This is a genomic window from Dactylosporangium sp. NPDC051485 (genome assembly GCF_040682015.1).
Lineage (GTDB): Bacteria > Actinomycetota > Actinomycetes > Mycobacteriales > Micromonosporaceae > Dactylosporangium.
Window position 1 is genome coordinate 57,672 of the sequence record NZ_JBFAZW010000001.1, and the last position, 57,671, is coordinate 115,342.

The window sequence follows — 57,671 nt, forward strand, 5'->3', positions numbered from 1 at the left end:
GATGGCTTCGGCGTGGTCCCACCACTCGGCACACCACCGCAGTCGGGGGTTGCTGGGGATGCGGTGCAGGAACATTGGGGTGAAGTAGCCGATCACCCAGGCTTCGAGATTGGGATACAGCGGCGGGTGTTGCTCCTGCTCGGTCGTTTCGATGCTGGTCGGGGCGGTCATCGGGCCAGTCCTGCCGTGCGGCCCGCGGTGTTGGCGGGGGCGGCGGCGGCCGGCGAGCGGCGGGCGACGTCGTGTGGCATGGCGTGTGGGTGGTGCAGCCCGTCGGGGTACCACTCACTGGCCAGCTGTGCTGCGGTGCGTTGCGCGGCGGCGGTGTCGCGGTTGGCGTCGCCGATGTTGGTCGCGTTGGCGGGCAGGCCGTCGACGGCGTGTTCGTTGAAGCCCGTCGTGGCCGGGTTGTCGGGCGTCGCCGCGTCGGCGACTCCGTGTGCAGTCTCTCGGCCGGCGCGCTCGAGGAGTGCAGCACGGAGTGCGTCTGCGGCGGCGTCGCCGCCGGGCCCGAGCCGGCGCAGCTCGGCGAGGTACTCGGCTGGGTCGACACCGGTGGCGAGGTGGATCTGCTCGTCGGCAACCGCCGTCCCGAACCCGGCCTGGCCGACGACGGGTACCTCCGAGGCGCCGAGGGCGCCGGCTCGGGTTCCCGGGCCGTACGGCCGCATGACCGGGGTATGGGCCATCTCCTCGGCTGCGGCGCGCATCGCGTCGCTGCGGGGCGTGCCGTTGCGGACGGCCTCGTCGTACAGGTGCATCGGCCGCGGATACATGTCCCTGAGCCGGTCCTCGACCGTTTCCGCGGCAGCGCGCGCCTCGGGGAACTGCGTTTCGCGGAGGCGGGCGGTCCGCCATACGGTGGCAAGGTCGTACAGGTCCGCTGTGGCGACCCAGTTCGGGTCGAGAGTCTGGCTGATGAGGCGCCGGTCGTGCGTCGCGCGTTGCCGGGCGGCGTAGTCGGCGAGCCGGTCGCTGTGCTCGCGGACCTTGTCGGCCTGTTCCTGCTGGCGCTGCTGCGCTTGCGCCTGGGCTTCCTCCCGCCCGTGTTTGCGGCGGCGCTGTTCGGCGGCGAGTCGGGCCGTGGCCTCGCCGAGGGTCCCGAGGACCGCCAGCGCCTGGCCGGCGCGTTGGGTGATCTCCGCAGCGATGTCCGGGTGCTGCTCCTGTCCGAAGTCCATCAGCCTTTCCCCTATCTTCCGTGGCCGACGCCCGGCCCGGGTTGACGTCGAGCGTCGGTGGGGCGCGTTGGCGGCACGGTTGATGGCCGTGTTGACGGAGGCGCTGCGGCCACGTCCGGGGTGCGACCGCCGGGCATGCTGTTGCGGGTGCCGGCGGAACGGAGGAGCCGCGCGGCGGTGCGGGCGGCGCGTGCCTGGTGCAGCCGGCGTTGGGTGTCGCGCAGGTCGGCGAGGGAGTCGGCGAGCATCGACATCGTGTGGATGAACCGGAGCATGGCGAACACCGCGTTGTCGTCAGCGAGCTCACCAGCGAGCCGTAGAAGTCGTGCCGTCGACCGCAGCGCTTCGCGGCGGCTGGTTGATGGCAGCGGTCGCCGGTACGGCTCGCGGGTGGCCCGGTCGAGGGCCTCGGCCGCGCGGTGCAGCGGGCCGCGGCGTTCTCCCTCCAGCAGGCGGGCCGCAACGGTGAGTGTGTCGGCTGCCGCACTTGCCGCGGCGCTCGCTGCGGCCGGGTCGCCCCCCGCCTGTCGGATCTGTTCGGCCGCGGCTTTGACCTCGCTGGCGGCTCGCTCGTACAGCTCGGCTTGGACCAGGCGTGGGGGCGGCGGGATCGAGCCGGGGGCTTGGCCCCAGCGGCGGTGCAGCTGCGGCAGGGTGAGGTCGGGTGCGAGCCTGCCGCCGCCGTACCAGACGGGTTGACCCGCAGCGGTGGTGTAGCCGGCCAGGGCAACGGCGTAGCCGGTGACCTGCCCGGGATGCACGGTACTGGTTCGGGTTCGAACGAGAAGGCCGGCGTCGTGCAGCAGGGTGAAGAACTGCTCCTGGCTGTCGGCGACTGCGGCGGCGTGGCGGACGTGGCGGCGCAGCTGGTCGCGGGGGCGTTCGCGTCGGCCGGTTCGGGCGGCCTTGTGTACCTCGCGGGTGGTCGGGCGGGTGTGGGCGGTGCGGTCGGTGGGGCCGACCCGGTGCAGCCCGTAGCGTTCTTCCAGGTCCCGGCATGCTGCCTGGGCGAGCCATCGGTCGTTGCGGGCCCACTCGGTGCGCCGGTCCTGCCGCACGAGGGTCGCGACGATGTGGATGTGGTCTGGGGCGTGCCGCACGGCAACCCACCGCACCGCGCGGGAGTCGCCGTGCGGTGCGAGACCGACTTTGGCCATGACCTCGGCGCCGATCCGGGCCCACTGCTCGTCGGTGAGCCACCGGTCTTCCGGGTGGGTGCGGATCGAGCAGTGCCACACCGGTTGACGCGGCGGGTTGACCCCGCGGCGTACCGGCTGCTCCAGCAGGTCGACGAGCTGGCGGAGGTCCGGCTTGCCGCCTGGGCCGATCGACGGCTCCAAGTTCGCCAGCGGCCCGGCGCCGTCCCACGCGGCGACCAGGTGCGGATCGATGTGCTCCTCGCGTCGCCCCGGACCGTACAGGTAGCGCAGCAGCCCGTACACCCGCCGGCCACGGCCGATCTTGGGAATCATCGCAAGGCCCGGTCGATCCGCGCGATCACGCCATCGACCCGCCGCATCCGCTGCTCGCACAGGGCCGCGGCCCGCACCAGCCACGGCGGCACGTCGCCGGTGGCGTGCAGCGCCGCGATGCCCTGGTTGAGGTTGGTGCCGATCCGCCCGACCGCGACCCGCGCGTCGAACAGTTCAACCTGCAGCTGCGCGAGGGTCTCACGGCCCAGCGTCATCGGCTGCTCGCCGCGGGCGGCGGCTAGGCCGGCTTCGCCGACGAACCCGGTCGGGGTCAGCCCCGCGGCGGCGGCGGCCGACGCGATGTCGGCGACCTCCTGCTCGGTGTAGGTCGGGGCGATCCGGCGAGGACGGCCGGGGTAGAGATGGCGTCGGTCGCGTCCGCGTCCGGGCCGCGTGGACGCGTCCACGTCCTTCGGCGATGGCTGTTCGGTCATCAGCCCACGGTTGCCGCCCACCGTTGTCGACACCGTTTGCGGCCAGGGGGCCGCTCCTCCAGCGACGACGCATCGTCGCTGCTCAACGGCTGACCGCGCCCGGTCGGCTGCCGCTCCTGGCACAGGAGCCCATAACTTGCTCCCGCAACGCAGCGGGAGTCCGTCCACTCGGGTTCCAGGGCGCTACGGGTCGGCTGCGCCGGCACCGACGGGTAGGCCGGCGCAGCGCCTCGTGCTGGCCGGCGGCGGTAGGCGATCCGGCTCGCTTCGGCGAGCTGTGGAGCGTCGGCCGTGGCTATGTCCCGTCGGCGTGCTCTTGGTCGTAGCGGGTCAGCGCGTATTGCACGCTGCTCCTCGTCCACTGCCCGCGGCCGGATGGCGTCGGGATTTGTTCGGCGTTGAGGGCCGCGGCGATCTGGGCCAGCGAGTTGCCGGCGGCGCGGAGCTCCGCCGCTCGCGGTGCGCCATCGGGCAGCGCTGCGGGCGGGCGCCCGAGCCGGACACCGCGGTCGCGGGCAGCAGCCATGCCTTCAGCGACCTCGGGGCGGGGCGGGCGGGGCTCAGTCGGCGGCATCCCCGAAGTGTACAGAAAAAGGTATGAGAAAAGACAGCCAGACCCTGGACTTCTCTATACCATTTATTATACAGTTGTAGTGAGGCGCCCGGCGGGTGCAGGAACACCAGCCGGGCTGCGGAAACACTCACTGCGAAAGGTGCTTCCAATGACCAACCCTACGCCCTCCGACGCCGGTCAGAACCCCACCGCGGCGCCGCCCATCGACGACCTGATCCGCCTGGTGGCGTGCTACTTCGACCGGGACCTGCTGCAGGCCGCCGGATTCCGGTTCGGCCCCACCCTCAAGGTCGGCGACGTCGCGGCGATCAACGCGCGGGGCCGGTGGCGGGTCGGTGTCATCGTGCGGATCGGTCGGCTCAACGCCGCCGTGGAGTACACCACCGAAGGTGCCATCCGCGACGCGGCCGACCCGCGCAGCTCCTGGACGGAGCCGCTGCGGTCCATCAAGACCGCACGGTTCGCGGACATCGCCGTTCACCCGGGCGTCCAGGCCGTCCCGATCGGCGACCGCGCCGCGGCGACGGACCGGCTGGACAGCTGACCGCTCGTGCTCCGGCTGGCCGCGGATGCGATGAGATCCTCCGCGGCCAGCCGGCCCCAATCCCGCATGCCGTCTCGGAGGAACCCATGGCGAACGAAGCAGACCCGGCGACCGGCGACGCACAGCGCCCCAAGCCGACCCGCAGTCACGACGGCCCTCGCGATGCCGCCGCCGTCCTCCTCGATGCCGCCGCCGTCCTCCTCGATGCGGCCATCATCTGCATCCACCGCCGCTACCCCGACGCCGACATGGCCTATGTCGACCATCCGGGCGGCGACGACGGCCCCCGGGACCGCGTCATCCTGTGGGATCTCGCCGGCGCAGGTGGGCGGTTGTGGCCTGACGAGGCCGGCGAGGTGTTCCAGGGTGACGACGAGCCTGGGGAGCGCCTGTGGCTCGGCGACCGTGACGGCGACCCGTACGCGGAACTTGCGGAGATCAACCGGCTGCTGACCGCGGTGTTCCGCAAGTGCGGCAGTGACCTGTTCGAGCCCGGCGAGCTGGGCGGCGGCTGGTACCTGCCCCTCGCCCACGGCTAGGCCCGCCACCCCGGGAGGCGCCGCCACGCGGCGCCTCCACCATCCCCGGTTCTGCAGCGTGAAAGGTGTCCGACCCATGTCCGAAACCGCCACCCACGGACCCGAACGTCACGACGGGCGGTCCGCCACGGCGTACGACCACAACGGCAACTGCGTCGGCTGTAGCACCCACCACAGCGCCCAGTGCCGCCCGACGTGCCCGTTCCAGACCGGTGTCTTCACCGAATCGACCATCTTGCGGGCGACAGTGCGGCAGCTGCAGTACCACCGCGTCACCGACCGTCGGGCGCGGGCGAGCGTCGTACGCGAGCTGGGCTTTGTCGAGTGGACCGGCCGCCGCGACCGGCGTCGGACTGGCTACCACCTTCGATCCGCCATGGTCGCCGCCGCGGTCGAGCTCGTCGGCGAAGTGCACGCACCGTCGCTGGTCGAGAGGGCACGCGAGTTCCTCACCGACTTCCTCGTCGTGGAGTGGGGCGCGGCACCCCAGCCGATGCGTGCCCTGGTCGTCTACCTGCACGGGATGACCGCCGACCCGCAGGACATCGGCCGCTCGCTGTACGCCGCAGCCGCCCGCCTCGACTGCGAGGACTTCACCGCCGAGACCTTCGGCGACATCGCCAGCTGAACGCCGCTACACCCCGGCGCATCGCACCTGAAGCCGCACTCAGCCAGCACCTCCTCCGACACCGCGTCAGCTCCAGCCGCCCGACGGATCTGAGCGGACGCGAGCCAACCTCTCGACCATGACAGGGAGTCCACCATGACCAGCACCGACGTCTACGGGCTGCGGCCCGGGGACCGCATCACCGTCAGCCCCGGCGCGGCCACGAGCGGCCACACGCACCGCGCCCTCACGGCCGGGTTCGCCCTCGACATCACCGCGGCCCGGCCCGACCACCACGGCGCGATCGAGGTCTACGGCGTCGAGCTGACCACCCGCGGCGCCTGGCGCCGGGGCGTCCCGATCCGGTCGGTGATCCTCTCGCCCGGCGCGTACAGCATCCCGATCCGCGTCGGCGACAGCGTCGCCGCGGCGGGCACCAGCGACGGGGCGACGGTGGCCGCCGTGCACGTGCGCGCCGACGGCACGGCGATGGCGGACCTGCTGTTCCCCGAGGGCGACACCCGGTGCGGGTACAACCTCGTGGACCTGCAGCACCGCTCCCGAGCCGCGCAGGAACCCACCCGCCAACGATGCCTGCGCGCGCACGCCCCGCAGGTGTACTGCCAGCGCTGCCAGGACGCCGACGAGGCCGCCACCATGCAGTGCGACGCGGAGGGATGCTCGGACACGGCCGTCAACGCCCTGCTCACCCGCCGCGGACACGTCCTCGGTGCCTGCGCCGCGCACACCGAGCAGGTCCACCGCATCCTCCAGGACCACGCGGCCACCGCGATCGCGCTGCACGCCGGCACCCGCGAGTGCTACGCCGACGGCACCCAGGTGGCGATCTGCCGGCACTGCGGCCACCAGATCTACGCCTACCCGGCCCTGGCCGCTGCCCGCCGTCCGTGGCGCGGCCACCAGTGGGACGAGACCGGACGCTGCGGCGTGGCGGAAGACCGGACCCGGATCCGCACCCGGCACGCCCCGGCCGAGACCTGCGCCGAGCTGGACGTCGCGCTCGCCGGTGCCAGCTGCGGCCCGACCGCCGAGCAGCACAGCGAGCTGGACTGCCCCACCCGGAACCTCCGGTAACCGTCTCGCCGAACGGCCGGCCCGCCACCCCGGACCGGCCCAGAGCCCTGGGAGCGCCCCACCGTGACCGCCAGTCACCCCGAACCGGTCCAGCCCACCGTGCTGGCCGAGGAACGACTCCCGCACCCGAACCCGCACCGGTGCGCGGCCTGCCCGAACCGGGCGACGCTGCGGCTCACCCTGCCCGGCGGGCAGCACGTCACGGTGCGCCGGCCGCACGCCGCCGCCTACCGCAACGCCCCCGTCAACCGTCACGGCGCCGTCACGCCCGGCCGGCAGCCCAGCACCGCGCTCGCGGCGCCGACCGAGACGTGCATGGGCGTGCCGCTGCCGACCGGGCCGGGCACCGTGGCGCCCGGCCAGCGCGTCCGGTGCCTGCCCGGCTCGCTCCCGGCCCGCGACGGCGGCCAAGGCGGCGGCATCCTGCGCGCGATCGGGCCCAAAACCTCCCTGGTCGACGTCAACGGCGGCCGACCCCGGCGGATCGCCAACGCACTGCTGCACCCCGAGGCCGGGCCGGACGTCGCGGGCTGGCGACACAGCCGGGGCTACCGCACCACCGTCCCCGACGGCCGCACCTGGCTGCCGAGCTGGGCGTGGCTGGGCTGGACCGTCGCCGAGCACCAGCAGTACACGGCCGGCCAGCGCCGCCTCCCCGAACCGGCGCCCGCACCGCAACGCCTGATCATCGTCGTCTGCGGCGCCCGCAAAGCCGACCGCATCGAAGCCCCGGCCGGTGAGCTCTACGTCGGCAGCTACCACCGGGCGGCGCGCCGCGCTGCCGATGCGATCCGCAGGCCGGGCGACCGGGTTGTGATCCTGTCCGCCTGGTACGGCCTGGTCGAGTTGTCCGACCTGCTGCTGCGCTACGACGCCCGGCTCGGCCAGCGGCACACCATCAGCCGTGACGGGCTGCGAGAGCAGGCCGAACAGCTCGGCCTGCTCGACGTCCGCGACGTCGTCATCCTCGCCCCGGCGCCCTACGCACGCCTCGCCCGGTACGTGTGGCCGCATGCGAACTGTCCACTGGACGGCACCCGCGGCATCGGCGACCAACTGCGCCGCCTCGCAGCGCTCACGGCCGGGACAACCAAGATTGCGCCCGCTCCCCGAGCCAGCGCCGCGCCGACCGGGACGCGTCTGCGGGTGCCGGGCGAGCGGCACGTCATCGCCACCCTTGGTGGCCAGGTCCACCTCGACCTCGCCCGTCTCGCGCCGCCAGCCCCGCCGACTCCCGCCTGCCCTGCACGACGGCGGCCGACCGGCTGGCTGACCACCCAGCAGCCGCTCACCTGCCCGCGGTGCACGGTGATCCAGGCTCGTCGCCGCGAGCTCCGCCGGTGGTGCGCGATGGTCGAACGGCTCGGCCGCACCTTCACGTCCGGCCACGCCGACAGCGTCCACCGGCGCCGTCTCTCCCGGGGCCCAGCGACCGGACCGGGAACGCGGCGGACCGGACGGCAACCCGCCGCAACCCGCGGCCAGGGTCTTTCGGGCCGCCCGCGTCGCGCTGTCCTGCCGTCTGCAAGAAGCGATCCGTCGGTGCCGGCGGGTCCGCGGCCACCCGCCGGACGAGCTCCACCAGCCGGTACCGCCGAGGACCGGCGCCGCCGCCACCACCGGAGCCTCAGGTGGCCGCACGCGACCATCTCGGGCGCCACCAGGGCAGACGTGCCGGACCGTAGCGGGTCCGCTAATGGGTCCGCTAACGGTTCGCCGGCAGCATCACCGTGCACCACCAGGCCCGCAGCACGGCCGGCAGTGACGGCGGCGCTACGGCCACCCGAAGCAGCGCCTGCGCACCGCAGCGGGAACCCAGCACATCCCGATCCGGGCACCACACCGAACCGGAAGGACCACGTCGTGACCACCCTGACCAGCCGCCCAGCCGACGCCGAGCCGAGTGACGCGCGACCGGCCGCGACGCCGACCCGGGCGGAGGGCCCCGACGCCCGGACGTTGCGCCAGATCAGCCGGGCCGAACAGGACCGCCTCAGCGCTGACGCCGAGGTCGAGCGCCGCGCTCGCGCGGCACAGCTGGACCTGCAGCTGCAGGACGCCCGCCGCGCGGCGGCTCGCCGGGAGCGCGATGCCACCGAACGCGACCGCCGGGAGCGGCGCAAGCGCCGCCAAACCCACCGGGCCGCCCGTTGGGCGCGGATGGCCAACACCGTGCCCAAGGTCGCGGAATGGGCGCTGTTTGTCCTGCCGATCGTGTTCCCGATGGCGGTGGCCTGGGTCGGGCAGATCCGCTTCGCGATGGACGTCATGCACTGGCCGCTGCCGGCCGCGATCGTCTTCGCCGCCGGGTTCGAGCTGTCCACCGCCTACGTGGCCCGCCTCGACTGGCGCGCCCGCGCGGCCGGCGACTCCTCGGTGCTGTTCCGCGCGGCCACCTGGTGCTTCGCCGCGGGAGCTGCGGTGATGAACTACTGGCACGCCGCCGGCCCGAACTTCGCCCCCACCGGCGAGGCCGTCTCCTACGGGCTGATGTCGCTCACCGGCGTCATCCTCTGGGAGCTCCTGTCAACCTATCGGCACCGCACCCAACTGCGCGCCGAAGGCAAACTGCCGCTCGCCCGGCCGCGCTTCGGTCTCGCCCGCTGGATGTACATGCGCCCGATCACGCGGATCGCCTGGCTGCTGACAGTCCGCGACGGGTACACCACCACCGATCTGGCCTGGGGCGCCGCGGTCGACGCGATCGAGCGGTACGGCTCGGCCAAGCTGGCCCGCAAGGCGATCCGCCGCGGAGGTCCCGCGTCGCGCCCAGCTCCAGCCGGACCCGACGGCGGACGGGAGCCTGCCGACAGTTCGCCCCCGAGCGACACCCGCGCAACGGCGCAGGATCCGCACGACAACGTCGCGCAAGCCGCCGCGGCGATGCGAGACAGCGCGGCTGAGACGACCGAGACGCCCACGCACGACGAGACGACCGGCAGCCATCAGAACCGAGCCGGCGACGAGACGACCGTCGGCGACGAGACGAGGCCGGCCGACGAGACGACCGTCGGCCACGAGACGAAGCCGGCCGACGAGACGACCGTCGGCCACGAGACGAAGCCGGCCGACGAGACGACCGTCGGCCACGAGACGAAAACGAACGACGAGACCTCCGTCGAACGCGAGACGGACGCGGGAGACGCGACGTCGGCCAGCCGTACGACGAACGACCGAGACACGGCGGACAAGCCTCGCAGTTCCACGGCTCGCCGTGGGACACGGAGCCGCAGCAGCGGTCAGCGCAGCGGCGCACCTCGACCCGGCAGTACGGCCAGCGCACCTGCTCGGCGGGGAGCGTCCCACGGGTCCGTTCGGGCGCAGATGCTCGCCTATGCCCAGGACCGGATCGCGCAGGGGCAGCCCGTGACCGGCAAGGACCTCGACGTCGCCTTCAACACCAACAATTACGGCTCCCGAATCCTGCGCGAACTCGCCCGCACCCGAGACAACGTCGCGTAGACGTGACCCCTGGGGCGCCCAGTCATTCGCGCTGGTGAGTCTCGGGTCGGTACCGTGCTTTCCGGGATCTCCGGCCTGCAAGGCGCAGCACGACGCGCGCTCAACGCCATCTGCGTCGCCCAAGGTGTCCTTCGCGACGAGGAACTCCTGCGGTTCCCGCCCGGGTTCGGCGCGGCGGTGATCGCCCTGCCTGCCAGCAACGAACGGCAACACATCGCGACTATCCGCACCGCCCTCAACTCGAAGCCGCCCTCCGCAGCGGCACTACGTCAACAGCAAGGACGGCGTGCTGGAGGAGACGGCGCTCATCGTCAGCCAGTACCCTGACCAGAACCTCCCGCGGCCGGCGGGCGTCCCACCTACAGGCTGATCGCACTGGGCCGCACCCCCGTCGACCTGCTCCGCAGCGCCGCCGGCACCTGAACCTAGGCAGAGGATGGAGTCGACCATGACGAACCAACCGTCAGCGAACCGGCCGCCCCGGCGTGGTCGACACTGGGTTGTCGCCGCGGTGGGCATGCCGCTCGCGCTGCTTTTGCTGGGTGCCTCCCTCCTTGCCAACAGGGGCTGGCACGGGTGCGTTACCCGGGCGGGCGCACAGGCGGCCTGTAGCTCGTCGCTCTGGACGGCGCTGGCCACGCTCGGGTTCTGGGTGGCGGTCGTCGGCTCCCTCATCGCCGGGCTGGTCGCGGGCCTCGTGGACGGGCGGACGCGACGACGGTTCGCCCACGGCAGATGGGTCAGCATGACCGTGGTCGGATTGTCCGCGCCGTGGGCGCTCGCGGCCTACGCAGCGGGTCACGGGCTGGGCCGGCTGCTGGCCCCCCGCCACCCCCGGCCGCTCGGACAGTCACGCGGCAGCATTGGCAACGGTGGATGGCAGCAGGCCGTCCAGCTCTACCAGACGCTGGCAGCCGGGCACCAACCGCCAACGGTCTACGCGCCGGACCTGCCCGGTGCCGGCACCGTGTACATGGATGTCCCGTTTCGGTTCGCGCGGTGGTTCGCCGCCGAGGTCACCTACGAGCCTGGCAACATGGTCGCGGTCGGATCGCCCGGCTTCGTGGCGGGTGCAGCCGTGGGCCGGCTGATCGGCACGAGCATCGGCTACGCGCGAGCGGCGAGCCTGTCACGACGGCAATGGCGCGGCCATGACCTCGCCCGCGTGGTGGTCGACCCGAACGCCACCTGGTGTCAGGTTCGCGGCCGATGGCTGCGGTACGACCACACCGCGGTCGCCGGGTACCAGATGGTCGCAGACCAGTCCTGCGTCCTCACGTTCGAGACGATCGACCCGCTGCGGCTGTCCGGCCCATCCGCCTGGTGCCACGCGGTGCTGTTCGCGTACTTGCGGTATGGCACTGCCTGGCAGACGGCGCCGTTTCTGCTCCCAGTTCGCGAGGCGGCTCGGCAGGTCACCCCGCTGCCGAGGTAGGCATCGCCTGTGCGGCCTCCCTCGTGTGGAAGACAGCCCGTTCGCGGTTGACGACTTAGCCAGTCCCGCGAGCCCGCTGGAGCCGGAGAGATTTCTGGTGCTGGCTCGCGATCGTGCGCTGCGGGACACGCGGGGTTGACCGAGCCGCTAGCCGTCACGGCTCGGGGCGTTACGGGGCACTGTGGCATCCACTCCCGCCGAGCACGCTCGGAACCACATCGAGCGGTGCCGGCCAGCAGCCGGCGGCAGGAGGAGCGACCATCATGACCGTCACGACAACGCAGCATCCCGGTGAGGTGTGGACGATCAACGCCGTGCGCAAGCTGCCCGCCACCGTGGACATCGAAACGGCCGGCGCGGTGCTCGGCATCGGCCGGTCCAAGGCGTACGAGCTGGCGAAAGCCGAGGAGTTCCCGGTCCGGGTGCTGCGCATCGGCCGCCGGTATCTCGTCCCGACTAGCCTGCTGCTGAAGCTGCTCGGCGTGGACGACGACGCCGACCGAAGCCGTCAGCCTGCGGCGGCGTGACGGCGCCCGCCGACTTGCGCGTGATGGCACGGCCCAGATGAGTTGCTGCGCCCGGATGGAGATGTCTCCATCCGGGCAATGCGTTGGCCGCCGTTCGCAGCAGACGGCGGTGCGGTGCGGCAAGCGTATGCAGTGTCCGGGCCGATCGCCGCGGCGGCAGGTCACCGACGCACGGTCGCGCTGGCCGGTCCGGGCGGAAGGGCGAGACGTGCACCGGATTGCCGGGTGGTGGCAGACCCGAACGATTCGAAGCCCGGCCCGGCACAACGGTCATCATGCCGCCGGCGGTGAGGCGCCGCAGACCGGTGTGCTTGCGCGGCGGCCGGTCATGGTGGAGGTGGTGGTAGCGCCGCCGCCGATCCACCCGGCAACGTCCGTTTGCGACCGTGACGCTATGTACATCGCTTCCCGGTTCTCTCGCGTTCTGACAGGCACTGCCGGTGAGGCGCTCCCCGCACCGCCTCCGTTGCGCGGCTTCCACCGTCGATCGGCTCGGCACGGGCAGATGTATCCGGTGCGACCCCGGATCGCCAGATGACCCGGCCGGTTCCCAATCGGAACCACGATGCCGGACTGGAAGCGCACCGCGCTGCAGTCGCCCATCTGCACGCATGTGCGGACGCGATGTTCGCCGAAGAAGAAGATGCCGCCGTCGATGCCGGTTCACCCGCTGTTGGCCCGTACTGCGGGTGCACCGACTGCGACGTGCGGGAAACCTTGGCCGCAGCCTGGCCGATCCTACTCGTCGATGCGGCCAGGATCGTTGATGTTGCCGGCCATGGCTCAGCTGCGGAACTGCTGCGGACTGAGGCTTTGCGGTTCAACGCGGTCCTCGCCACCCCTCCCAGCCCGTCATACACCCGAAACGCCGCTGCTTCGCCCGACGAGCAGCCGTAATCGCGCGCCGTCACCAACGTCGCCGGGTCTGAGGCGGTCGCTACATCGCTCTGCCGGGTGCGATCGGAGTCGGTGCGGCCGGCAGCGCCAAGCGGGTTTCCGCCCGACTGGTGCCAGGGTGCGGCTTACGATCGGCCTGGTCGGTGACAGCTTGGCTTTGTCGAGCGAGCCGGGCCGCGGTCATGACCTCGTGCAGTTGAGCTGGGTCGGGGCGGATGGCCACGGCGACGGCCTGCGGGCCGGCGAGCTGGCGGAGCCCAGCCAGAGTCACATCTGGGCGGCGCGGCTCGATCGCGGTGCGCAGCTGCTCGATGCCGATGGCGGTGACGCGGCGCCCGGCGAGCAGGATGCTGGTGGGTGGCAGGTCGAGTCGGTTGATGCCGATTGTGCCGCCGCGGACCGTTGCGGTGAGCAGCTGGTCGCCGGTGCGCGGGCTCCGATGGTCGGGCTGGGGCGGTGCGGGTGAGTTCGACGCCGTTGCCGACCGCTGCGAAGCCGGGATGTTGCCGTGCCGGGCGCCGACTGTGTGGTCGATGGTCACAGCCGCGAACCACCTGCGGATCTGGGCAGCGTCGGTGACCGCCCTGGCGTGTGGTGCGCTGGCGGTGGCGTAGGCGCGGGCGTCGCCGGCCCAGGCCACGGTGAACTGCCGGGAGCCCGGCTTCGGCCGGTCGCCATCGAATGAGCAGAGCACGACGATGCTGGCATTGCCCTGCCGGGCACCGGGTTCGGCGAAGGCAGCGTTGACGGCGACCCGGGCGATCTCGACGGCCTTGTGGGCGCCGACGAGGATCGCGGCGCGCCCGGCGACCTCCGCGGCCAGGCGGGCAGCGTCACGGTCGGCGGGGTCCGCGCCGACCCCTTCGCTGAGGACCCAGGCGGTGTGACCAGTCGTCGGGTCGTGCTGGACCCACGTCGCAGCGGCAGCATCGGCAGGGCAGGCCCGTGCGTATCCGTGCCCGACGATGCTGGGGTCGGGGAACCCGCGGGTGCCCAACGCGACGGCATCCCGCCCCGGCGGGTCCGGCACGCCAACCAGGACGGCGTCGTCGTCCTGCGGCGGGTAGATGGCCTCCAGCACCGTCAACGGCTCGACCTGCAACCGCAGGGCCAGCTCCACCGAGAGCCGAGCGGCGACGTCGGGATTGTCCTGGGCAACGTCGCCGAGGAACGGCGCTACTGCCCGCACCGCGTTGAGGCGGATCAGCAGTGACTCCGACGCAGGGTCGCGACCGATCCGCGCGAGCTCGTCCAGCCGGGTGTCGAGCCGGGCCAGGTGCGGCCTCAGACGGTGCTCCAGGACGACGTCGACCAGCGGCCGGCGCAGGTGGTCGAAGGTGCCGACCGCGGTGGCTGGGCTGTCGGCGACGAGCGACGCAGGGTCGGCGAGGCCCTTGAGCTCGATCGCGTCGACGGGTCCCGGCCAGTCCCGCAACAGCTGGTAGGAGTTGTCGATGGCGGCTTGGCCGGCGTCGTCGGCGTCGAAGGCCACCACGATCGGGGTTCCCGGCGGCAGGGCTGCGGCCAGGAGCGCGACCTGTTCGGTGGTCAGGGCGGTGCCGCAGGGCGCGACGGCGTAGTACGGGTCCGGGTAGAGGGTGTCGGGCAGGCTGTTGCGGACCCGGTCCACGGCCAGGACATCGGCCGGGCCTTCCACGAGCATCACCGCCGCGGGTTGGGCGGTGCCGTCGAACTGCTCGGCGAGCCCGTAGAGCAGGTCGCTCTTGTGGTAGATGGGCGTGGTGATGGTGTTGCGGTATTTGGGGGTGCCGGCGCGGCCGGACAGGTCTCGTCCGGTGAACGCCACGACGTCCCCGTCGGCGTTGCGGATCGGGAACATCACCCGGTCGCGGAACACGTCGATGCGGTTGCCGTTGCGGGCGGTGGTGATCAGCCCGGCCTTGAGCAGTTCGTCGTCGGTGAAGCCCTTGCGGCGGAGGTGGTCGCGGAGGACCGTCCAGCCGTGGGGCGCGTAGCCGATGGTCCATGGCGGGTCCGCTGCGCTTGCCGGGATGATGCCGCGGCTGCGCAGGTAGGCCAGAGCGCGCGGCTCATCGGGCAGGTGGCTGCAGTAGAACTCGTTGGCGGCCCGGTGCGCGGCGATGAGCCGGTCGGCGTCAAGCGGGTGGGCGGCGGTCACGGTTGCCTCGTCGGACCGCGGAACTGCGGCACGGACGGCTTCACCGTGCGCCGGGCGGCGCCTGGGCCGCCCTCATCGTCGTCGGAAGTCTGCGCCTCCAGGAACCGTGACGCGGCCTCTGGGGGTTGGGATGCGGCCGGCGGTGTGGAGGTCGGTGGCCGCAGCACCGGTGGGGGCGGCGCGGCCGGCAGCTGCACCCCGTCCTGGGCAAGGTCGGCGATCAACCGTTCGCGTTCAGCTGCGTCGCTGATCTGCGTGATCGCCTTCGCGGTCGCCAACTGCAGGGCGGGCGCGTCCGGCTGGCGGAACCACGGGTTGAGGCGCAGCAACGCGGGCCTGGCCCCGGAGGCGAGCAGGATGGCGGTGCCGCGCTTGATCGCGCGGACGTCCTCCGGTCCCATGATCCGCTGCCGGCGGACGCTGACCTGCCGGGACACGCTGCCGGTGCCGTCGCGGGTGAGCGACATGGTGGCCACGTCGTGTTCGCCGATGAGCGAGGACACGTCGGCGGCGAACCGCGGGTCGTCGCCGCCGGCGCCGATGAGCTTGACGGTGGCGGCGCCCCACAGGGTGCCCATGCCCTTGTCGCCCCAGACGGTGCTGCCCTGCTGGTAGGTCTGCAGGATGGTGACGAGCACGATGGAGCGGCTGCCGTAGTGGCTGTAGAGCAGCGGCAGATCCGCCAGGGGGCAGATGTTGGCGGCCTCGTCGAGCATGGCCAGCATCGGCGGGTCGAGCCGGCCGCCGCGGGCCTCGGCCCGGCGCACGCCGTGCCGCATGACCTGGTCGGTCAACGCGGCGACGAGGGGCCCGGACGAACCGGCGCCGTCCTTGGATAGCAGGAACAGCGTGTCGGTGCTGACCGGGAAGGCATCCGGGTCGAAGCGCTCGAGTTCGGTGTCGGTGGGTTCGTTGACCCAGGCCATGATCCGCGGGTCCTGCAGACACCGTGCCGCGGTGCGGGCGGTCTCGTAGATGCCGTCCCGGGTTTCGGGTGCCCCGTGCTGCCGGCCCCGCAGGGCCCGCGCAACCTCGGGATAGCCGTGGGCGAACAGGATCCCGACCGGCTGGTCGTCGCTGGCGTCGGCGAGCCACGCCTGCACGTCGCTGATCGAGCCGCCGCTGACCCCGGCGGCGAGGAAGAACGAGGTGAGCAGATCCTCGGCGGCCAGCAGCCAGAAGTCCTCGCCGCGGTCGCGGCGCAGCGGCTGCACGAAGTGGCTGGCCACCCGGGCGGCATCCTCCACGGAGGTCACCGCCGTCAGCGGGTCCCACCACCAGCGCTGCCCGATCCGCGTGATGCCCTGCGGATCGAACACCCACACCCGGCCGACCCGGGCTCGGGCGGCGCTGGTGGTGGCCCACAGGTCCGCCTTGTTGGAGGTGGCGAGGACGGCGCCGGGCGCGTCGAGGATGAGCGGGACCGCGAGGGCGGTCGTCTTCTGGGCCCGCGGGCCCATGATGGCCAGGATGCCCTCCTCCCACGACGCCCGCAGTTGCGGACCGAACCGGCCGCGCGGTCGCTGCATGGTGCCCAGCGCCAACCCCGTCTGCGCGGCGGGCAGCTCGCTGGCCGGCGTGCCGGCCAGGCTCGGCCGCAGCTGCAGGGCCCGTGCGGCGACGCCCGCGGGGGTAAGGTCGGCGACCTCGTGCGGGCGCGCCAGCGAGGGCAGCGGGTCGTCAGCCGCGGTGCGGTGCCGTTCCCACCACACCCACCCGGCGATCACCGGTCCCAGGACTCCGGTCAGGAACAGCCCGAACACCACGCCGACCACCAGGTGGTTGACGTCGGGGTACAGCACGCTCCACCGGCCATGCGCGACGCCGGCGACGAACTGCGAGCCGTAGCCCGGTCCGGGGCGTCCGCCGGTCACCGCCGCGGTCACGGCGCCGGCGGCCCAGGCCAGCCACGTCACCGCGATGGCACCCCATACGGCGCCGAGGATGACGAACGGCGTCAACGGCATGGTGCCCGCGCTGGCGCGGGGCTGCACCGGCTGCTGCGACAGGCTCATCGCCCACCACCCCGAACGGACAGCCGCCGGTCGCGACGGTGCCGGCCGCCCGGGCGCACCGGCCGCCGCTGCACAACGGCGAGGACCACCAGCAGCGCTACGGCAGCGCCGCCGTCAACCGGTGACGGCGGTGTCGAGACGAGGCCGCACCCGACGGTCACCGCCAGCGTGCCGGCGACGACGCGCGCCGGGAGCCGCCGCACCACCTGCCGGGCCGGCCGCGCGACCCGGGCAACGCATCCACGAACCGGAAGCCGCGTCATGTGAAACACGCCCCGTTGTCGCAGGCCCCGTCGTCGCCGTCGGCCTCGAAGCCGGGCAGCAGGTCCTGCGCCACGGCGAGGGTCCGCAGGGGCCGATTCCGGGCGGTCAACCAGACCGGGTCTTTCCCGAGCCGGACGCGCCGCTCGTTGAGCAGATCCTCCAGCTGGCAGGACCGCTCGAACAGGTCGGGCCGGTCCCGGCGCAGCTCAGCCCAGTACATCCGGCGGTGCAGCGGGCAGAACCAGCAGGCGCTCTTGCCGGGCACCGGCAGCCCGGCTGCGGTGATGATCCGTTCGCAGTCGACCCGTCGCAGCGGCGGCTGGTGCTCCAGGAGCGGATACACCGGCTGCTCGTACGGCATCGCTCGGCGATTGTTGACCCGATGAATCTCATCGAGACTGATCCCGATCCCGACCCGAGCGGGTGTCGCCGGTGCGGCACCATGCGCCTTCAGCCACCGACCCAAGATCTTGATCTTGAAGTCGCTCGTGCACGAGCGCGTTCCCGGCGCTCCGCTGGACATCCGGACCGGGATGGGCAGGGACCGTGACTGGGGCCGGGTCAGCCGGCCGTACAGGGTTTCGGTGGACCCGTCCCGGCGGATGCGGTGCAGCTCGTGCAGGGCGATGCCGTGCGCGGCGGCGTAGGGCTTGGCGTAGCGCTCCAGGTAGCGCAACGTCGCCGGGTCCTCGGAGTCGGCGCCGACGTTGGCGAACAGGAACACCGGGTAGTCGATGCGGCCGGACGCGGCCAGCACCAACAGGGCGGTCGACTGGACACCCCCGCCGTACGCGACGGCCCGCAGCTGACTCGTCGGCGTGCTCATGCGGCCCCGCCCCGCACGGCCCGGTCGGTGTCGTACAACCGAGCCTCGTCACCGACCAGCCGCATCGCGACCGGCAAACCGGGCCGCTCACCAGTCTTGATCAAATATTTGCCGCGTCCGGGGTGGACGCTGCCCGGGAACAGCGCTTCCGGCGCTGCCCACGAACTGACCATGTCCCGTTCCGGCCCGGATAGCCGGGTGACGCGGCTGATCCGGTCCAGTTCCCGGCCCGGTAGCGCGCCGAGGATCTTGATGGCGGCCCGCTCGAAAAAGCCTCTCGCCTTCGCGCGGTCCTCCTCGGTGGGCAGGGCCTCCAGGTCGTCGAGACTGTGGGTGATCATGAGGCTGGCCATGCCGCGCTGCCGGTTGAGTCGGGTCAGTGCGTCGGCGTGGTCGACGAGGCCGGGTGCCCCGCGTAGTGCCCGCCACAGCTCGTCCATGATGCCGATGAACTGCCGTGGCGGCGCCAGTCCCTGTTCGGCGAGGACGGCGGCGGCGTCGACCGTGCCGAAGGCGTAGCTCCAGGTGCACAGCATCGCCGCGGCGACGAGCTGGTCGCCGGCCGCCGAGACGTGGGAGATGTCCACCGACACGGCGGGCGCGTCGAGGTCGATCGGGGTGGTGGTCGCTTGGTCGAACACGCCGCGCAGCGACCCTTCGCAGAGCAGGGCGAGGGTGGGGACGAGCTCGTCGACGCGCCGACGGTAGTCGGCGTTGGTGCCGGCGCGGGCGGCGGTGCGGATCTCGTCCGGGCCTTCTTCGAGGAGGGCGAGGACGTCGGGGACGGTGGGTTCGCGGTCGAGCCGGTCGGTGAGGATGTCCACGGCCCGGCCGAGGATGATTTCCTCGGGGTTGGTGACCCGCCCGGCGCGGACGAGGGTGCACAGGGCCAGCAGCAGCGACAGCCGGCGCCCGCGGATTTCGAGGCGGAGCCGCAGCGCGTCCGGGCCGCTCATCCGGGCCAGGGCGGCGCCGAGCGGTCCGGCGTCCAGGGGGTTGATCCGGTCCATGCCGCGGCCGACGGTGATGACCTGGCCGCCGAGCTCGCGGATCAGGGGTGTGTAGTCGGGTTTGGTGTCGCCGAGGACCAGGCCGTGCACGCCGTAGCCGACCATCCCGGTGAGCAGCCGTTTGGCCAGGCTGGACTTGCCGATGCCGGGCTGGCCGAGCTGGAACATGCCGGGGTTGGTGACCAGGCCGGTGGTCAGCCACTGCAGGGGGTCGAGGCAGACGACCTCGCCCCACAGCATGTGCCGGCCGATCGGCACCCCGAGCATCGGGGAGCCGGACCCGGCGACGAACGGGTACAGACCGCAGAACTGCACGGTTGTGGCCTGGTATTCCATGCCTGGTGCGAGGTGGCTGGCCCGGCCGGCGCCGGGGTTGCGCCATCCCCACGACGGCGCGATCGGCTCGGTGCTCAGCCGCGGGTCACGGTCCTGTGTGGACTGTCGCTGCATGATGGACTCCTGTCCGCGCGTCGTTAGCGGGGCCACTGGGTGGCCAGTTGGGGAGGGCAGATGCCGCACGGCAGGGTGACGGCGAACCCGGCGGCCTGGCTGGCGCGCAGCCGCCGGAGCCGGATCTTCGCCACCTCGGCGCGGCTTTCCGCGTCGGCGACCGCGCGGCCGAGGTCGTCCTCGTCGGTCACGGTGACCGTGACGAACATCGACATGAGCCCCACACCCGCGCCGGACGCTTCTTCGCGGGCGGCGCGCAGCGCCCTCTCTTTGTCGGCCCGGTCGCGGGCGTTCTCGTCGCGTTTCTGCGCCGCCCGCAACGCGTCACGGAAGCTGGCCGCGTTGACCTCGCGTTCGACGATGCGGGAGGCGTCGGCGGCGGACGCGGGGCGGTAGAGCAGCGTGACGCGCTTGGGGTGCCCGCCCGGGGCCAGGAGCCGGCTCAGGACGTCGGCGTGGACGTTGGCCCGGGGGGCCTCGTGCCAGGCCCAGGACACCGACCAGCCGGAGTCGTGCTGGTAGCGGTCGTAGAACTCGGTCGCGGCGATCGGCCCGGCGGTGTCCCAATCCAGGAAACGCCGCAACCCGTTGCCGTTGCCGTTGCCGAGCGCGTTGGCGACGTCGCCGCGAGCGGCCGGGTCGTAGGCGGCCCGGACCACGCCGAGCAGGTCCGATGCGGTGGCACGGCCAAGCACGGTCAGCCCGCAAGAGCCCAGCGCGTCGGTCAGGCCGGGCAGCGCCCGGCTGACCTCGGCGAGTGACTCGTCAAGGTTCCGCGGCCGGGTCGGGGACAGCGCCGGGTCGAAGGTAATGCTGACCCGGGTCTCCACGTCCGCGGCGGCGGCCGGGGACACCTCGACCAGCTGTGCGAGGACCCGGCGGGCCGCGGCCGGGGCGTGCGGCGCGACCCGCCCAGCAACGTAGTGCGCGAGCCGTGATCCGGAGGCCGGGGCGGTGTCGACGGTGACCGCGATCCACCGCACCGTCGGCAGGTAGCCGAGCCCAGCCAACCAGGAGCCCCAGGACGCCACCCAACGCTCAGCCTGACCCGGGTCGACCAGCCAGGTGGAGGTGGCGGCAACGCGCAACGTGACGGTCATGGTGCCGAGCCGGCGGTGCCACACGACGCCGTACTCGCCGGCCGGATCCTCCACCGAGAGCAGGGTGGTCGGGGCAAGGACACCCGGCAGCTGCCAGCCGTGCGGGTGCGCCGCGGTCACCCCGGACCGGTAGACGGTGTACCCGCGGGCGGAGCCCCAGCCCCACCGGATGCGCTGCAGCAGCCCGTGCAGCAACGGCACACCATCCCAGCGCAGCACGGTCCCACCGATGAGCAGCAGCGCGGGCCCGGCGACGATCACACCGACGGTCCGGTCCACCGAGATCGCGATGATGAGGACGGTGAGCGCGATGACGACCGCGAGCGTCTGGGCCGATCCCAGGCCCATCAGCCCGATCCCGCGACTTCGACGCCAGCCGCCGTACGTTCGTACCGGACGTTCCGGTGCGGTCATGATGCTCACGTCTCCTTCGTCGGGTCGTCGAGGGCATTGGCCGCTGCCCGAGCGGCAGCTGCGGCGGTCTGGGTGGCGGTGCTGACCACTTCGGTGGCGCCCGCCACGGCCAGCCCGGCCGGTCCGGCTGCGGCAGCAGCACCCGTCGCCGCACCGGTGGCAGCACCGGTCGTTGCCGCGCTACTCGTGGCACCGGCCGCTGCCGCCGTGGGAGCGGCTGCCGTGGTGGATGCCGCGGCACCCGGCGCCTCCCCGGCCGAGGTGATGTTGGCGACCTTCCCGCCGCCGGCTTCACCGACGAACGCCGGCGGTTTGAGCCCCCCGCCCGGACCTGGTGCACCGCCCGAACCGGGACCAGGTCCGGATGTCGGACCGGGGCCGGGACTGGGTGGGTTACGGTCGTCGGGACCGCGGCCCGGACCGGACGGACCAGACCCCGGGTCGGCGCCGCTGGGGCCGCCGGGCGGGTCGAACGCATCGGCGAGGTAGCGGGCGTGCATGCCGGCGTCGAAGCCACCCAGCACCGACGAGGCGGCGTGCATGCCGGCCGCTCCGGCCGTGGCGAACATGCCGAACCCGCCGTTGCTGCTCTGCAGCGAGCCGATCGTCCAGTTGAAGAACTTCATCAGCGCGGGCAGCGCGACCAAGGCGATGACCATCATGGCCAGGCCCACGAACAGGATCCGCGGATCCGTCGAGTCGTTCTCACCGGTGACGTAGATCGCGGTGGCGTACACCATCGACGCCATGGGTTTGTAGAAGATCAGCGCGAGCTGCCAGGCCAGCAGCTTGTTCTTCCAGCCGTTGGTGACGTTGGTGAAACTGCCTGCCGCGGCCAGTGGTGTGAGCGCGGCAAGGACGATGACCGAGCCGTCGCGAAACAGCATCAGCAGCGCCTGGGTGAACGAGGCCAGCAACGCGACGGTGGCGGCCAGAATCACCACGACTTCGGGAAAGCCGCCGCCGGAAGCGGGGACAGCGATGGCGCCGAGCCGTTTGCCGAGGCTGGGGTTGCCGACCGACTGCAGCGCAGCATCCAGCACGGCGTTGCTGAACTGGTCGCATCCGGTCACCAGCAGCTGGGTGCCGAAGATCCCGACGGCCGCCCACAACGCCGTGTTCCACAGTCCCCGCAGCACGTTCACCAGCGGGGCCGGTTTGCGGCTCAGCACCATCACGATGGCCTGCCACAGGATGCCGCCGACGGCGACCGCCGCGGTGATCGGCATGATGAGCGCCCGCAGATGCGTGACCGCGTCGATGGGCGTCGACGAGGCGGTGATGTGCTGCGGGTCGGCGTAGAGGCCAAGCGACGGCACCTTCACCCACCAGGTGGCGCAGATGTCGATGCCCCACAACGCCGCGGTGATCATCATCTGTTCGAGGCGGCCGAAGAAGGTGTCGGCGACCGCCGTCGCGACGGCGTTGGCCATGCAGTTGGTGTCCCACGGGGCGCACACGGGCGATCAGCCCCCCGCCGGGAAGCCGGTGTATCCGGCGGTGCCCTGCACCAGGACCGCCACGGTGGTCCAGTCGCCGCCGCTGGGCGCCTGCAGCGCCCAGTCGCCGCCGACCCACCGCATCTGGACGGTGAGCGCGACCCGCGTTGGGCCGGACTGGCTCGGCCCGTCGATGAGCAACCCGACCTCGACACCGTCGGCCGTGGCGGCCCCGATCCGGAAACCGGTGACGGTCGAGTACAGCTGACCGGCCGGCTCGCCGGGCGCGGCACCGAACTGCGCCCGCAGCTGCTGGTACTCCTCATCCACGGCCGCGAGCAGCCGGTTGGCGTCCGGGCCGACGACCTGTTCACGGCAGGTGGGCTCGAACACCGCCGGGCCGGCCTGCGGCGACAGCCGCACGGTGATGTGGGCGGCGGCAAAGACCGCGCCCATCGGCGTGTGGGTGAAGCCACGGGCACGCCCGCCGCTGGTGTCCCGTGGCCCGTCCGCGCCGGCGGGCAGGTGCGCTCCGGCGACGGTGACCCACTGCAGGGCCGCCGGTGACGTCGGCCCCGGTTGTGGCTCTGCGGGAGTGGTGGTGTCGGCGGTGGTCGATGGTGGCGCGGGCGCCGGGTTGCCCCGGCGCCCTACCGTCGCGACGAGCACGCCGGCGACGGTGACCACGATCAGCGCAACGGCCGCCACCGCGGCGACCAGGGCGCGGGTGCGCCGTCTGGCTGCCAGGGTGATGTCGTCGGTCATCGCCTACAGCACCGCCCCGACGATCGTGGCGGCGACCGCGCCGAGCGTCAGACCGCCCAGCACCCACGGGATGCCGGTGGCGCCGTCGACCGCGGTGGAGCTGCGGTTGCGACGGCCCATGATCATCATTCCGGCGCAGATGAACATGCCGAGAATGCCGGCCACGATCAGCGCCCACTTGGCCCAGCCGAGGAGCTTCGTCACCAGCACCCCGAGTCCGGGGATCGGCTGCGAGGTGGGGTCCAGGTCGACCGCCGGGCCGCCGGTGGGGTCGGGGGCGGCCAGCACGTTCAACGCGACGTCTGCCAGATGTGTGAGCACGCGTGCTCCTTCGTCCAGGTGACCCACCTCGGTGGTGGGCCGTGACCTGGACGATCAGCCGACGGTGTGGACGAAAGCGTTGACGCACAGGGTGATGCGGGCGCTACGGGCGCTACGGGTAGCGCCACCACCCACCGTTGACGGGTTCGGTGGAGCAGTCACCGACGTCGAGGAGCTGCCATGCCCGTCACATCACGATCGCCGATCCGAATGCCGCACCGGCGTGTAGCGGACCGGGGCCCTACTGGCACCGGAGGTGGGTCCGCCACGGGGCATGGTTGGGCCCGCGCGGGCCGCGGCGGCGAGCGCCGCGACCGGGCACCCGGCAGCATGCGGGGTGCCGGACAGTGAGTGCGCAGGAGCAACCGGCCGGGACCGCAACGCGGTGGGTGGTCATCGCCGGCCTGATCGTCCTGCTCGTTCTCGGCGGCTGCTGCTGCGGCGGGTTCGTGCTGGCGGCCTCGGCCGGCTCAACCCAGGCCGCCGCCCAGACGGATGACGGCGGCGGCAACCAGCTGCGGCCCGACGCGCCGGTGCCGGCGCAGTACCTCGGGTATGTGCGGGCGGCCGGAGCGCTGTGCCCGCCGATCGGACCCGCGGACATCGCCGCCCAGCTCGACCTGGAGTCGAGCTGGAACCCCAACGCCTCCACCGACAGCGGCGAGGTACCGGCGAAAGGCATCGCCCAGTTCACCGACGCCACCTGGCAGACGTGGGGCTACGACTACAACCACAACGGCACCAGCTCGCCGTACGACCCGGGTGACGCGATCCTCGCCCAAGGCCACCTCATGTGCGACCTGGTCGCCTGGGCCGAAACCAACGTCGCCAACGGTCGCCTCGTCGGTGACCCGATCGACCTGGCATGGGCCGCCTACTTCGCCGGCCGAAGCGGCATCCTCGCCGCTGGCGGCGTGCCCGACTCCGGCCTGGCGCACGACTATCCGCAGCAGATCCGCAGCCGCCTGCCGAAATACGCCGTCGACACCGGCGGCGACGGACTGCCCGGCGACGGTGGCGGCATCCCGCCCGGCTACACCCTGCCGTCCGACGCGCAGCAAGCCGCCGCCGTGTCCTTCGCGCTCGCCCAGCTCGGCAAACCCTATGTGTTCGGTGCTGAAGGACCGGACAGCTACGACTGCTCCGGTCTGATGATGCAGGCGTGGGCGCATGCGGGCGTGCGCATCCCCCGCGTGACCAGCGACCAGGTACACACCGGGGTCGCCGTGGCCGGGCTTGACGTCATGCAGCCCGGCGACCTGATCCTCATCCCCGGATCCAACGGCTCGATGCAGCGGCCTGGACACGTGGGCATGTACATCGGCCGCGGCGGCGACGACCGCCAGTACCTGGTCCAGGCACCACACACCGGCGACGTCGTCAAGATCACACCGGTTGCGAACTTCAAGCCGGTCGCGGCAATCCGCCGTCCGCTTACCCACTGACGACGACGACGCTCCGGCGGGCGCGCCTGCGGGCCGCGACCTCGTGTCCACCGTCCAGAAAGGACGCAACCATGGTATCACCGGGTCACTCCCCGCAACCGTCTGCGGCCGACGCTGAGCTGCCCGCGGACCTGGTCCGCGTTGCTCGGGAGAGCTGGTTCAGCGCCCGCGCGAGCGTGGCCGACGTCGTGGTGGCGGAAACGATATGGGACCGCGCCTATTGCTCGTTCTACCGCGCGGCGTACGTCGACACCGCTCAGCGGATCGGTGAAGCCGCGAAGCAAGCCAGGGCCGACGGCAGGGGTTGGGCGCTCACCTCCCCGATCAAGCGGGCGGCCAGCGAGGTGATCGGTCGTGCCGATCGGGTGCTCGCCGCCGTGCCTGAGTTCGATGAATATGCGCTGCACTATGCCAGCGAGGTCACTCCTGCCTCGCTTGAGCCGTGGCGAGCGCTGGCCGAGACCGTGTGGAACACGGCCCGGGTCGAGGCGACGATCGCTGGGGCGTACGCAGCGGGCCTGGACATCTCCACGGACCAGTCGGTACGCACAGGTCGCACCGTCGCACAGATCCACGGTATCCAGCTTGACGGCCAACCGGCCGAGCCATGGTTCCACGCGGTGCTGCTGACGGCGAACCGGGCTGTGATCGCGCCCGGCGGCGTCCCGGTCACCGCCGCAGGGCTGGCCCGGCAGAGCGAGGCCCCCGGGGCAGCGACCAATGCGCCGGACGCACCGGTCGGTCGTCCGGATCGGGCTCAGTACGGCCCACGCGATCCGGCTGCCGCGAAGCCTGTAACGCGCCGTTGAACCGCGGCCACCGCCACCGCCCGGCGATGCCCGTCGCCCGAGCAGTGGCCGGTCGGCCACCGCGTCGCCACGACAGACCCCACCCCGCGGCGCCCCCCGATCGGCGCTCATCCGTAGCAGAATAGGAGGACAGCAGATGGCTCGGCGTCGCCGTGAACCAAGCCCTGACCAGCTTGCGTTCGATTTCACCTTCGGTCTGCCTGGCACACACGCGCCGCAGCCGGAACTGGAACCCGCACGCGAGGCACCGGACCATGAAGCACCGGCAGATGCGCCATCTGCCGGCGAGCCGCGAGCAGACGAGGGAGCACAGCGTGAACCGGTACGGTCAGCAGGCGAAGGATCACTGGCAGCGGACGATGCCGGCCCGCGTCCGGGATCTGGACGACCCGGAGCAGTTCTTCACGACGATGGGCGAGGAGCTGGAGGCGGCGATCGAGGAACTGGCCCGGACGCTGGCCGGACCGACGCCGACCGGCGAGCCATACCTGACCCGGGTGCAGCGGCTGAATACGGCCCGGTTCGAGGCCGAGGGCCAGGTGCTGCGCGGGATGCTGCTGACCGTCGGGTAGCTCCGCCAGCCCACCCGGCCGCCGACGGCACAGCCGCAGTACCGGCTAGCGGCTCGACGCGCGATCCGCTGTTCGAGGAGTTGCTCCAACCCCTGCTGCAGCGCACTACCGCAGCAGGGGTTGCGCTGGGGACTGTCCCGGCCGCCGACATCGCCTATGGCACGTACGGCATCGTGGCCGGGCTGCTGCCCGACGGCCGTGACGCCCGGGTGGCCGGCTACGTCGTCGCGACCCATCACGCGGTCGCCGGGTACGAGGGTTGGACGCCGGAGCCTTGCCTGGTCGTGACCGTTGCCATCAGTCCCGAAGCGCTGGACGGCATCGCCGTCGCCGTCTCCCCGGGCGCGGACATCACGGTGGTGGCGCCACCGCCTGATGCGCCGGCCGGAACCGCGGCACCGTGGCGGCAGATGCCGGTCATCGACCAGGTCACCGCCGCCCTTGCCGAGGCCGGCCAGCGCCTGCACGAAGACCTCGATGCGCAGGGCCGGACCCGGTGGACGATCCCCGGCGTCCGCCGCGAGTTCTCCGACGTCGAGTCGGTCGCCACCTACCTGTTCGGCGACGGCGTATGGCGTGGCCGGGTCGACCCGCTGCTCCGGCAGCCCCTGGTTGATCAGGCGGTCACGGAAGGCCGCTGGAGCAGCCCCACCGCCGACGGGCCGACCCAGTTGCGGGCGGTACGCCGAGGCGCCCACGGCACGATCACCGGCCTGGTCGATGGTGCCGAGGCCACCGTGGCCGGCACGTATGACCGGTGGTGGACGCCGAGCCACGGCACGCAGCGCAGCGCCGTCGCGCAGGTGGCAGTGCAGGTCGCCGCTCCGGATGGCCGCGCCAACCGAGACCGGGTGGTGACGGTGGCCGTGCCGGTGGCCGGCGCCCACTTCACGGTCATCGACCGGCCGCCGCAGCCCGAATCGGCAGCTGCCGAACCCGCGGTGCCGGCTCCGCTCGCGGCGTCGGATGACATGCTGCCCGTCGACTTGCCGTCCCGGCCGTCGGCCGCACCGACCGGGCTTGCTCCTGCCGCACAGGGTGCCGCTGCGGCGGTCGCGCCGGCCGTCGAAGACGATGCCGATGTCGGCGCGGTCATCCCCGAGAAGAGCAGCGTGAATGGCGGTGCCGATGCCGACGTGGTGTTGCCGCCGTCGGGTGAAACGGCGCGAGTGCGGGCCAATCTGGACGCCCTGCGAGTCCTGCTGCACGGCATCGAGGCCGAGCAGCGCCCAGCAACGAACGAGGAGCAGGCCGTGCTGGCCCGGTGGTCCGGCTGGGGCGCCACGCCGGGCCTGTTCGACGAACGCACCCGGGAAGCCGGGCGGTTCGCCGCCGAACGCGCAGAGCTGCAGCAGCTACTCGGTGATGACGCGTACCGGGCTGCTCGGGCCACGACACTCAACGCCCACTACACCGACCCGCGCCTCGCGGCGGTCGTGTGGGCCGCGGTCGGCACCCTCGGCTTCGACGGCGGCTCGGTCCTGGAGCCCGGCTGCGGCAGCGGCAACTTCCTCGCCGGCGCCCCCGCCGGAACCCGGCTGCTGGGCGTGGAGCTCGACCCGCTCACCGCACGGATCGCCCAGGCCCGGTTCCCGCACGCCGACATCCGCGCCGAGTCGTTCGCCGACACGCAGCTGCCGGACGCCGGGCTGGATCTCGTGATCGGCAACGTGCCGTTCGGCAGCCACAAACTGCACGACCCGACGCACAATCCACGGCGCCGCCACAGCATCCACAACCACTTCATCCTCAAGGCCCTGGCCGTCACCCGGCCCGGTGGGCTCGTCGCGCTGATCACCTCCCGATACACGATGGACGGCCGCGACGACGCGCACCACGATGCCCGCCACCAGATGGCGGCCCTCGCAGACCTGGTCGGTGCGGTCCGGCTGCCCAGCGGCGCGCACCAGGCCGCGGCCGGCACCGACGTCGTCACCGACCTGCTGGTGTTCCGGCGTCGCGAGGCCGGCCAGCCGCCATCAGGGCCAGGCTGGACGGCCGTGCGGTCCGTCGAGCTACCCGCCGCGAACGACGGCGGGCAGGCCGAGACGTTCGACATCAACGGCTACTTCCTCGACCGGCCGGAGCTCGTGCTCGGGCGGCAGCTCACCGGCACCGGACGTGCCCGCCCGACGGTCGTCGTCGAGCCGGACACCACCGACGTCGCCGCCGCGCTGGAGGGTGCCTTCCAGCAGATCGCCGCAGCTGAACCGGTGGCTGCGGCGGTGGTGCTCCGCGGTCCCACCCCGGACCAGGAGGGACTGTTCGTCGACGCCGGCGACGGGCGGTTCTGGCAGGTCCGCGACGGCCGGCGGGCCCGCCACGAACCGCCGCGGACCCAGGTCGCCGAATTGCGCGCCCTGATCGGCCTGCGGGAAACGATCCTCGGCCTGCTCGACGAGGAAGCCGCCCACCGCGCCGACACCCCGCTCACCCGACGGCTGCGAGCCGACCTGAACCAGCAGTACAACGCCTACGCTGCCGCGTTCGGCGCCATCAACCGGTTCCAGTCCTCTACCAGCACGAAGGTGGACAAGGACACCGGCGAGCTCGTCGAGACGGAACGGCGGACCTACCCGCGGATGGGCGGGTTCCGCTATGACCCGTTCTTCCCATATGTCGCGGCGTTGGAGAAGTTCGACGACGACACCGGGACCGCGGAGAAGGCGGAGGTGTTCCGGCAGCGGGTCATCACGGTGCCGATCCCGGTCGAGCGGGTCCAGTCCGCTGATGACGCCGTCGTGGTGTGTTGGGACCGGCACAACGAGGTCCGGCTCGACGTCGTCGCGTCCCTGCTCGGCCTGGACTCCGAGGCGGCAGCCCGGACTGCGCTGGACGGGCTGGTGTTCGAAGACCCGCAGTCCGGTGCGCTGATCCGCAAAGCCGAGTACCTGTCGGGCAACGTCCGCGCCAAGTACACCGCCGCGCAGCAGGCGACCCAGACCGATGCGCGGTTCGCCGGCAACGTCGCAGCACTGCGGCAGGTGCTCCCGCGGGACCTCACGCCGGCCGAGATCAGCGCCCGGCTGGGCTCGCCGTGGATCGCCGCCAGCTACGTCCAGCAGTTCCTGCGCGAAATCCTCGACGACTCCGGGGTGACCGTCTCCAACGTCGGTGCCGCTTGGTCGGTCAGCGGCGCCGCCAAGACCGGCGTCCTGGCGACCACCGTGTGGGGCACCCGCAGCCGGACCGCGACCGACCTCGCCGCGAACCTGCTCAACAGCCAGAGCATCGAGATCACCAAGACGATCGGCACCGGCACGGACAAACGCACCGTCCGCGACGCCGAAGCGACCGCGATGGCTCAGGCGAAAGCCGAGCAGCTCGACGGCAGGTTCCGGGCCTGGCTGTGGGAAGACCCCGACCGCTCCGCCGAGCTGGCCCGCACCTACAACGACCGGTTCAACGCGAGAGTCGTGCGAACCTACGACGGCGAACACATCACCGCTCCAGGCATGTCCGCCGCGTTCACGCTGCGCCCGCACCAGATGGCCGCCGTCGCCCGGATCAGAAACTCGCGCGGGGTCGGGCTGTTCCACGGCACCGGGGCCGGCAAGACCCTGGAGATGATCGTCGGCGGCATGGAACTGGTCCGGCTCGGACTGGTCAGCAAACCGGCGTACGTCGTGCCCAAAGGTGTGCTCGGCCAGTTCCGCCGCGAGTTCCTCCAGGCGTATCCGCGGGCCAAGGTGCTCGCCGCGGACACCGAAGACCTCGAAGGCGACAAGCGCCGCCAGTTCGTCGCACGCTGCTCCACCGGCACCTGGGACGCGATCATCATCAGCCACGGCGCGTTCAAGAAGATCCCGGTCTCCCGCGCCAACAAGGTCGCCTACCTCAACAAGCAGCTCGATCGGCTCAAGAGCCACCTGGAGAACGCGGTCGACGCGGACCGGTTCTCCGTCAAAGACGTCGAGAAGCAGATCCAGACGCTGCAGGAACAGATTAAGGAGCAGCTCGCCACTCCCAGCGACCCGGGTGTGGAGTTCGAGCGCACCGGCATCGGCTACCTTTTCGTCGACGAAGCGCACACCTACAAGAACCTCCGGGTGATCTCGGCGATTAACGAGCTGGCCCACCGCGGCAACCAGATCACCGCGGACCTGGACATGAAGCTGGAGTACCTGCGCACCATCAGCCCGCGGGTGGTCACCCTCGCCACTGCGACCCCGATCGACAACAGTCCGTCGGAAATCTTGACGATGACGAAGTACGCCGCGCCGGAACTCCTCGCTGAGATGGGCATCGTCGACGACGACCAGTACCACGCCGCGTTCATCCAACCGCGCCGAAGGGTCGAGATGCGCCCGGACGGCTCCGGGTTCACCTCACGCACCCGGCACACCCGCTTCGTCAACCTGCCGGAGCAGAAGCAGCTGATGTACTCGTGGGCCGACGTCAAACTCAAGGAACACCTTGACCTCGGCGAGCCGGTGATCATCGGCGGCAGACCGGAGATCCTGTCCGTGCCAGCCTCGTCCGAACTGCACGGGCACCTCGTCTCCCTCGCGGCACGCGCCAAGGCGGTCACCGGCGGTCACCCGGACCAGCGGCTGACCACCGGGGGCGTGCTCCGCGACGACAACATTTTGTGGATCTCCACCGACGGGCGGACCGCGTCGCTGGACCTGCGGCTCATTGGCGAGCACACCGACGCACCGCAGAAACTGGACGCCGCCGCGGACTGGCTCATCGACACCTGGCAGCGGCACCGCGACGACGTCTACACCCGCCCCGACGGAACCCCCGACCCGATCACCGGCTCCCTGCAGCTCGTGTTCTGCGACCTCGGCGTCCCGCGCGACGGACGGTGGAACGTCTACGACGGGCTCCGCGACGCCCTCGTCGCCCGCGGGATGCCCGCCGACGCGATCCGTTTCGCGCAGGACGCCACCAGCCGGCGGCAGAAAGACCAGCTCGACCAGGACGCCCGCGACGGCAAGATCGCGGTCCTGGTCGGCAGCCGAGCCGGGCTCGGCACCGGACGCAACATCCAACGCCGCGTCATCACCGTGCTGCAGCTCGACCCGACCTGGAAACTCAGCCCCGTCGTGCAGAGCCTCGGCCGCGGCCAGCGCCAAGGCAACGCCAACCCGGCCATCCACCACGTGTTCGTCGTCACCGAAAACTCGTACGATCCGTTCCTGTGGCAGAAGGTCGACGACAAGGCCCGCTTCACCAAACAGATGCTCGACCCGAACGACACCACCCGCATCATCGACGCCCAGGACGGCGACGGCGACGGCCAGATCGACCCGGCGGTCATGTTCGCCGTCGCGGCCGGCCGGCCCGAACTGCTGGAACTGCACCGCATCGAAGAGACCGTCGGCGCGCTCCGCCTCGAACAGCGGATCTGGGCCGACGAACAGGTCACCCTCAAGGCCACCGTCGAGCAGAACCAGCGCAGCATCACCGAGCTGCACCGGGCCGTCACCGACCTCGACGACGTCCTCGCCCGACGGACCGACACCCGCGGCGAACAGTTCACGATGACCCTCGACGGTGCCACGTTCGACAGCCGCTCCGCTGCCGGCACCGCACTGGTGGAGCGCCTGCACCGCAGCGTGCACACCGTCTACGGACGCAGCCGCCTCGACCTCGGCGTGCTCGGCGGCATCGAAGTACACGCCGACATCGAGCCCGACCTGCTCGGCCATCGCGCACTGCTCAGCCTCGCCGGGGTCGCCGACAGCACCATCGAACTGACCCAGCACCACCTCGACGCCCTCGCCGCCAGCGAAGGGCAGGACCGCATCGGACTCATCCGGCAGTTGGAGAACAAGCTCACCGCCGCCGACGACCTCCGCGCGCGGCAACAGGCAACCATCGACCGGCTCCAAACCAACATCGGCCGTGCCACCGACCGGATCGGCAAGCCATTCCCCCAGCAGGGCGACCTCGAACAGCACGCCGCCAAGCTCGCCGCCCTGCACCGCAAACTCCGCATCGTCGACGCTGCCGTCTCCGACAGCCCCGCCGCGCCGATCGACGACGCCAGCGACACAACGGACGACGGCCGCAGCCTGCGCGGACCCGACACAGCTGACGCCCGCCGCTCGCCCGGCGCCGACCGTCCAGCACCATCCGAGCACAGCTCCGCGCCCACGCCCGGTACCGGCAGTGCGGCCGTCGCACCCGGCCAGACGCCCCCGGCAGATCTGTCCCCAGTGGCGGCAACCGAACAGGGCCGGCACACCGACGACACGAGCCACACTGGCCGCGCCAGCGCCGGTGCCAGCCCCGACGGCGTGCAGGCACCGACGGGCCAGCCGGCGGCAGCCGAGGCGGGCCTGCCGGAGCTGCACCGACGGCGACGCGGCCATCCCTTCTACCCGCCGGCCGAGGTCGCCGCGGCACTACCCCGGCTGTACGGCACCGACGGCATGCCGCCCGAGCAGACCGTGCTGCACGTGCACTACTTCGGCGGCTCGACCGACGTGTGGCTCGCCGAATACGACCCCGGCACCGGTGAAGGCTTCGGCTACATCAACCTCGGCGATCCGGCCGACGCGGAGTGGGGCTACGTCAGCCTGCCCGAACTGGAGGCGATCAACCGTGGCCTGACCATCATCGAACGCGACCTGCACTGGACGCCGGTCCAGGCCGGCGACGCGGACCTGCCGGGACCCCGCGCACCTCGTCAACAGGCCGCACTGCCACACCAGGCAGCCGCCCGGACGCCGGCAACGCCGACACGGTCCGACGTCCCACCCGCCCGGCCCGTCCCGCCGGGTCCGCCAGCCTCTGACCCAGAGGCCACCGGCACGCCGCAGCCGCTCAGCGCACCGCGGGCCGACAGCACCCGCGCCGTGACGACGCAGTCCGGCAGCAGCGGTCAGCCGGCGGCGGCCGAACCCGGCCCCGGCACCGCAGCAGCGACGCCTCCACAGAACGCCGCACCAGCCCCGGCCATCGACGTGGCGGCACCTGCCACCGAACTGGCCACCGCGGCAGCCGACATCGCTGCAACGCCGCCGTCCTGGGCGGAGCGGATCCAGGTGACCGACGACCCGAAACCCGTCGTCCGAGGCACCAGCGGCGGCCGTCGCGAGGACGGACTTCGCGGGCTGCTGAAACAGCACCGCTTCCGCTGGAATTCGGCGAACCGCGAATGGCACTACAACGGCCGGCCCGACGACCGCAACGCCGCACTCGGCGACATCCGCCGCTGGCTGGCGGCGCAAGACCGCGCCGACGGCCACACCCGGGCCACGCCCACAACGATGACCCCCACCCCGCAGCAAGAACGCATCATCGAAGCGTTCCAGGCCGGGCACGCCGTCGCGGTGCAAGCCCTCGCCGGAACCGGCAAAACCTCGACGCTGCTCATGCTCGCCAACGCCCGACCAGACGCCCGGATCGCCTACATCGCGTTCAACGCCCCCATTGCGGCCGAAGCCGCGGCGAAGTTCCCACGCCACGTCCGGGCCGCCACCGCCCACTCGTTCGCCAGGGAGGCGCTCGGCACCGGGCCCCTGCGGGACAAGCGGATCCGCGCCGGCGCCCGCTGGCCGGAGGAATGGGCCGCGCACCTGAACATCGAGCCGCACGTCCACGCCGACGGCAGCGGCATGACGGACGCCGACCGGGTGGCCCGCCTGGTCATCGCCACCGTCCACGAGTTCCGGCAGAGCGACGCCGACATCATCACCGGCCGGCATCTCCCCGGCGACCTCGCGATCGATCAACCCGACCTCGCCCGCGTCGTGCTCGATCACGCCCGCACCGCATGGGCCGACCTCACCCACCCCACCGGCAAGCTGTTCTTCGACCACGACGACTACCTCAAAGCGTGGGCGTTGAACCACCCGGTCATGCCCTACGACGTGATCTTCTTCGATGAAGCGCAGGACATCAACCCGGTCCTGCGCAAGCTCATCCAGGACCAGCCCGCGCAGACCATCGTGGTCGGCGACTCCAACCAGGCCATCTACGGCTTCCGCGGCGCCATCGACGCCCTGCACGACTGGCCCGCCGACACCGAACTGCCCCTCACGCAGTCGTGGCGGTTCGGCCCGGCCGTCGCCGAGGTCGGCAACCAGTTCCTGACCTTGCTCGGCTCCCGGTGGCGGCTGAGCGGCAACCCGGCCCTGGACAGCAGCATCGGCGACGTCGAGCTCCCGGACGCGGTCCTCGCCCGCACCAACGCGGGCGCGGTCGCCGCAGTGGCCGACGCCTTCGACGCCGGCCGGCGCGTCGCCCTGGTCGGCGGCGGCAAAGCCATCGAAGACATCGCCAAGGCCGCCCAGGACCTCCAGGCCGGCCGACCCACCAACCACCCGGAACTGGCCCGCTTCACGTCCTGGAACGACGTCCGCGCCTACGTCGACGACGCGGAGACCGACGCCGTCTCGCTCCGCGCGTTCGTCACCCTCGTCGACCGGCGCGGCGCCGACCCGCTCCTGCAGATGGTCCGCGACCTCATCAACGAAAACGAGACCGGGCCGGACGGCCATCCCGCGTACGACGTCATCGTGTCCACCGCCCACAAAGCTAAAGGCCGCGAATGGGACCGCGTCCGCATCGCCAGCGACTTCCCACAACCCCAAACCAACCAGCAGACCGGCAAGACCGTCCTACCCAACGCCGAGCAACTCCGCCTCGCCTACGTCACCGTCACCCGAGCCCGCCGTCAACTGGAACTCGGCTCCCTCGCCTGGATCAACGAACCGGAAACCCAGCACGCCGGACCAGCCCCACTGCGCGCGGCGACCGCCGAACGAGGTCCGACAACGGCACAATCGGCAGATCCGACCGCAGCACCCCGGCCACGCCACGCCGACCTACCAGCGCCGCATGGGGAGCCGCAGGTCCCGGTACAGCGGGCCGAACCGGGGACAGGCACGGTTGAGCGCCCGGCGGACAGCGACCGGGAGCGCCAAGCCAGTCCGGCGGCAACAGCGGGCGCAGCCGGCGAACCGCCGGCAGCCGAACCGGCTGGGGTGCCTTCCGGCGAGGGCGGTCTGACGCCCACGCAACTGTACGTGGCAAGCGAAGTCGCCAAAGCCGGCACCGGCTACAGCACCGCCGCGCACCGGTTCGGCGCCTATCTCCAATTCCCGACAGCCGAGCTCGACACACTGCCAGCGACCGTCCAGACTGCCCTGCGCGCCGACCTCGAAACGGTGGCCGCGGCCGGCAGCCCTCGGGAACAGTCCACGGCCCTGCTGCTTACCCGTCGGTGGTTCGGCGGGGGAGCCGAGCACACCACGGCCCAGCAGGACGCCATCGCGGCGGCGGGCGTCCCGTCCCTGCACCGCGACCAGGCCCGCGTCAGCCTGTACGGTGCGCTGTCCGCGGCGCAATTCACCGCGCTGGATGCCGTGCATCAGGCCGCGATCCGCGCCGACCTGGCCGACATCACCACCAGCGGCGCGACGAAGACCATCCCACGCAACCGGACGACGACCGGCACCACCATCCGAGGCGTCACCGCCGACCACGTCGACGCCGCGAAGGCGCTGCTGCGCGCCGTCGACCTCGACCAGCGCCCGCCCAGGAGCAACGCCGACAAGGTCGGCTCTCGAGTATGGCTGGCACACCTCAACCCCGGCGACCAGATCCAGCACCGAGACCGCACCGTCACCGTCGACCGAATCGGCCTGGACGGCCGGACCTACCTCACCGACGGCACCGCCATCACCGACCGCACCCAACGAGCGATCCTGGTCGCAGCGGCGACGCCGACGAGCCCGACGCCCGCCACTGGCGACACAGCACCGCGGCAGCGTACCGAGCCACCCCCCGGCGAGCAGCCGAGCGACACGGTGACACCCACCGCCGCCGGAACCGGCATGCTGGCCCCGAAGGCCCTGAGCCACTTCACGGCGGTCGAGCAGGCGACGATCCGCATCGCCGTCGACGACCACGCCGGCTTCTACGCCCTCGGGCCGCTGCACACCGGAGCCTCCTCAACCGCCCGGTACGTCAGCGAAGGCCACCTCCGGGATCTCGTGGAGCAGCACAGCCTCGCCACCGTCTGGACCGCAGTCAGCGCCATCATCGACGCCAACCCAGACGTGCTCGAACGCTCAGACGCGGATAGAGAACAACTCCGCGCGGACCGCCATCACGCGGCCGGACAGGCCGCTGCCGACGCGCTCACAGCATTCACGTCAGCCGACTTCGACGCCGCCGAGCGACTCGCTCACCAGGGACGACTCATCGACCCCGACTATCGCCCCGGACGAACTGCACAACGCCCGTACGGCATCTCCTGGGATGACATCGACGCGGCAATCGCCAACGCGCGGCAGCCGGACCACGGACCGGGCGACGGGTCGGACGCAGCAGTCGAGCACCGACCGGAAGACGGCGCCACGCAGCCGCACTACACCGCCTCCCAACTCGCCAAACTCGACACGGCCGTACCGCACGCCCCCGGGGCCGGCCGGCCGGCCGCTACCCCTGCTCGCCACCATGCTGACGCCAACAGCGACTACCACACCAGCGCCACCCGGTGACCTGCATCGAGCCGAAGCAGCGCGGCGCGTCTGCCGCAGACGTGCCCCCGAAGAGTGGCACCCACCTACACGCCGATCACCGAGACGGCGACCAGTGCAGCTGCATACCAGAACGGTCCTTGTGGCAGGTGGGTTTTGCGTGAGGCCCGCCGCGCCGCGACGAGGCCGATGCCCACCGCGGCCGTACCGCCGGTGGCCAGCAATGCCATGGCGTACAGCGCCAGCCATCCGCTCCACGCCGCGGCACCGCCGACAGCCAACGCGAACCGCACGTCGCCCCACCTGACCGCTACGGGGAAGGCCAACGAGCACAGAGCCACCACCGCGGCGGACCCCAGTCCGCCGAGCATCAGCCGCAGCCACGGTTCGAACGCATCCGACGCTACGGCCTGACCAAGCAGCAGCACGCCGAGGCCGCTCGCGGCCAGATAGCAGAGCCTGGCGGGCAAGCGGCGTACGGCGAGGTCGACGAACATCAGCGCCGTCCCTACCGCACTCCACCAACCGAACGCCACCAACGTCAGACCCCGCATCCCCGCCATGACCAGCAGCGCCAGTGAAACGACAAACACCACCTCAACGGTCCACGGCGGCGGCCCAAGCCGTTGATCGCAGATCCCGCACCGCGCCCGAGGCGTGAGCGACGCCGCGTCTCCCCTCGGACCAAGGAACGTTGAACATCGGGGGCACGTCCGTCGCCACGATCGGCCGACCGGCACCGCGTGACGCACGATCGCCCACCGCAGCAACGGCGTCACGAGGATCGCGCAGCACAGGGCACGTACGATCACGCCCGGCAACCGATGGTCGTTGACGACCGGCACTGCGGCCACTCGCAGCTCAGCAGCACCAGCCGAGTCGGAGAGCTCAGTCCCTTCCAACCCATCGCCGCGGCGCCGTCCCGCCGTGGGGGCGGACCCGTCCCTGCGTACAGACACTCCGTACCTCCAGCTGCGCGAGCCGATACGACAGCCCCTGTCGTATCGTGTCGAGCACCCTCTGCGCCACGGTCCGTGAGGTCCGCACCGTCAGGTGCGTAGCACCCAGCAACGAAGCGGGTGGCGCTGCGCGAATTGCCCCACGAACGGGCAGGGGACAGCCGCGATGAGGCTGCACTGGCCACGCAAGCCGCGGTTCCGGCAGCCAACGTACGCGCTGTTCAGTGGCCGCTACTGTCATGCCTGCCCGAGGAAATATCACGCAGGCGCCGACCAATGGCGCTTGCACTCATCGGGCTGAAAACCTGCACGAACCAGCGGCACTACGGCATGGGAGTTGCTCGACGCGACGTGGAAAAGATGCGCGTGCGTACCATTCGATCGTCTGGCGAGCGGAGCAGGTTGGTCCACAACGCTGTCGCGGTGCGTCAGGCACGGCAGTCGGCGCGGACATCGAGCGGTAGTCCACAGCCACCCAGCAAGGCCCGGAATTTCTGTCTCTGGGACGACGGTAATCGGGGGTGGTCGCACCGAGGCGCCGCCGAAGGCTGATCCTTCGGCTGGCATCACTGTTCCGGAGGTGGGTCGTCGCCGGGTTCATCGCTGTCGGGTTCGTCGGCGGAGTCGTCGGGCCGGCGATGCTTATCATAAAGCTCGCTGATCTGGGCAAGAAGGTCGACGATCGAACGTCCGTCTGGCGTGAGGGTATGGGCGCGCTGCGACTTTGTGAGTGCGATCTTCTGTACGAATCCGTCGTCGGTTAAACGTCGTAGCGTCTTGCTCAGCACCCCTTCGGTGAGCTCGGGGTACTCCTTGCGAATTGCACGCTCTAGTTGCATGTATCGCATCGGTCCGTCGGACACGTGCGTGAGGACGACGAAGTCCCACTTACGAGCGAAGATCCTTTTCGCATTCTGTTCATGCGGAGATTCCACGCAGCTCCCCCTCAGCCCCCGCCGCTCATCGCCGTATCCGGATGTGGCGATGAGTTAGGTCATGCGCAACCTTCAAGGTCACAAGGTGCAGCGGCTCTGTCAAGGGAAAACTCTTGTGATGAACACGACGCACGCCGATATGCGCACTTCATGCCGCTCTGTGCATTGTGTGCATAATCCGCATAACAGTATGAAACGGTCGTTCAGGCGTTACGTGATTGAGTAGCTGTCGGCGGCAGGACGAGTAATTGCCGCCGTCAGTGCGTCAAGCAGCTCCACCAGCGCTCGCCCAGGAGTCGTCAGCGCGTACGGGCCTGACGGTGAGCCCTCGACTGGTTCCACCATCCCCAGCGCGCGAAGTGCCTTGAGTTCATCGAGGAACAACCCTGCGTCCACGCCGCCCGGAATCGCGTCAGGTAGCGGCTTCCCGTCGGCAACCGTGGCGAGGGCCTGCAGCATCAGCGGTCGTCCGATGAGGTCGAGCGCTGATCCCAGAGTCTCAACGGTGATGGGCTCGGCCACCGAGCGGCCCCCTCGCGGTCGGCTGTCCATGCACGGCGGTAAATCCGCGGCGCCGTGATGCGGTCAGTGTGGACCCGTGCATGAGGGATGGGCAACACCCGAAGAGGTGAGTGAATCCACGATTTCGGTGTCTCCAAGTACGCACCTTCAGGAACGTACCTCGCGGTACGGCGATTGCGGACCGTGGCGGGGCGGCTGCGTTGCGAGGTATGACCTTGTGGACGGTGTTGCAATTTGCTGCTGGAGGTGGCGGAATGCTCGCGCGGGGGGACCGGTCCGGCCCGAATGGGGTGCGCAGGCCCATGCGAACCAAGAAGACAGTGCGGCTCCGATCCGGGCCTGTGACGGGCGCATCGAACGGGCACGATGGCGGAGTGACCCGGTGTCGTGGTGCTGCCCTGCACCGCTGGTACCGGGCTGGTCGCACGCGCAGCAGCGCTGCGTTCCATCGTTCTGCCTGGGAGGTTCACATGATCCGCCGTACGCACGTTGTGGCTGAGTTGGCTGCGCTCACGATGGTCGGCTGCAGTTTGGCCGGGTGCACCGGCAAGGGACCATCGGCGCCGCCGTCCGCAAGCCCGGCGGCCAGTACGCCGTCCCCCTCGCCGACGGTCGACCCGAGCGTTGCACAAGCGGTGCAGTCGGCAACCGCGGCGTATCGGGGATACATCCAATACTGGGCAATCGCCTCGCAGGCGGCGGACCCGAACAACCCTGACCTGGCGCGCTACGTCGCTGACCCGTTGCTGAGCTTGACCCTGCACAACATTCGGCGACTGCGTGACAACGGCCAGGTTCAACTTGGTGCCCAGACGGCAACGATCGTGAGCACGCAGGCTGATCTCGACGCCGCTCAGCCGACCGTGACCATTCACGCGTGCCTCGACTACAGCGCCTTGAAGCTGGTCTATAAGTCGAACAGCAGTCCCGTGCCCAACAGCGCCATCAAGAATCCGAAGCTGTCCACCATCGCTACGGTGTGGCGCTACCAGACCGGCCAGTGGCTGGTGAACAAGATCGACGACGGGACGGACCCATGCTAGCGGCCCGCATTCGGTTGCTCGCAGGTGTCGTTGCCGGTGCGGCTCTGACCGGCGCGCTGCTCGTCAGTGGAGGTGCAAGCGCCGTGGCTGCGGTAGGGCCGGTCCTCCTAGCGGGTCCGAGCGGCGGCGGAGGCTGCGACCAGAGAGCCGATCCGTGGTGCTGGTCCGACGGCAACGGGCCACCCAAAGGCGGTGGAGGTGGTGGAGGTGGCGGAGGTGGCGGGTCCGGGTGCAGCTGGAACGGGCAGAGCATGCCGTGCACCGACCCGGATTTCGGCACCTACACCGGGGGCGGCTGCTACTGGAAGGCCATGGTCCCGCCGCCGCCGGCACCGCCGCCCGGCGGACAGGACCCCGCCACCGGCGCTTGGGGCATCATGACCTGCTACACCTCGCCCGGCAGCGGCTATGTGACGCAGGTCTACTACTGGAATCCCAACCCGCCGGACGCCGGCCCGACGCCGGCGGAACTGGCGCAGCAGGCCCTAGCAAAGCTGCACCTGCGGGGGGCGCAGATCGGCGTCGCTCCGCAACCCGGCGGCAGCGGTGCGGTGGGCCTGCCGGTGTGGATGTGGACGGCGGTCACGCCGGAGACCTGGGGTCCGCAGTCCGCCAGCGCAAGCGGCGGTGCAATCACGGTCACCATCACCGCCAAGGCGTCGCGGATCGCCTGGAACATGGGCGACGGGCACAGCGTGAGCTGCGCCAACCCGGGCACCCCGTACGCCGCGCGCTACGGCAACACCGATTCGCCCACCTGCGGCTACCGCTATGCCCAGCCGTCAAGCACCACGGCGCACCCGCATGGGAGATACCAGCTCACCGCCACGACGTACTGGACGGTCACGTGGGCCGGCGGCGGACAGACCGGCGTGCTCAACCCGACCAGCCAGGCGCAGAACAGCATCGAGATCGGCGAGATTCAGGCGGTGAACCAATGACCACCATCAACCGCAGCACCATCGACGCGGCGAGCGCACCTCCGGCCGCTGCGACCGCGTCGCTGGCACGGCTGCCGCGGCGACGCAGCCTGGGCATGTGGGCGCTCGGCGTCGTCCTGGTCGTGCTCGGCTCCGTCGGGGCCTACATTCTCGTCGTCCAGGACGGCATGACCCACCCGTACCTGGCCGTCAGTCACAAGATGCCGTTCGGTGCGACCATCCAGGACAGCGATCTCACCGTCATCAACGTCAATGCGGCCGTCGGCCTGGAGGCCATTCCCGCGGCACAGCGTGCCCAGGTCGTCGGCCAGCACGCGGCAGCCGATCTCTACCCCGGCACGTTGCTGATCCGGGACCAGTTGACGACGACCGCGATTCCGGCGGCCGGCCAGCAGCTGATCGGCATCGAGCTGAAACCGGGGCAGTTGCCCGCACGCGCGTTGAAGCCGGGCGATGCGGTCATGTTAGTGGTCGTCCCGCCGACTGGCCTGGCCGGCGTCCCCGACCCGCAGAGCAGCACGGCCGCAGCGCAACCGTCCAGCATCCCCGCCACCGTGGCCGGGACCACAGCGCCGGCAACGAACGGCAATGTGCGGGTGGACGTGGCGGTGTCGACGGCCGACGGGTCCGTGGTGGCGGCGATGGCTGCGGCCGGCCGCATCGTGCTCGTCGTGACCACGAGGAGCTGACGATGGCGTTGCTTGCGGTGTGTTCGGCGAAAGGGTCACCTGGCGCGACCACGACGGCGCTCGCGTTGGCGTTGACCTGGCCACGACGTGTCCTGCTGGCCGAGTGCGATCCGGCCGGCGGCGATCTCGCCGCAGGATTTCTGCGTGAGGTAGCCCTTGACGGTCGGGGGTTGGATCGGCTGACCTCGACGCTGGCGCGCCGGCCGTTGACCGACGGCATGCTGTGGAACGAACTGGTCGACCTGGCGCCGGCCGGGGACGCAGCCCGGACCAAGCTGCTGCTTCCCGGGCTGGCCGACCCGGCGCAGGCCGCGACCTGGGCCGAGCCGCAGCGGCGTGGCCAAGCAGCGGGCTGGGACCAGCTCGCGGCGCTGTTCCCGACGCTGCGCGACGGCGCGGATGAGTACGACGTCCTCGCGGACTGCGGTCGACTCGTGGTCGCCCACCCGGCAACCCCACTCGTCACCCGGGCCGATCTCGTCCTGCTGGTGCTGCGTCCCACGCTGATCAGCGCCCGCGCTGCCTCGATCGCGCTGCAGCATCTGCACCAGCCAGGCCGTCCACCGGTCGGTCTGATCACGATCGGGGACGGCAGCTATGGCACGAAGGAACTGGCCTTGGAGCTGCGGACGCCGGTCGTAGCGGTGTTGCCTGATGACCGGAGGAGCGCCGACGCGCTGCACAGCGGCAGAGCACCTCGCTTTGGGCGATTGCTCCGCGCGGCCGGCCGGGCCGAGTCCGCAATCCGGCAGCGGTCCGACGAGGACGGCACGCGGACTGCACCACCGGCGCGGTCGGGCCGTCGCCGCAGCAACGAGGAGGTCGGCGTTGTCCACTGATGCGCATCACAACGGCAACGGCCACCACCTGGACCGATCGGCGCTGGGCGCTGCTATCCGGGCACAGATCGACGGCCGTCGCACCGTACCTCCGCTGCCGGGGCCGGTGCCTCCGGACGAACCTGCGCTGGCATCGCGATCCGTCGTTCCGCTCGACGATGAGGTTGTCCGGGCCCTGCACGAGCAGGCCGCGCAGCTGCTCGCCGCGGAGTTCCGCACCAACACCGACCAGAGCCCGGAGGACCGGCAGGCGATCGGCGAGGACATTTCAGCGAAGGTCGTACGGGCCCACGTTGACGCCCGTCGGCAGGCCGGTGAACGGATCACCGACGAGTATGAAGTGCGGCTCCTCGATATGGTCTTGGCCTATCTCTTCGGACTGGGGCGTCTGCAGCCGGCCACCGACGATCCCGATGTCGAGAACGTCATCGTGCTGGGCCACCAACGCGTGCGGATCGAGTACGCCGACGGGCGGGTCGAGACCGGTCCGCCTGCCGCTGCCAACGATCACGAACTGCTGCAGATGATTCAGCGCATCGCCTCGGTCGGCCAGCGCAACGAGCGGGCCCTGACCGCGGCGAAGCCCACCCTGCACATGCGGTTGCCGAACGGCAACCGGCTCGCGGCGATGCACGTGGTCACGCCGGCGCCGGTCATCGTGACCCGTCGGCACCGCACCAAACGGGTCAATCTGGAGGACATGGTCAATCTGGTGGCCATCGATCCGGTGTTGCGGCAGTTCCTGGCTGCGATCGTCCGGGCCAACCTCAACGTCATCCTCGCCGGGCCGCCCGGTTCGGGGAAGACCACTTTGATGCGGGCCATGGCGACGGAAATCCCGCGCAGCGAGTGGTTCGCCACGATGGAGTCAGAGCTTGAGCTCGGCTTGCACGAGACCGGCGAGTTCGACTGGGTACTGCCGATCGAGGCGCGTGAAGGCCACGGCGACATCGGACCGGACGGGCGCCCAGCCGGTGAGGTGTCGCTGGAGCAGCTCTTCCCGGACTCGCTGCGGTTGTCGATGCGGCGGGTCCTGGTCGGGGAGGTCCGCGCGGCCGAGATCGTGCCGATGTTCGACGCGATGAACACGATGCGGGGCTCGATGTGCACGCTGCACGTCCGGCACGCCGACGGCGTGCTCTTGCGTATCGCCGAGCTGCTGATGCGCTACGGCGCCGCGAACTCCCTGACCGGTGCCTGGCTCACCGTGGTCAATGCGTTGGACTACATCGTCTACTGCGACATCATCGACGAACGCCCGATGGGTGGTCAGCAGCACCGATTCGTCAGTCACGTCATCGAGGTCGTGGGAATGGGCGACGGGCTGCAACCCACCACACAGGTGATCTTCGGCCCCGGGACGGACGGGCGGGCACGGCCGAAGGTCCACCCGCAGAAGTCCCGCGCGCAACTGCTGCGCACCGGGTTCGACCTCGACTGGCTGAACCGGACCGACGGCATGTGGACGCAACCGCTACGGACCATCATCGGCGGTGGCACATGAGCCCGGCACTGCTGGCCGCGGTGTCGGCGGCCGTCCTGCTCGCCGGCGTGGTCGTGATCGTCGTCGCGGCGGTCGGCACCCACCAACCGGCCCGACCGCCCTCAGCAACGCTCAGGAGACTCAAGGCCGTGCTCGGCTTCGGCCTCACGGCCCGGCAGCGGAACTCGCGGCAGCTGCTGCTCGGGCTGGCCCTCGGCGCGACCGTCGCGGTCTGGGTCTACACGGGCTGGCCGGTCGGCGGGTTGACCGCTGGAGCCGCTGTACTGGTCACGCCGCTGCTGTTCACCGTCGGCGCCCGGGAACGGGAAGTGATCGAGGCGCTGGAAGCGCTGGAGGTCTGGACCCGGCGGCTGAAGAATCTCGTCCTGACCGGACACGGCCTGATCTCGGGAATCATCAACAGCGCTCGGACCGCACCGGCCCCGATCGCCGCGCAGGTCGCTGACCTCGCCGCCGACCTGCAAGCCGGCGCCGACCCCGAGGTCGCCCTGCAGCGGTTCGCTGACCGGCTGGACGACGTCCGCGCCGACGAGGTGATCACCTCGTTGATGCTGCACATCAGCGACCGCGGTCAGCGACTCTCCGACGTGTTGGAATCGGTCGCCAGCACCGCCGCCGCCGAGGTCGCGATGCGCCGGGACATCGCCGCGGACCGTGCGGAGCCCCGGTTCGTGGCGAGGTTCATGACCACGCTGACGTTCCTCGTGCTGGCCGTGCTGTTCCTCAGCGCCGCCTACGCCCGCCCATACGGGATGCTCGTCGGGCAGCTCGTCCTAGCGGCCAACATGCTGGTCCTGGCCGGGCTGCTCGCCTGGGTACGGCTGCTGACCCGGGCGATTCGACACGGACGTTTCCTCGTCCCGGCGGGACACCGTCCCGGCCCGGCGACCCCGCAGCACCGCACTCGGTCAGGTGAGCGGGAACGGGTGGCCGCCCGATGAACAGCCGAGTCCTGCTGGTCCTGCTGACCGGTGCCTTGGTCGGTCTCGGCATCCTGGCCATCGTCCGGGCGATCCGACCCGCAGCGCCTGCCCTCGGGCCGGCGCTGCGCCAGCTGCGGGCACCGACCGCCGACGATCGCCGACCCGTGGTCCACGTTCACGGGCCGCTGGGCATGCTGGCCAACCGGCTGCGCATCCCCGCGGCCGAGCTCGCCCTGATCGGCTACAGCCCGGAGCGGTACCTCACCGAGAAGCTGGCGTTCCCGCTCATCGGGCTGCTGTTCTCGCCGATGTTCTCGCTGGTCCTTGCCCTGTCCGGCCTGCATGTGGGCCTGCTCATCCCGGCCGCGGTCGGGCTGCTGTTCGCCGTGGTGCTCTTCTTCCTGGTCGACGTCTCCGTCCGCCAGAAGGCAGCAGAGGCCCGCGAGGAGTTCAGCCGGCACGTTGCGATCTACCTCAACCTCGTCGCGCTGCAAATGGCCGCCTCCCGCGGGCCGTCGGAAGCCCTCGAAGCTGCAGCGGCCCGCGGCGGCTGGGTCTGTGAGCGCATCCGTGAGTCCCTGCGCGTCTCCCGGCTGCGGCTCGAACCACCTTGGGAAGGGCTCAAAGACGTCGCCGCGCAGATCGGTGTGCCCGACCTCGGCGACGTCGGCGACATTATGACCCTGGCCGGCGATGAGGGCGCCCAGGTGTACGACACCCTGCGCAGCCGCGCGAAGTCCCTCAACTCCGCCCTCCTGGCGAAGGACAAGGCACGCGCCAAGACCGCCACAACCGTGCTGTACATGCCGACCAGCCTCATGGTCCTGGTCCTCTTCGTCGCCGGTGCCTATCCGTTCCTGTACCGGCTCGTCACCACCTGAGGAACTCTTCGTCACGCGACGGGGAGAGAGGAGAAACGATGAAACACCACACACCAACGACCATCGCGTTGCGTCGCCGCTGGCACGCCGCACGCGTCGATGACCGGGGCGCCACCAGCATCGAGTGGGCGATGTTCGCGCTGCTCGCCCTGTTCGTCGCCGGTCTCGTGGTCGGCGCCATCGTCATCGCGATCAACAACCGGATCCCCGGAATCAACTAACCGCCATGGAATCGGCACATCTTGCAGCAGGTGTCGCCGCGCAAGCGCCCCGCCGGGAGCACCCCCGTCCCCGGCGGGGCCGGCGCGACGACCGCGGCTCCGGCTCCATCGAATTCGTCATCACCGCCGCCGCGGTGCTCATCATCGTGTTCCTGGCCATCCAGGCCGCCAACTACTTCTACGCGCGGTCCATCGCGATGGCCGCCGCCCAGGAAGCCGTGAACGCCCAACGCGCCTACAACGCCGCCCCCGGCACGGGACAAGCCACCGCGGAATCGTTCATCGCCTCGACCGGCGACAGCCTGTCCGACGTCACGATCGCCGTCACCAGCGACGGCCGGACCGTGCAGGCCACCGTCGACGGGCACTGCCTGTCGATCGTCCCCGGCTTCTGCGCCGCCGTCGGCGTCCACGCGACCGTCCACGGCACCGTCGAGCGGGTGACCAGCCCATGACCGCACGACACAACCGGCAGCGCTTGGGCGACGACCGTGGCTCGGCGGCGATTGAGGCGGTGATCGTGGCGCCGGTCCTGCTCGTGCTCGTCGGTGTGGCCATCGCCGGCGGGCGCATCGAAGTGGCCGGCGGCGCCATCGAGGGGGCCGCGCACGACGCGGCCCGTGCTGCGTCGATCGCCCGGACCGAAAGCCAAGCCCGCACCGACGCGTACAGCGCCGCCAGCGCCACCCTCGATCAGCAGGGACTGCACTGCGCACAACTCACCGTCGTGGTCGACACCAGCGGCTTCGCCGTGCCGGTCGGCCAGCCGGCCACCGTCGCCGCGTCCATCACCTGCGTCGTCGACCTCAGCGACATCGTCGCCGACGGTCTGCCCGGTTCACGAACGATCAACGCGACGTTCGTCAGCGTCCTGGACACCTTCCGGACCCGCACATGACCGCGCCCCCACGGCCAGGCCGCTTCCAACGAAACGACGAAGGCCGCATCGCCCTGCTGGCGCTCGTGCTGGCCTTCGCCGTGCTCGTGATGATCGGACTCTCCGTCGACGGCGGCGGCAAGATCCGGGCAATGGAGAGGGCCGACAACGTCGCCAGCGAAGCCGCTCGCGCGGCCGGACAGGCGATCCTCGCGCCGCAAGCCATCGAAGGCGGCGAGAAGGTCGTGGACCCGGCCGCGGCTGTGGCTGCCGCGCAACACTACCTCGCCGCCGCCGGGGTCACCGGCGTCGTCGACATCGCTCCGGACCGCAAGCACATCACCGTCACCGTGACCATCACCTCCACGACCCTGTTCCTCGGCCTGATCGGCATCAACACGCTCACCTCGACCGGGCACGCCACCACCGTACTGGTCGCGACCTGACGCACCGACGACGCCGAGTCCAGGAGAGGAGCAGACCGTGCCACGCAACATCACCCGGAAGCGACGGCGAGGACACCGCGTCCGCCGTATCCTGGCCGGCTTCGCAGCACTGACCGCCATCGCAGCGTTCGTCACCGTCGTACCGCTGGCACTGCTGGCCGCGTGGCGGGTCCTTGGGCCGCCGCTGCCGTCCGTCCACGACCTGACCGGCCCGGACGACGGGACCGTGTTCGTCCGCACCTTGTGCCTCGTCGGCTGGCTGGCCTGGGCGCTGTTCACCTGGTCGGTGTTCGCCGAAGTCATGGCCCAATGGCGCGGCTGGCAAGTCCCCGTGTGGGGCTGGCAACGTCGCACCGCCGCCGGCCTGGTCACCGCCGTCACGATGATGTTCAGCTCTCCGGCGGTGGCCGCGACCGCAGCACCCGCCGCGACACCGCCTGCGGTGGTCTCGATCCTGCCGGCCGCCACGGACACCACCGACGGCACCGGCGGCACCACGATGACGAGCAATCCGGACGTGCCGCGCCAGTACGTCGACCACGTCGTCCAGCCCGGTGAGCAGATGCCGACCCTCGCCGAACGGTATCTCGGCGACCGCTACCAGTGGCGAACCATCGCTGAGGCGACCTACGGCATTGCGCAACCCGGCGGCCAGGTCCTCAAAGCAGGCGACACCCGCATCTACCCGGGCTGGACTGTCCGAATCCCCACCAGCACGACAGCACCGGTCACCATGATGCCCGTCGCGTTGAGCACGTCGACTGCGAACGCCGCACCGGTGTACGAGGTCCACAAGGGCGACTGGCTCTGGCACGTCGCCGAACGCTTCCTGGGCGATCCGGAACGCTACCCCGAAATCGCCGCGCTCAACCCCGAGCTCATCACCGACACCACCGGCGTCCGCGGACCAGACCACATCGAACGCGGCTGGCGACTGACCCTCCCCGCAGACGCCCACGACCGGGGCCCCACCAGCCACGCCACCGGCACCTTGACCATCCCGCAGGTAGCTCCACCGGTCACGCAACCCGGCGATCCCGGTGCCGGATCGGATAACCCCGACACCGACACGTCGACCACCACCGCACCGCCCGCCACCGCGCCCAGCACGACGGCGAGCGCATCGACCAGCGCAACAGCTGCACCAAGCGCATCAGGAAGCACAAGTCCGCGACCGAGCGCCACCACGCAGGCTGGATCATCCCCGGCACCCACCAGCCAGCCGTCCGCGTCCGCCACAGGGGCCCGATCGGAACAGGCCGACGAGGCCGGGCTCTTCGACACTGTCCTGCGCATCGGTGCGCCACTCATCGGGGCCGCACTGCTCGCGACCCTCACGTTGCGGGTGCTCGGCCGCCGCCGCCAGCGTCAACAGCACCACCGTCCAGTCGGACGCCGCCTGCCCGAACCGGCCAGCCCCGCAACGGAGAAGCACATGCGCGTCGTAGCCGAGCCGGCCGCGGTTGACCGCCTGGACCACGCACTGCGCGCCCTGGCCATGCAACTCGCCGGCCGTACCACCGACCAGATGCCCGACATCGTCGGCGCCTGGCTCCGCGGCACCCAGGTGAACCTCCTCCTGACCAGCCCACAGGCCGACGCACCCCACCCATGGATCAGCGACGGCCTGTCCTGGACCCTCGCCGGCGACGCATCGCTGCCAGAATGCGACGGCCAGCTCGCACCGCTCCCTGTCCTCGTCGCGATCGGTTCCCGCCCCGGCATGCACCTGCTCCTGGACCTCGAACGCCTCGGCCTCCTCACCATCACCGGCGACCCGGCCGCCAGCGGCGGCCTGCTGCGCTACCTCGCCGCCGAACTGGCCCTCAACAGCTGGAGCGACCATGTCGACGTCCACATCGCCGGGTTCGACGCCGAGGAAACCAGCGAGCTGCTGGCGCTGAGCAGCGACCGCCTCACCGCCGCGTCCAGCGTTGCAACCGCCATCGAACGCATCCGACGCCGCGCGGGACAAGTCGTGCAGTCACTCGATTACCTCGACGCCGGGGACCCTCTGGCCGGCCGCATCGGCGATGTCGCCGCCGACGCGTGGATGCCCCAGGTCTTGCTCGTCAACCAACCGCAACCCGACGAAGTCACCGACCTGGAAGCTCTCGACAGTGATCTTGCTGCCATCGGCCGGTGCGCTGTCGCCGTGGCCGTGACCAGCACCGGACCCATCGGACGCTGGCCAGTAGCTGTCGACGCCGACGGCGTCCTGAACATTGCATTCCTCGGCATGGACGACGAGGACGGCGTGAACGCCGCCCAGCTGCCGCGCGCCGAGTTGAGCCCGCTCGCCGATCTCCTCGCCACCGCCCGACGAGGTGTCCCTACGCCCGACCACCGCGACGCCGACCGTGGAGCCGCAGAGGAGTGGCCGGCGGTCCCACCTGCCACCGAGAGCAACCCCTGGGCACACGGCACCGATGCCGCTGGTGCACTCATCGACACCAGCAGCGGCCCCGCAGCCGAGTATGACGATGCAGCAGATCCTGCCGACGACGACGCACCAGAACCCGACGATCCCGGGTCGCGGCCGTCTCCCGAGGACGAGCACGCACCTCGACCGACCTCAACTGACGCCGAGGGCACCAACTTGCAGCCGAACGGCGGCGTCGAACCCGGAAGCGTTGTCGGACGGCAGGCGGTGGTTGCGTTGGTGGGGCCACCGCCGACCCGCAAGCGGGTGACTGCGGCCGTACGCGCACACCGCCACAACGACCCAACGCTTGACGCTGACTTCCGCGCCTGGAGCGATGCCGACCCGACGCGACCACGCATCGCCATCCTCGGTCCAGTAACCGTCGAAGCCCCCGGACAACTGCCCGACGAGCGCCTCCGCTTCTACGCCGAGATCATCACCTACCTCGCGGTCCGCGGACAGCACGGCGTCACCACCGACCAATTCGACGATGCCATCTGGCCCGAGCAACAGGTCAAGGCCAATACCCGCCGCGTCGCCGTCGCCCGCGCACGCCGTTGGCTCGGCGAGACCCCTGACGGCGACCCTTGGCTGCCCGACGCTACAGCCGACCGCCGTTACCGGGTGCGCGACGGTTACCTCCTTGACTGGATACTGTTTCGGCGACTGCGAAGCCGCGGTGAGAGCCGGGGACCGGCGGGAATCAGCGACCTACGCAACGCTCTCGCACTCGTTCGGGGCGCACCGCTCGCCGGTGCAGACATCGCATACTCCTCCGTTGCCCGCAGCCCCTTCGCGTGGCTACCAACCTCCGAGATTCAGCCCCATCACCTCGCCGCCGCTGTCGTGGACACCTCCCATCGCCTCGTCGAACTGAGTCTCGACGGCGGCGACATCCCCGGCGCTCGATGGGCCGTCGAACAAGCCTGGCTGGCAGACCCCGAGCGAGCCAACGACATCGCGTGGCGAGACCTCCTGCGCGTCGCCGCCGCAGAAGGCAACGCCGCCGAACTCGACCACCTGCTCGACGAACTCATGACCGCCCGCGACGCCGAAATCCCAGAAGACCTCGACAAAGAGACCTACCGACTGCTGTGTGACGTCATGCCGGAACGTATGCGGTCCGGCGTCCGGTAGGCCAGCTCCACTACTGGAGGGAGAGCAGGATGCCGCTCTGGATACCCGCCGCGTTGGTGGGGATCTCATTCACCGTCATCGTCTTCGAGGACCGGCTCGCTCTCAGCGGGTTCGAAGTCATCCAGTGCGCTCTGCTTGCGCAGGCCGGCCCCGGCTTCATACTGGCAACCCGGCTCGTTGGGCACATAACTTCCACGATGCCATTGTCCGCCGCCGTGCAATGGACAGTAACGGCGAGCACCCCGACGCTCGTCGTCGTGCTCATCGTTGTGGGAGCGACATCCAAGGGAGCCCCACAAATTACTGTGCCGGTCCTAACGTGCAGCCGGTGCGGCGAATCCCTCAAAGGCGCCAACGGACGGTACTACTCCGAAACGGGCTACCTCTGCCCTCCTGAACAACGTGACCCCCAGCACCGCCGACACCGCTTGCCAGGTAGTCGTTAGCTCGGTATAGGCAGAGCAAAAGGAAGTTGCGGCTCGGCTCGGCCACCCAACCACGACGTTCAGCCGAAGTCCCGCGATTTGCACGTCGCCAGCGCCTACGTCACCTCGACATCCGACCGTGCCGATCTTGGACCAGGATCGACCGCTAACGCTACGGCCATAGCGTGCTCGACGCAGCGCCCGGCAGGGCAGACGACCGTCGCGCATAGTGCTGCCCGCGACCCCGCGGATGTGCCGGCTCGGTGTCCGCTACAGGCCCATCGTTATCTCGACCGGCCCAGCGCGTTCGGGACGTGCCCGAGCGTCCTGGCCAGCAGAACCGAGACTGTTGTCTGTGCTGGCTGGGCCACTTGGCCGCATTCGTTGCAGCGCCGACAGCGTACGAGTGGCCCCGGGTCGGCTGGCGCATGTCGTGCACGAACCCCCGCACCGTCACGCCGGCCAGCGCCCAACTGGTCGGCTCGGACTCCGTGAAACCTGGGCGATTCGCTGTAGCCACCGCCAGCCCAGTGCCGTGGCGCCCGGCCATGCGCCTCCATCGCGGAGTGGTCCCGCAAGTGCGTCCGCGCGTCCGCCGAGACAGCAGTCGTACAGGCGCCATCAACCCTTAGCAGCACCGTAGCGCCCCCGGACGGGGCGGCACGAATGTGCCAACCTTCACCGCGCCGCATCCTGGCCCGTGCTGCGTCATGTCGGTGCGTGTCCGCACATCCGTGACCGGTGTGCACCGGTCACCTTCCCGTCAACCCTTATTTGTCAACGTCGAACCTACGAAGGAGGCGAACCGCATATGCGCGTGACTTTCACGAGATCCGCAACAGTCCACAGTGGAAGGTAATGGTCACAAGCCAGGACCCGAAACCTTCCCGCCGTCGTCCGTCTGCAGGCGACGGGCCAGCCACCGAGGCGACTACCGCGCTCGGCGCCGACCTCACCCCCGACGGTCCCTCGCACCGCACCGGCCATCCCAACGCTCCGGGGACGTCACCGATGGCCCGTAAATCCACCCCTCCCACGCCCGCCCCCGACCCGGCCGACACCACGGGGGTGTCGGCGGCCGACCGGGAGATCATGCGCGCCCGGCTCACCGCGATGGCCGCGCCCCGAGACAGCGACAGCCCCCGACTGGCAAAGCTGCGCGCGGTCCTGCGCGACGAAACCCTGATGGCGCACGTCCGGGCCAACGTCGAAGCGTGGCCGCCGTTGGACGATGAGCAACGCGACACGCTCGCCGCGTTGCTGGACCGTCAGACCCGGCGGCGGCCCGCCCAGCGGCGTGCGGCCTGACAGTGGCCGGACATGACAATGGGGCGCCCCCCACGATCGGGGGCGCCCCGTGGCGTCCGGCCCAGCATCGCGCGGACTATGCGGCGGCGGCCGGGCTGCCACTACCCAACGTGTGCTTCGGGGCAATGTCCAGGGTGTTCGGGTCGAACCCGCGCCCCTTCCTCCCGGACGGCAGGATCGTCACCGTGCACAACCGGTCGATGAACAGCCGCTGATCAGCCAGTTCGAGGGCGCCCCACGCGGCAACTGCATCGGCGGCGTTGACCACTGCTGCCAGCGGGTCGGTGGTCACCGTGGCGTTCAACAGCTCGTCCAGCTCGGCGATGCGGGCGTTGGCCCGCTTCGTCGCCGCGATCACCTGCGCGCGGGTCTTGAGCCCCATCACCTCGTCCTCGGCCATCTGATCGAGGCGGTTGCGGATCGCTTTGCGCTCGGCGTGCACCGCATCCGCGTCCACGTCCGGCGCCGGGGCCGACAACAGCTCGTAGGCACGGTCATGGGTCAGCGCGTACATCATGTGCGCGAACACGGCGTTGTCAACGTGCTCCACGTTGCGCGTCAGGTGGTTGTGGTTCTTGCACCGGTAACGCGGCTGACGCCCACCAAGCGTGACCTGCACCGTGACCGGCTTGGCGGTCTCGGTTCCGAGCGGGGTGCAGATCCCGCATCGGTAGAGCCCCGTCCCGTGCCAACGCGGCGGCGCGCCCGGCCCCGTGCGGCGGGACGGGTCGGTCAACACGTCCCGCACCGCCTCGAACACCGCACGCGACACGATCGGTTCCCATGGTGCCGTGACCCCCTCCACGACCTCTCCCCGATACACCGTCAACGCGGCGTTGCGCGGACGCAACAGGATGTCCCGCAATGTTTCCGCGCTCCACGCCGCCCCGGTCACCGTGGCCACGTCCCCACCGCGCAGCTCGGCTGCGAGCGAGCGCAGGCTGATTCCCTGCAACAGCCGGTTGGCGCAGTCCGCGATCACGTCGATCTCGTCCTTGATCGTGCTGATCCCCGACCGACAGGACCGGCCACCATGCCACGGGCACACCACGTCGGCCGCGTCGGTCCCGGCGGGCACCTCCGGCGCCCCGAGGCAGAACCCGAACGGGCGGCGCCCCCCGCCGTACTGTCCGTTGAGCGCTTGGCGCTCCCGCGCCGCAGCGACGCGCCGGGCAGTGTCCCGCGATGCCTTGTTGGCCACCAACACGCGAATCTCCGCGTCGAAGTTGTCCCGGCCCTTCTCCATGTGCAACGAGCCGGTGACCGACTCCACCACGACCTTGTGTGGCGCGTGTTCCACCACGTCAATCAGATCTTGCAGGTCCTTCGGGTCGCGGAACGCCCGGTCAAGATCCAGGCACAGCAGGGCGTTGGCCCGACCGGCCGCGAGATCGCCCAGGGCCTCCCGAAGGTCCGGGCGAAACACCCGGTACTCCCGGCGCCCGTCCGGCAACGTGATCTTCCGACGCTTGTACGCGGACAGGCGCGGATTCTTAATCACCTTCCACACGTCCCAGCCAAGCTGCCCGGCCCGGTCGGTCATCCGCCGGATCTGATCGTCCAGCGAGAGGGGAATGCCCTCGTCCGTCAGATCGACGTCTTCGCGGTTGTCCGACAGCCGGGCCAGCAGGATTGCCCGGGGCCGGGCCGGGACGCCGAGGGGGGAAGCTGTTGCAGGCATGAATCTATTATGTGTTTGAATCAGGTTTACGGCAAGACCGCGCTGGCCGTGCACTGGGCGCACCGGGTCTCGGCCCGGTTCCCCGACGGCCAGCTCTACGTGAACCTGCACGGCTACGCCTCCTGCGACCGGCCGGTGCCGCCGATCGAGGTCCTCGGCGCGCTGCTGCGCTCGCTCGGGGTGCGCGAGGACCGGGTGCCCGACGACATCGGGGCGGCCTCCGCGCTGTACCGCTCGATGCTGGCCACCCGCCGGGTGCTGCTGTTCCTGGACAACGCCCGCTCGGTCGAGCAGGTCCGCCCGCTGCTGCCCGGCGGCCAGGGCTGCCTGGTCGTCATCACCAGCCGGGACCGGCTCACCGGCCTCGTCGCGCACGACGGCGCCCGCCGGATCACCCTGGACATCCTGCCGCCGGAGCAGGCCCGGGCACTGCTCAGCGAGATGCTCGGGGCCGACCGGGTGGCGGCCGAGCCGGAGGCGGCCGCCGAGCTCGCCGCGGCCTGCGCGCACCTGCCGCTGGCGCTGCGCATCAGCGCCGCCGACCTCATCAACCACCCGCACCGCGGCCTGGCCGCGCACGTGGCCCAGCTGCGCGCGGCCGACCCGCTGACCGCGCTGGCCGTGGACGGCGAGCGGGCGGTGCTCAGCGCGCTGGAGGTGTCGTACCGCAGCGTGCCGGCCGACGCCCAGCGCCTGTTCCGGCTGCTCGGCCTGGCCCCCGGCAACGACTGCACCGCCGCCGCGGCCGGCGCCCTGGCCGGCCTGCCGGGCGCCGAGGCTGGCAGCCTGCTCGACCGGCTCGCCGCGGCCCACCTGGTGGTCGAGTCCGCCCCGGACCGGTTCACGTTCCACGACCTGCTGCGCTGCTACGCCCGCGCCCGGACCACCACCGACGACCCGGCGCAGGAGCGCACCACCGCGCTGCGGCGCGCCTACGACTGGTACCTCGGCACGGTCGACGCCGCCGCGCGGCAGCTCTACCCGCAGCTGGTGCGGCTGCCGTACGCCGGGAAGGCCCCCGCCACCGAGTTCTGCGGCACCGCGCAGGCCCGCGCCTGGCTCGACGCCGAGCGTGCCAACCTCCTCGCCGCGGTCCGCCACGCCGTCGCCGACGGCTACCCGGAGATGGCCTGGCTGCTGGCCGACGCCCTGCGCGGCTACCTCTCCCAGGCCGGCCACCTCTTCGGCTGGCTGGTCGCCAGCCGGGCGGGCCTGACCGCCGCCGAGGTCTACGGCGACGTCGACGGCCAGGCCGCGATGCTCATCAGCCTGGCCCACGCCAACCAGTGGCTGTGCCGGCACGACGAGGCGGTGCAGTCCCTGCGCAGCGCGGTCCGCCTGGCCGAGGCCGGCGGCTGGTTCGAGGGCCTCGCCTGCGCCCGCAACAACCTCGGCATCCACTACGACGAGCTGGGCCGCCCCGACGACGCCCTGGAGCAGCACACCAAGGCGATCGCCCTGGCCCGCGGGCACGGCTCCACCCGCCTGCTGGTCGCGTTCCTGGACTCCCTCGGCCACCACCACCACATCACCGGCCGCCTGGCCGAGGCCATGGAGTGCTTCGACGAGAGCCTGCGCATGGCCGAGACCCTCGGTGAGGCGTCGCGCACCACGGCGTACCTGCTGTCGTCGCTGGCCGGGACCTACCACGCGATGGGCCGCCTCGCCGACGCCCTCGGCCTGGCCGAGCAGGCCCTGACCCTGTGCCGCGACGTCGGCAACCGCCTGCACGAGACCACGATCCTGTCCCTGCTGGCCGGCGTCCAGGCCGACCTCGGCCACCCGGGCCGGGCCATGGACCTGGCCACCGCCGCCGTCGCCACCGCCCGCGAGCTGGAAGGCAGCTACGGCACCGCCCAGGCGCTCATTGCCCTCGCCGGCGCCCACCGCGCCCTGGGCCGCCCCGGCCGCGCGGTCGAGCTGTACTCGGAGGCCTTCGCCCTCGTCTCCGACGTCGGCGCGGCCCACCACCGGGCCGCCGCCGAGATCGGCCTGGCCGGCGCGCTGCGCGAGCTCGACCGCCTCGACGCCGCCCTGGACCGGGCCCGCGACGCCCTGCACCGGGCCGAGCGCGGCGGCTTCCGCCTGCTGCAGAGCCACGCCCTGGCCACCATCGCCGAGATCGAGCTCAGCCGGGGCGACCACGCCGCCGCCCGCCGGGCCGCCCTGCGCGCCGCCGCCGCCCTCCGCCCGAGCGGCAGCCGGGCCGCCGAGGCCCGCGTGCGGGCCATCCTGACCCGGCTGCAAGTGGTTGAATCCTCGCCATGACCGGTTGGGTCGCGATGGCAAGCCCGATCCACGCCACGCACGAGGAGGTCACGCCATGACCATGCTCAACCGGATGCCGGACCACGACGTGGTCCGCCGCGAGCGGCTGTTCGAGGCCCACAGCTTCGGCAAGGCCACGGACAGCTACTACTCCTACGGCGAGGCCCAGCTGACCCGCGACGGCGACCTGATCCTGTACACCAAGGACAGCGGCTACTGGGTGGCCCTGATGGTCGGCGAGATGGTCGCCCTCTACCACCAGTGGTCGATCGTGTCCGTCGCCGACCTGCCCCGCCTGCTCGGCGACGGCCCCCCGTTCGAGAACATCCGCGCGAGCCTGCACATCCGCCCGGACGAGCACTCGATCGACGTGCGCAAGCGTTTCCACGAGTGGCTCACCACCGCGGGCGTCACCACGCGGTTCGAGAGCTACGACGAGTACAACTGAGGTCCGCTAACGGCGGCGGTCCAGCCGCCCGGCCAGGAGGATGAGGCCCGCCCCGACGACCGCGGCGATGAGCCCGAGCACGCCGTAGACGACGGTCAGCACCCACGAGGTCGTCGCGTGCCCGATCTCCACCCGCACCGCGATGGCGGCCAGCACGGCCAGCACGAGGAACCCGATGCCAACGGGCCGCACCCAAGTCATGGCGCAAGTAGACCATGTCCCCGCAACCCACCCGGCCTCCCCTGCCGCACCGCCGCCCGCAAACGGCCGGGGCACCATCCGGGTTGACGGCACAACATTGCATCTGTAAGGCTGACCTGACAGGTACTTCCCGGGGGTGGAGCGTGACCAGCGAGGAGCTTCTGGCTCAACTCGCCGCCGTCGGGCACGTGCAGCGGCTACGCATCATCGCCGAGCTGG

General features: G+C 71.2%; 46 protein-coding genes (2 of these 46 cut by a window edge). 28 read left to right on the forward strand and 18 right to left on the reverse strand.

From position 1 onward, the window contains the following. From AB0M46_RS00265 to AB0M46_RS00285, 5 genes are all read right to left on the reverse strand, one after another. Positions 1–171 carry the start of a DUF4913 domain-containing protein gene (locus AB0M46_RS00265; protein WP_363331967.1) on the reverse strand. The gene continues 219 nt to the left of window position 1, outside the view, so 171 of the gene's 390 nt are visible here — the first part of the coding sequence; its start codon is at positions 169–171; its stop codon lies beyond the left edge, outside the window. Further along, entirely contained in the window at positions 168–1,181 is a 1,014-nt protein-coding gene (locus tag AB0M46_RS00270) for a hypothetical protein (RefSeq protein ID WP_363331968.1), read from the reverse strand. Before AB0M46_RS00270 ends, AB0M46_RS00265 begins: the two co-directional genes overlap by 4 nt. An 11-nt stretch (positions 1,182–1,192) precedes the next feature. Next, entirely contained in the window at positions 1,193–2,653 is a 1,461-nt protein-coding gene (locus AB0M46_RS00275; RefSeq protein WP_363331969.1) for a relaxase/mobilization nuclease domain-containing protein, read from the reverse strand. Further along, on the reverse strand, positions 2,650–3,087 hold the full coding sequence (locus AB0M46_RS00280) for a hypothetical protein (RefSeq protein ID WP_363331970.1): 438 nt from the start codon (positions 3,085–3,087) through the stop codon (positions 2,650–2,652). Before AB0M46_RS00280 ends, AB0M46_RS00275 begins: the two co-directional genes overlap by 4 nt. 295 nt (positions 3,088–3,382) lie before the next feature. Next, entirely contained in the window at positions 3,383–3,661 is a 279-nt protein-coding gene (locus AB0M46_RS00285) for a recombinase family protein (protein WP_363331971.1), read from the reverse strand. Between the two features lie 148 nt (positions 3,662–3,809). Here AB0M46_RS00285 and AB0M46_RS00290 point away from each other — a divergent pair, with 148 nt between their 5' ends. From AB0M46_RS00290 to AB0M46_RS00325, 8 genes are all read left to right on the forward strand, one after another. Then, positions 3,810–4,205: a hypothetical protein gene (locus AB0M46_RS00290; protein WP_363331972.1), complete on the forward strand. Its 396-nt coding sequence runs from the start codon at positions 3,810–3,812 to the stop codon at positions 4,203–4,205. An 86-nt stretch (positions 4,206–4,291) separates the two neighbouring features. Next, positions 4,292–4,744 carry a hypothetical protein gene (locus AB0M46_RS00295; RefSeq protein ID WP_363331973.1) on the forward strand — a complete coding sequence of 151 codons (453 nt, stop codon included), beginning with the start codon at positions 4,292–4,294 and terminating at the stop codon, positions 4,742–4,744. 76 nt (positions 4,745–4,820) lie between these two features. Continuing rightward, positions 4,821–5,372: a hypothetical protein gene (locus AB0M46_RS00300; RefSeq protein WP_363331974.1), complete on the forward strand. Its 552-nt coding sequence runs from the start codon at positions 4,821–4,823 to the stop codon at positions 5,370–5,372. A 135-nt stretch (positions 5,373–5,507) separates the two neighbouring features. Continuing rightward, a complete protein-coding gene (locus AB0M46_RS00305) occupies positions 5,508–6,446 on the forward strand; it encodes a hypothetical protein (protein ID WP_363331975.1) in 939 nt (312 codons plus the stop codon). 63 nt (positions 6,447–6,509) lie between these two features. After that, positions 6,510–9,908, forward strand: a complete 3,399-nt coding sequence (locus AB0M46_RS00310) for a DUF6884 domain-containing protein (RefSeq protein ID WP_363331976.1) — start codon at positions 6,510–6,512, stop codon at positions 9,906–9,908. A gap of 652 nt (positions 9,909–10,560) precedes the next feature. After that, positions 10,561–11,343, forward strand: coding sequence for a hypothetical protein (locus tag AB0M46_RS00315; RefSeq protein ID WP_363331977.1), 783 nt, complete (start codon positions 10,561–10,563; stop codon positions 11,341–11,343). Between the two features lie 263 nt (positions 11,344–11,606). Beyond that, positions 11,607–11,870 carry a DNA-binding protein gene (locus tag AB0M46_RS00320; protein ID WP_363331978.1) on the forward strand — a complete coding sequence of 88 codons (264 nt, stop codon included), beginning with the start codon at positions 11,607–11,609 and terminating at the stop codon, positions 11,868–11,870. A 534-nt stretch (positions 11,871–12,404) separates the two neighbouring features. Further along, on the forward strand, positions 12,405–12,767 hold the full coding sequence (locus AB0M46_RS00325; RefSeq protein ID WP_363331979.1) for a hypothetical protein: 363 nt from the start codon (positions 12,405–12,407) through the stop codon (positions 12,765–12,767). Positions 12,768–12,807: 40 nt separating this feature from the next. Here the strand turns inward: AB0M46_RS00325 and AB0M46_RS00330 are convergent, their stop codons facing one another. The 8 genes from AB0M46_RS00330 to AB0M46_RS00365 all read right to left on the reverse strand — a co-directional run bounded on the left by AB0M46_RS00330 (position 12,808) and on the right by AB0M46_RS00365 (position 23,511). After that, positions 12,808–14,907: a toprim domain-containing protein gene (locus tag AB0M46_RS00330; RefSeq protein ID WP_363331980.1), complete on the reverse strand. Its 2,100-nt coding sequence runs from the start codon at positions 14,905–14,907 to the stop codon at positions 12,808–12,810. After that, complete coding sequence (locus AB0M46_RS00335) at positions 14,904–16,922, reverse strand: TraM recognition domain-containing protein (RefSeq protein WP_363331981.1); 2,019 nt, start codon at positions 16,920–16,922, stop codon at positions 14,904–14,906. Before AB0M46_RS00335 ends, AB0M46_RS00330 begins: the two co-directional genes overlap by 4 nt. 259 nt (positions 16,923–17,181) lie before the next feature. Beyond that, positions 17,182–18,012 (reverse strand): phosphoadenosine phosphosulfate reductase, encoded by an 831-nt coding sequence (locus tag AB0M46_RS00340; RefSeq protein WP_363331982.1) that lies wholly within the window; start codon positions 18,010–18,012, stop codon positions 17,182–17,184. Beyond that, on the reverse strand, positions 18,009–19,472 hold the full coding sequence (locus AB0M46_RS00345) for a hypothetical protein (RefSeq protein WP_363331983.1): 1,464 nt from the start codon (positions 19,470–19,472) through the stop codon (positions 18,009–18,011). The genes AB0M46_RS00340 and AB0M46_RS00345 overlap by 4 nt, the downstream gene beginning before the upstream one ends. 23 nt (positions 19,473–19,495) lie before the next feature. Continuing rightward, positions 19,496–20,986 carry an SCO6880 family protein gene (locus AB0M46_RS00350; protein WP_363331984.1) on the reverse strand — a complete coding sequence of 497 codons (1,491 nt, stop codon included), beginning with the start codon at positions 20,984–20,986 and terminating at the stop codon, positions 19,496–19,498. Positions 20,987–20,991: 5 nt separating this feature from the next. Then, entirely contained in the window at positions 20,992–22,419 is a 1,428-nt protein-coding gene (locus AB0M46_RS00355) for a hypothetical protein (protein ID WP_363331985.1), read from the reverse strand. Positions 22,420–22,452: 33 nt separating this feature from the next. Then, positions 22,453–23,190, reverse strand: a complete 738-nt coding sequence (locus AB0M46_RS00360; protein WP_363331986.1) for a hypothetical protein — start codon at positions 23,188–23,190, stop codon at positions 22,453–22,455. A gap of 3 nt (positions 23,191–23,193) precedes the next feature. Next, a complete protein-coding gene (locus tag AB0M46_RS00365) occupies positions 23,194–23,511 on the reverse strand; it encodes a hypothetical protein (RefSeq protein ID WP_363331987.1) in 318 nt (105 codons plus the stop codon). 347 nt (positions 23,512–23,858) lie between these two features. On the opposite strand from AB0M46_RS00365, the gene AB0M46_RS00370 reads away from it, so the two are divergent. The 4 genes from AB0M46_RS00370 (at position 23,859) to AB0M46_RS00385 (ending at position 36,800) form a co-directional block, all read left to right on the forward strand. Next, on the forward strand, positions 23,859–24,956 hold the full coding sequence (locus tag AB0M46_RS00370; protein WP_363331989.1) for a bifunctional lytic transglycosylase/C40 family peptidase: 1,098 nt from the start codon (positions 23,859–23,861) through the stop codon (positions 24,954–24,956). Between the two features lie 176 nt (positions 24,957–25,132). Then, positions 25,133–25,765, forward strand: coding sequence for a hypothetical protein (locus AB0M46_RS00375; protein ID WP_363331990.1), 633 nt, complete (start codon positions 25,133–25,135; stop codon positions 25,763–25,765). Positions 25,766–26,079: 314 nt separating this feature from the next. After that, positions 26,080–26,337, forward strand: coding sequence for a hypothetical protein (locus tag AB0M46_RS00380; protein ID WP_363331991.1), 258 nt, complete (start codon positions 26,080–26,082; stop codon positions 26,335–26,337). An 80-nt stretch (positions 26,338–26,417) separates the two neighbouring features. After that, positions 26,418–36,800: a UvrD-helicase domain-containing protein gene (locus AB0M46_RS00385; protein ID WP_363331992.1), complete on the forward strand. Its 10,383-nt coding sequence runs from the start codon at positions 26,418–26,420 to the stop codon at positions 36,798–36,800. A 65-nt stretch (positions 36,801–36,865) separates the two neighbouring features. Here AB0M46_RS00385 and AB0M46_RS00390 read toward each other — a convergent pair whose 3' ends face one another. The 3 genes from AB0M46_RS00390 to AB0M46_RS00400 all read right to left on the reverse strand — a co-directional run bounded on the left by AB0M46_RS00390 (position 36,866) and on the right by AB0M46_RS00400 (position 39,195). After that, positions 36,866–37,375, reverse strand: a complete 510-nt coding sequence (locus AB0M46_RS00390; protein ID WP_363331993.1) for a hypothetical protein — start codon at positions 37,373–37,375, stop codon at positions 36,866–36,868. 929 nt (positions 37,376–38,304) lie between these two features. After that, entirely contained in the window at positions 38,305–38,673 is a 369-nt protein-coding gene (locus tag AB0M46_RS00395; RefSeq protein WP_363331995.1) for a winged helix-turn-helix transcriptional regulator, read from the reverse strand. A gap of 210 nt (positions 38,674–38,883) precedes the next feature. Beyond that, complete coding sequence (locus AB0M46_RS00400; RefSeq protein WP_363331996.1) at positions 38,884–39,195, reverse strand: hypothetical protein; 312 nt, start codon at positions 39,193–39,195, stop codon at positions 38,884–38,886. 470 nt (positions 39,196–39,665) lie between these two features. Here AB0M46_RS00400 and AB0M46_RS00405 point away from each other — a divergent pair, with 470 nt between their 5' ends. The 13 genes from AB0M46_RS00405 to AB0M46_RS00465 all read left to right on the forward strand — a co-directional run bounded on the left by AB0M46_RS00405 (position 39,666) and on the right by AB0M46_RS00465 (position 52,854). Further along, the gene (locus tag AB0M46_RS00405) at positions 39,666–40,238 is read left to right on the forward strand and encodes a hypothetical protein (RefSeq protein ID WP_363331997.1); all 573 of its coding nucleotides are present in this window, start codon (positions 39,666–39,668) and stop codon (positions 40,236–40,238) included. 251 nt (positions 40,239–40,489) lie between these two features. After that, positions 40,490–41,179 (forward strand): hypothetical protein, encoded by a 690-nt coding sequence (locus AB0M46_RS00410; RefSeq protein ID WP_363331998.1) that lies wholly within the window; start codon positions 40,490–40,492, stop codon positions 41,177–41,179. Then, entirely contained in the window at positions 41,176–41,868 is a 693-nt protein-coding gene (locus AB0M46_RS00415; protein WP_363331999.1) for an SAF domain-containing protein, read from the forward strand. Before AB0M46_RS00410 ends, AB0M46_RS00415 begins: the two co-directional genes overlap by 4 nt. 2 nt (positions 41,869–41,870) lie before the next feature. After that, on the forward strand, positions 41,871–42,707 hold the full coding sequence (locus AB0M46_RS00420) for a ParA family protein (protein ID WP_363332000.1): 837 nt from the start codon (positions 41,871–41,873) through the stop codon (positions 42,705–42,707). A 355-nt stretch (positions 42,708–43,062) separates the two neighbouring features. Beyond that, complete coding sequence (locus AB0M46_RS00425) at positions 43,063–44,211, forward strand: ATPase, T2SS/T4P/T4SS family (RefSeq protein WP_363332109.1); 1,149 nt, start codon at positions 43,063–43,065, stop codon at positions 44,209–44,211. Continuing rightward, on the forward strand, positions 44,208–45,152 hold the full coding sequence (locus AB0M46_RS00430; RefSeq protein ID WP_363332001.1) for a type II secretion system F family protein: 945 nt from the start codon (positions 44,208–44,210) through the stop codon (positions 45,150–45,152). The genes AB0M46_RS00425 and AB0M46_RS00430 overlap by 4 nt, the downstream gene beginning before the upstream one ends. Continuing rightward, complete coding sequence (locus AB0M46_RS00435) at positions 45,149–46,015, forward strand: type II secretion system F family protein (protein ID WP_363332002.1); 867 nt, start codon at positions 45,149–45,151, stop codon at positions 46,013–46,015. The genes AB0M46_RS00430 and AB0M46_RS00435 overlap by 4 nt, the downstream gene beginning before the upstream one ends. Positions 46,016–46,053: 38 nt before the next feature. After that, a complete protein-coding gene (locus tag AB0M46_RS00440; protein WP_363332003.1) occupies positions 46,054–46,236 on the forward strand; it encodes a hypothetical protein in 183 nt (60 codons plus the stop codon). 5 nt (positions 46,237–46,241) lie between these two features. After that, the gene (locus AB0M46_RS00445; protein WP_363332004.1) at positions 46,242–46,691 is read left to right on the forward strand and encodes a TadE family protein; all 450 of its coding nucleotides are present in this window, start codon (positions 46,242–46,244) and stop codon (positions 46,689–46,691) included. After that, positions 46,688–47,134 (forward strand): TadE/TadG family type IV pilus assembly protein, encoded by a 447-nt coding sequence (locus AB0M46_RS00450; protein WP_363332005.1) that lies wholly within the window; start codon positions 46,688–46,690, stop codon positions 47,132–47,134. The genes AB0M46_RS00445 and AB0M46_RS00450 overlap by 4 nt, the downstream gene beginning before the upstream one ends. Then, complete coding sequence (locus AB0M46_RS00455; RefSeq protein WP_363332006.1) at positions 47,131–47,559, forward strand: pilus assembly protein TadG-related protein; 429 nt, start codon at positions 47,131–47,133, stop codon at positions 47,557–47,559. The genes AB0M46_RS00450 and AB0M46_RS00455 overlap by 4 nt, the downstream gene beginning before the upstream one ends. Positions 47,560–47,596: 37 nt before the next feature. Continuing rightward, complete coding sequence (locus AB0M46_RS00460; RefSeq protein WP_363332007.1) at positions 47,597–51,121, forward strand: peptidoglycan-binding protein; 3,525 nt, start codon at positions 47,597–47,599, stop codon at positions 51,119–51,121. Positions 51,122–52,557: 1,436 nt separating this feature from the next. After that, complete coding sequence (locus AB0M46_RS00465; protein ID WP_363332008.1) at positions 52,558–52,854, forward strand: hypothetical protein; 297 nt, start codon at positions 52,558–52,560, stop codon at positions 52,852–52,854. 76 nt (positions 52,855–52,930) lie between these two features. On the opposite strand, the gene AB0M46_RS00470 is transcribed toward AB0M46_RS00465, so the two are convergent. Beyond that, on the reverse strand, positions 52,931–54,535 hold the full coding sequence (locus AB0M46_RS00470) for a recombinase family protein (protein ID WP_363332009.1): 1,605 nt from the start codon (positions 54,533–54,535) through the stop codon (positions 52,931–52,933). A gap of 15 nt (positions 54,536–54,550) precedes the next feature. Here AB0M46_RS00470 and AB0M46_RS00475 point away from each other — a divergent pair, with 15 nt between their 5' ends. Further along, entirely contained in the window at positions 54,551–56,803 is a 2,253-nt protein-coding gene (locus tag AB0M46_RS00475; protein ID WP_363332010.1) for a tetratricopeptide repeat protein, read from the forward strand. A 55-nt stretch (positions 56,804–56,858) separates the two neighbouring features. Continuing rightward, positions 56,859–57,251: a hypothetical protein gene (locus AB0M46_RS00480; RefSeq protein ID WP_363332011.1), complete on the forward strand. Its 393-nt coding sequence runs from the start codon at positions 56,859–56,861 to the stop codon at positions 57,249–57,251. 6 nt (positions 57,252–57,257) lie between these two features. Here AB0M46_RS00480 and AB0M46_RS00485 read toward each other — a convergent pair whose 3' ends face one another. Next, complete coding sequence (locus AB0M46_RS00485; protein WP_363332012.1) at positions 57,258–57,452, reverse strand: hypothetical protein; 195 nt, start codon at positions 57,450–57,452, stop codon at positions 57,258–57,260. A gap of 143 nt (positions 57,453–57,595) precedes the next feature. Here AB0M46_RS00485 and AB0M46_RS00490 point away from each other — a divergent pair, with 143 nt between their 5' ends. Beyond that, positions 57,596–57,671, forward strand: the beginning of a protein-coding gene (locus tag AB0M46_RS00490; protein WP_363332013.1) for a winged helix-turn-helix domain-containing protein. Its footprint extends 266 nt past the window's final position; 76 of the gene's 342 nt are visible here — the first part of the coding sequence; its start codon is at positions 57,596–57,598; its stop codon lies off the right edge, out of view.

What these genes read in the sequence shown, in the direction of transcription:
- AB0M46_RS00275 (WP_363331969.1), bottom strand. Translation starts at nt 2,653, where the DNA reads ATGATTCCCAAGATCGGCCGTGGCCGGCGGGTGTACGGGCTGCTGCGC.
- AB0M46_RS00420 (WP_363332000.1), top strand. Translation starts at nt 41,871, where the DNA reads ATGGCGTTGCTTGCGGTGTGTTCGGCGAAAGGGTCACCTGGCGCGACC.
- AB0M46_RS00295 (WP_363331973.1), top strand. Translation starts at nt 4,292, where the DNA reads ATGGCGAACGAAGCAGACCCGGCGACCGGCGACGCACAGCGCCCCAAG.
- AB0M46_RS00485 (WP_363332012.1), bottom strand. Translation starts at nt 57,452, where the DNA reads ATGACTTGGGTGCGGCCCGTTGGCATCGGGTTCCTCGTGCTGGCCGTG.
- AB0M46_RS00440 (WP_363332003.1), top strand. Translation starts at nt 46,054, where the DNA reads ATGAAACACCACACACCAACGACCATCGCGTTGCGTCGCCGCTGGCAC.
- AB0M46_RS00465 (WP_363332008.1), top strand. Translation starts at nt 52,558, where the DNA reads ATGGCCCGTAAATCCACCCCTCCCACGCCCGCCCCCGACCCGGCCGAC.
- AB0M46_RS00290 (WP_363331972.1), top strand. Translation starts at nt 3,810, where the DNA reads ATGACCAACCCTACGCCCTCCGACGCCGGTCAGAACCCCACCGCGGCG.
- AB0M46_RS00335 (WP_363331981.1), bottom strand. Translation starts at nt 16,922, where the DNA reads ATGAGCCTGTCGCAGCAGCCGGTGCAGCCCCGCGCCAGCGCGGGCACC.
- AB0M46_RS00425 (WP_363332109.1), top strand. Translation starts at nt 43,063, where the DNA reads ATGGTCTTGGCCTATCTCTTCGGACTGGGGCGTCTGCAGCCGGCCACC.
- AB0M46_RS00325 (WP_363331979.1), top strand. Translation starts at nt 12,405, where the DNA reads ATGACCCGGCCGGTTCCCAATCGGAACCACGATGCCGGACTGGAAGCG.
- AB0M46_RS00360 (WP_363331986.1), bottom strand. Translation starts at nt 23,190, where the DNA reads ATGACCGACGACATCACCCTGGCAGCCAGACGGCGCACCCGCGCCCTG.
- AB0M46_RS00450 (WP_363332005.1), top strand. Translation starts at nt 46,688, where the DNA reads ATGACCGCACGACACAACCGGCAGCGCTTGGGCGACGACCGTGGCTCG.
- AB0M46_RS00305 (WP_363331975.1), top strand. Translation starts at nt 5,508, where the DNA reads ATGACCAGCACCGACGTCTACGGGCTGCGGCCCGGGGACCGCATCACC.
- AB0M46_RS00480 (WP_363332011.1), top strand. Translation starts at nt 56,859, where the DNA reads ATGACCATGCTCAACCGGATGCCGGACCACGACGTGGTCCGCCGCGAG.
- AB0M46_RS00470 (WP_363332009.1), bottom strand. Translation starts at nt 54,535, where the DNA reads ATGCCTGCAACAGCTTCCCCCCTCGGCGTCCCGGCCCGGCCCCGGGCA.
- AB0M46_RS00280 (WP_363331970.1), bottom strand. Translation starts at nt 3,087, where the DNA reads ATGACCGAACAGCCATCGCCGAAGGACGTGGACGCGTCCACGCGGCCC.
- AB0M46_RS00455 (WP_363332006.1), top strand. Translation starts at nt 47,131, where the DNA reads ATGACCGCGCCCCCACGGCCAGGCCGCTTCCAACGAAACGACGAAGGC.
- AB0M46_RS00340 (WP_363331982.1), bottom strand. Translation starts at nt 18,012, where the DNA reads ATGAGCACGCCGACGAGTCAGCTGCGGGCCGTCGCGTACGGCGGGGGT.
- AB0M46_RS00320 (WP_363331978.1), top strand. Translation starts at nt 11,607, where the DNA reads ATGACCGTCACGACAACGCAGCATCCCGGTGAGGTGTGGACGATCAAC.
- AB0M46_RS00350 (WP_363331984.1), bottom strand. Translation starts at nt 20,986, where the DNA reads ATGACCGCACCGGAACGTCCGGTACGAACGTACGGCGGCTGGCGTCGA.
- AB0M46_RS00405 (WP_363331997.1), top strand. Translation starts at nt 39,666, where the DNA reads ATGATCCGCCGTACGCACGTTGTGGCTGAGTTGGCTGCGCTCACGATG.
- AB0M46_RS00300 (WP_363331974.1), top strand. Translation starts at nt 4,821, where the DNA reads ATGTCCGAAACCGCCACCCACGGACCCGAACGTCACGACGGGCGGTCC.
- AB0M46_RS00355 (WP_363331985.1), bottom strand. Translation starts at nt 22,419, where the DNA reads ATGGCCAACGCCGTCGCGACGGCGGTCGCCGACACCTTCTTCGGCCGC.
- AB0M46_RS00410 (WP_363331998.1), top strand. Translation starts at nt 40,490, where the DNA reads ATGCCGTGCACCGACCCGGATTTCGGCACCTACACCGGGGGCGGCTGC.
- AB0M46_RS00270 (WP_363331968.1), bottom strand. Translation starts at nt 1,181, where the DNA reads ATGGACTTCGGACAGGAGCAGCACCCGGACATCGCTGCGGAGATCACC.
- AB0M46_RS00345 (WP_363331983.1), bottom strand. Translation starts at nt 19,472, where the DNA reads ATGCAGCGACAGTCCACACAGGACCGTGACCCGCGGCTGAGCACCGAG.
- AB0M46_RS00415 (WP_363331999.1), top strand. Translation starts at nt 41,176, where the DNA reads ATGACCACCATCAACCGCAGCACCATCGACGCGGCGAGCGCACCTCCG.
- AB0M46_RS00285 (WP_363331971.1), bottom strand. Translation starts at nt 3,661, where the DNA reads ATGCCGCCGACTGAGCCCCGCCCGCCCCGCCCCGAGGTCGCTGAAGGC.
- AB0M46_RS00430 (WP_363332001.1), top strand. Translation starts at nt 44,208, where the DNA reads ATGAGCCCGGCACTGCTGGCCGCGGTGTCGGCGGCCGTCCTGCTCGCC.
- AB0M46_RS00435 (WP_363332002.1), top strand. Translation starts at nt 45,149, where the DNA reads ATGAACAGCCGAGTCCTGCTGGTCCTGCTGACCGGTGCCTTGGTCGGT.
- AB0M46_RS00445 (WP_363332004.1), top strand. Translation starts at nt 46,242, where the DNA reads ATGGAATCGGCACATCTTGCAGCAGGTGTCGCCGCGCAAGCGCCCCGC.